Genomic DNA, 57,671 nt, shown 5'->3' with positions numbered 1-57,671 from the left:
AAGCTCGTTGAGTTGGAAAGTTTTGATCATGGCTGCGGAAAGTAGCCGATATATCCGCTTCCACTAAATAGCAAAAATTACGCTGAATGTGAAAGTTTTCTGCCAGCTATCCTATCTTTATCAATGTAGCGTATGAAATGAGTGTGAATCATAAACTTACTCACACTGTTGCTGTGAAAAGCAAGGGTACTGAATACACGTGATTCGTATGGTGCGTGTTGGCTTAAGTAGGATGGACAAGGTGTGATGGAAATAGCGACGACAATTGAAGCTTGGTTGTTTCAAGACAATGTGCCTGTGACCATGTTATTTGTGGGCATCGTTTTGCTCTCGTACCTGCTAGAAGACTTGGCCATTGTTACGGCGGCGACCTTGGCTGTTCAGGACCAGATGTCAACATCATTGGCGTTGATGGCGATTTTTGTTGGCATCAGCAGTGGTGATCTCGGCTTGTATTGGCTTGGCAAAGCGGCGAAGAAAGTCCGTTTTCTTCGTTATCGATTGTTTCGCTATCAGCGTGCACGAAGCCTGCAACGTAAATTGCACCAGCAAGCGTTTATGACCATTTTCATAGTGCGTTTTATCCCCGGCCTAAGAACCATTGGCTTCACTTTAAGCGGCTTTCTTGATGTTCCTAAAGCGAGGTTTTTCATTGCAGTGTTAACCGCCACCAGTTTGTGGACGGGATTGGTGTTCGGTTCATTTTTCCAACTTGGCAGCATGCAATGGTTTCAAGACAACCCGATGAGTTGGCTGCTCATTCCTGTAGGGCTAGGTCTAATGCTACTGCTTAATAAACTGATTACTAAAACATGGTTAAGGAATTCCTATGATCCAGCCCGCTAACGTTGAGATGATTCCTCAGGGCAAGGTAAATGCTGGCATGCCAGTGCTCCATCAACCAAAGCGAGTGATTTCTCCGTTTGAATTCTTGCCTGCTTGGTTTTTCTACACGCCTGTCGTTTTGCAAAGCGCTGCGCTGAGTGTTTTTCATCGAGATTGGGCATTGCCACTAATTGCAAACCCAGCGATAAAGCTAAGCGGAATGGTGGGGGAGTCTAAACACGATATCTTCTCTTGTTCTGGTGCTCAGACTCAACAGTGGATCTTACCCTTTGTCACCTTGACCAAGACTCATGACAGCGTCGAACACTTGGTAGACAAAGCACTGCGTCAGCTCAAAAACGCTGGCCTAAAATACCCACTGGTTGCGAAACCCGATCTTGGCTGCCGTGGTGTTGGTGTCAAGCTTATTCACAGTGATGAGCAACTGCATCATTACTTCGATACATTTCCAACATCGGGGCGATTTCTGCTGCAACAAAAATCGCATTACAGCGCAGAAGCCGGGGTGTTCTATGTTCGGCAGCCCGGTGAAGCACGCGGTCAAATCATCTCAATCACTTTGAAATACTCGCCACGTGTCATTGGTGACGGTCAATCAACGCTGCGACAGCTCATTGAGAGATGCCCTAGAGCTGGAAAACTTCAGCATTTATATCTGCCGCGTCATCAAGAGCAGCTCGATATTGTCGTACCTGATCAGGATGAATTTCAATTGGCATTTGCCGGCAGTCACTCCCGCGGAGCAATCTTCCGCGATGGTAATCAGTTTATTACCGAGGCATTGGAACAAAAGCTAGATCAGGTTTTAGCGGAGTTTGATGGCTTCAACTATGGTCGCCTTGATATCAAGTTTAAAGATATTGAAACCCTAATGAACGGCCATAGTTTTGACATCTTAGAGATCAATGGTGCGAGCAGTGAAGCAGCACATATTTGGGACAGTGATACACCGCTTGTCGCCATTTTTACTACCTTATTGAAACAGTACCGGCTGCTCTATCAGATAGGTTCTAAGTATAAGAAGCAAGGTCATCAAACACCGACGCTTAGGGCATTGCTGCAAGCTTGGCGGGAAGAGAAGCGCTTAACCGAGCGTTATCCGATGACGGACTAAAGGTACTGCGAGGAAGAAAACGATGAAAAATATGATCACTCGATTAGCTGAAAACAGCGACACGCCTCCTTCGCAAACCGTGATTGGTTGTATCGAAACACTCAGTCAGGGGCATGAATTCCTTGAAACCTTGAGCCACGAAGATTACGTGTTTATTGCGCATCCTCATGTATGTAGCTCGATTGGAGAGCACTTTCGCCATTGGCTCGATCTCTTTTTAGCGATCAAGCTTGAACCGAGCAAAATAGATTATAACGTCCGTCGTCGTGGTCATGTGGTTGAGCGAGATTTAGATGTCGCCAAACAAGAAATTAGGGATCTGATCGAGTGGTTATTTGCGCTACCGTCAAGTGACTTAAATCAAGCCGTCGTCGTCGAAACCGAGGTGATGTTGTCGCAAACTCATGTCGAAGAAGTGTCTTCGACTTTAATTCGTGAGCTCACGTTTGTGGCTTTGCATGCGACTCATCACTTTGCGATGGCAAAAGTAGTTGCGTCGTTGCGTGGCGTGGATTCTGAATCTAGTTTTGGCGTTGCACCAACGACAGCGACCTATCAAAGGGCTCAATAACTATGTGTACATTATCTTGGCTGTATCGGGGTAACAATCATTATGAAGTGTACTTCAATCGTGATGAACAACGTTCGCGGTTACCCGCATTGGAGCCTCAAAGCGCCGTAATTGATGAAGTGCATTGTGTCATGCCCATCGACCCAGTTGGCGGAGGTAGCTGGATATCGACCAATGAGTATGGTGTGACTGTGTGCTTACTTAACTTCTATCAAGGTAAGGTGCCGAGCGGAGCGCTAACCAGTCGCGGTTTGATCATTAGAAACTTGGCAAGCAGCTGTTCAAGTCAAACAGTCGACAGTCGGCTGATGGAGATGGATTTACATACCTTTGCGCCATTTGTGGTGGTTTCTTTTGACACTCGTCGCACCGCCAATGAAACCGTACTGTGGACTTGGGATGGTTCGTGCTTAAGCCGCTCTCACGCAGTTGCGCCTATCGTGTCTGCGGCAATGCATTTCGATGCGGCTTACCAATATCGACGCGATCTCTTTAATGAACTTGTTACCCGTGTAGCAGATGATGAAATCGGACGATTGTTTCATCAAACCTATGATGAAAACTATCCGCACCTTTCACCCTTGATGACAAGAAATGATGCTCGCACGGTAAGTTTTACCTCAGTTGTCGTGTCTTCTAATAAACAAGAGATGATTTATCAATCGTTCGACAATCAACGTAAGGTTGATTTTCACACCAGCCTAAGCTGTTTGAAGCGCTGTACTGTCGAACAAGGAGTGTTGAAATGAAAAAACTATTTGCTCTACTCATTGTTTTGGTCAGCTTGCCCGCTTTTGCTGCCGATGAGATTTATACCGGGATCTTTAGCAATAAAGCGCTGAATGGGTATGACACCGTGGCTTATTTTACCCAAGGTAAGCCCGTAAAAGGCAACAGCCAATGGCAACTTGAATACAAAGGTGCAGATTGGTACTTCTCGTCACAGGAAAACCTCAACAAATTTAAAGCGGCTCCAGAAGCCTATGCTCCTCAATACGGAGGTTATTGTGCTTGGGCAATTTCGGCGAAAAATGATTTTGCTTCAGCAGACCCGAATCAGTGGGCCATTGTCGATGGCAAGCTTTACCTTAATTATGACGCTGAAGTAAAAAGCTGGTGGGACCAAGATCGTGCTGGTCATATTTCGGCTGCCGACAAAAATTGGCCTGCGCTGATTAAATAGTAGATTGATGAAAGGAGCGTAAGATGATTGATAGTCCTTTTCGATTGCCGCGTAAAACCCCGTTTGGGATTGGCGAAAGTGTTGTTGAGTGGGCGACAGGGCTTGCGACGCTAGACGCTCTCTATAAACAACAAGCCTTACCCGAAGACAGCTTTGAGTTTATGCAAGAAGCTTTGGCTCGAATTGGAGCCCGCTATCAGGTGGAGCATGGCAGCCTTAACAACATACCTCAGCAAGGACCGGTATTGATTGTTGCCAACCATCCATTTGGCGGTATCGAAGGGATCATTCTCGCCGCGCTGGTTTCAGAGGTGCGTAAAGATGTCAAAGTACTGGCCAACGAGCTACTCAAACGTATTCCTGAGTTGGATGACTTGTTTATCGGGGTTGATGTGTTTGGTGGTGAAAAAGCCAAGCGAACCAATCGCATAGCGATCAAACAAGCGAACTCACACCTTACTCAAGGTGGCGTACTTATTGTCTTTCCGGCAGGGGAAGTGTCATCGTGGCAGGCCAATGAAAAAAGAGTGACAGATAAGGCGTGGAGTAAATCGGTGGCGAAGTTTGTTAAGCACTCGCAAGCGACCACAGTGCCGCTGTTTATCAATGGCATGAATAGCAAGCTGTTTTATCAGGCCGGGCGCATTCACCCATTGCTGAGAACGGCGTTATTAGGTCGCGAGCTACTGAACAAATCGGGTGAAATTATCTCTGTTTCTGTCGGAACCCCCATCCCTTACAGCGAGATAAAGGATTTCGACAAAGAGGAAGATATTACTCAATACTTTCGTCTCAATACTTATTTGATGGGGAGCATGGGCAATGAAAAAGCCCCGACTATCCAACGTGAAGGTGCCGAGCCAATCATTGCTCCCGTGTCAGTTGCAGCGTTAGAGAATGAACTGCGTCAATTAGCTCAATACAAGTTGTTAGAACAGGGAGAGTTTGCGGTCTATTGTGCTCCCACTCCCGTTATACCGAGCATGATGCGTGAAATTGGCCGTGTGCGTGAGGAGAGCTTTCGTGAAGTCGGTGAGGGCAGTGGGCGTAGCTGTGACATTGACCAATTTGATCAAGACTACTACCAGCTGTTTGTGTGGAACAACACCAATCACGATTTAGTTGGCGCCTATCGTTTAGGGTTGGTGGATGAATTGGTCGCAAAAGGAGGGATAGATTCGCTCTACTCAACCAGTTTGTTTAACTATGACGAAGCTTTTGTCGCAAGTTTAGGTACCTCCATTGAGGTAGGGCGGTCTGTGGTAGCAAAACAGTATCAGCGTAATATGCACTCTCTACTGCTGTTATGGAAAGGGATTGCGGGCTTTGTTCAGCGTCATCCGCAATACACCCATTTATTTGGCCCCGTCAGTATCAGCAACGACTACAGCCCAGTAGCAAGACAGTTGATTGCCTCTGTGATGTCGATTCACTATTACGATGATGAAAAAGCGAAGCTGGTAACGCCGACAACACCACTGCAAAAATGCGGGCAAGAGTTTTGGCGTCCAGATATGCTGAGTTCATTGTCTAAACTTCCCTTACTATCAAAAGTGCTCAGCCGCTTAGAACAAGGCCTTGGGCTGCCTGTATTGCTACGTCAGTATCTTGGTTTGAACGGCAAATTGGTCTGTTTCAACGTCGATCCAGCATTTAACTTTGCGCTTGATGGCTTGATCGTCGTGGATTTGACCGCCGTTCCCGCCCGAACTTTGGGAAAATACATGGGCCAGCAACAAGCGCAAGCCTATTTGGATAGCCATGCCTCTGGGTAAAAGTTCGCTTGTCGTTCGTCTCATGATAACGGCTGTTTCACCTCTGTTTACAATGTAAATTACACGCAAAAACGGTAATGGTGAGCCGCTATATTGCAGAGATACGCGATAAGGTGTGATAACAACGAGCCTGTTCGTGTCTCTATCTTGTCTTGGCTAATATATTGTTTACACTGAGGGCTGCTAACGAATAGGGAACCTCGATGAGTCGTATTAGGAAAAAGAACCAGCAACTGATTATTGAAGTCGCAAGTGAGCAGTTTGCAACTCATGGTTATGCTGCGACTAAGATGGTTGACATTGCTCTAGCTGCGGATATTCCTAAAGCGAACGTTTTTTACTATTTCAGCTCCAAAGACAAACTCTATTACGCGGTGTTGAAAACGGTCACTCAACCGTTACTTGAAGCGTCCCAGCCGATCGAACAGCTAACTGATCCGGTTCAGGCACTAAGCGAATATATAGAAGCCAAACTGCGGATTTCACGCGACCATCCTCACGCATCTAAAGTGTTTGCCAATGAAGTAATGTCGGGGGCAAAATCTCTGCCTGAAGATATTGGTCGCGAGTTGTTTAATCAATCGAGAATGATCATCGATAAGTTTTCCACTTGGTCTCAACAAGGGTTAATGGACGATATTCCCGCGCATCATTTAATGTTTACTATTTGGGCCGCGACTCAAACGTATGCTGATTTTGGTTGGCAGATCTGCAATGTGATGCAAAAAGAGCAGCTCGATAATGACGATTTTAAGCAAGCTGCCCAGTTTATTACTCAGCTAATAATTAAAGGTTGTGGTGTTCACGCGAAACAATGAAGTGCGAGTATTTCCATCTCTAGAAAGATGTGTTCTGCCAACCTTTCAGCTAAGACACCTTAAATTGACTGACTTTATCACCTAATTCCACCTGCTTGGCGAGCAGTTCATCGATCAGGCGGTTGCTTTCGACAATGTCGTTTTCTGCGGTTACACATAGCTCTTTAAGCGTGGTGATATTGCTTGTCACATCGCTGGTAACGCCTTCCTGCATTCTTATGGCGGCCACGGTTTGCTGGTTGAGTTCTGTTAGGTGGGTGATTTCACTTGAGACTTCCTGAAGAGATTCATTCGCCAGCCCTGTCAATTTGGTCGTTTCCTCTCCCTTAGCCATACCCTCATTCATAACTTGGACGGAATTTTGAGCAATGGTACTCAGTAGGCCAATGCTTTCCTGAATCATACGCGTACTTTCTTGTGTCCTTATTGCGAGGGAGCGAACCTCATCAGCAACTACGGCAAACCCTCGCTCCATCTGCTGTGTCCCACGCATTACCGACGATATACTGGATATCGGACGAGCTATCTGAGAGCAGTTTTAATGAAAATGCGCTCACGAAAATCACAATGAGCGTAAATAGACCTGATGTAATAAAGACTTTGTGCTTAATCGTCATACACACCTCATGTTTGAGACATAGTAATTGCTTAAACTGCTTAGCGATGGTGTTATTGATAGGCTTTAGTTTAGTCTAATCTACAAAAAAAGGCTTAGTTGCATATCATGGCAGGGTGAGGCAGAGATAGCTGAGGAATATGAGCAATTTTGTTCAAGTTTTTTATTGATAGCTTGAATATATTGGCCTAGGAGTTATGTGAAAGGTCAAAAATCGAAGGAGAGGGTGTGAGTCAGGACAATCACTTTACATACACGAGTAGTTCTCAGCACGATGATGTATCTGTGCTGTGCGCAACCATGAGTGATTTTACCTACGCCAAGCATGCCCACGAAGAGTACTCCATAGGCTTGACGTTGCAGGGAAGGCAAGACTTTTTCTGTCGCAGTGCTTATTACAAGAGTACTCCTGGTTGCGTGATGCTATTCAATCCTGAAGATATTCATGATGGTCATTCGGGGGTTGAGCAGAGCTTAGAATATGTGATGCTTTACGTTCATCCCAAAGAGTTGCAGCCTCTGTTTCACGCGTTAGGCCACAAGAAAGAGACTATCTTAAGGTTAAATGACACTCTGATTGATGATCCAATTTTACGTCATCAAGTATACGATATGTCTCAGCGGCTTCAGGGGCAGTCCTACTCAAAAATTGAACATGAAGCTGGTCTGTTTCAGTTAGCTCAGTCAATGACACGTTTGCATGGCAGTTTACAGTTGCCAACGTATACCTCACGAGCCGATAAACTCTTGTTAAGAGCAAAAGACTATATTTTGGCTAACCTAGCGAATGACATCTCAATTGATGATATTGCCCAAGTTGCCAATATGTCTAAGTTTCACTTTATCCGCGCTTTTCGCGAATGCTTTTGCATTACTCCACATCAATACGTTTTGAATTGTCGCATTAACTATGCGCGTAGACAGTTGCTAGCAGGACACAGTGCCACGATAGCGGCCGTCGCGTCTGGTTTTGCCGATGCTAGCCATTTAAACCGCAACTTTAAACGCGTATTTGGCATGACACCAAAACAGTTTCAGCTTCAGTTGACTCGTTAAATAAACCAGACGACTGCCTTTGTCGGAGTAAAACATGTCAGAAATTTTCGCCTATGCGATCGGTGTTATGTACACCCCTGGTCCTATCAACTTATTAGGTTTACACAGTGGATTGAATAGACAAACCCGTCCTCATCTTGGCTTTTTTGCTGGGGTAGGGATGGCGATGTTTATCTTGTTTGCCATGTTGGGATTTGTTGGTCTCAAGTTTATTGACCCACAAGTGTTGCCTTTCATCAGTTTGGCAGGCTGCCTGTATATTTTGCATATCGCGTGGAAAGTGGCGCGTGCGAATGTCGAGCTTTCTGACCAGGCAAAGGGGGCCAAATCATTGAGCTTCAGAGATGGGCTCCTAATGCAGTTGCTTAACCCCAAAGCGTTGGTGGCTACCTTACCGATTTCAACCATTCAGTTCCCAAGTGTTGGAATTACGGGTAGCGCGATTGTTTTATGGTCAATGGTTCTGGCGGTACTTGCTTTTGGTGCACCGACTGGCTATTCGGTAGCAGGTTTGCTGTTGGGGAAGCGCATTTCTAATCCCAGGTATTTCAAAGTCTTTAACTTGTTAATGGCAACATTATTGGTTTACGTATCATGCACGATCGGCTACCAACATGTTGTGCTGCCTTGGCTCTCAATTAGCCTCTAAATGTCACTTAAAATCAGGCATCAACCTAAGCACAAAAAGAGAGCCTACCATGTGGTAGGCCCAGACTTTATTTAATTGCGGTGCAGAAACTGACGTCTGCGTGTTGTGTTTTTGGATCGTAACTGTGGTACAGCTCAAAGCACGGGCGATCATCGTTCTCAATGCCAGACTCGATGACTTTGCTCATCAAATCATCCCACGCAAGAACGTATTGATTGTTCTCGGTGATATTCTGGCGAATGACTGCATACTCTCCACCGGGAAAGTCTTGTAGCTCAATACCATGTGGAACGTCTGTTTCTTGCGGAACCATTAAGCAAATGTCGGTACGACACTTGTCGTTTGGTGTTACCTCCGGGTTGTCGTGGTAAATGAAGATACATGTATTGTCCGCCAAACCTTTCATTGCCGCCCATTGATACAGGCGACCACTTGGCTCTTCATAACCTTCGCCATAAGGGCCCGTTACTCTAATGTAAGCCAGTTTCGTTGCGGCAAAATTTTGTGTTTCCATTGGGTTGCTCCATGTTGTGAGTTCAGAGCGAGTATATGAGTTGCCTGGCGCGAGTTCGTTTCCATTCTTGCGCAATGTGTGTCCAATCTTGCTGTTTCGCGCTAACTGGGCAAACTGCTGGTAGTTTTCACAGTCGCGAAACTCGCTTGGTGTGACTCCGTAGTGCTGCTTAAAAGCCTTGGCTAAACTTTGCGAACTCGAGAAGCCAAATTCTAACGCGATATTGAGTATCGGTTGTTTACTCTTAAATAGCTCATCCGCAGCGGCAGCTAGCCTTAGTCTACGGATGAAATCGGCTAAGGTTTCTCCTTGTACCGCTTTAAAGGTGCGATGGAAATGGTATGGGGATAAGTTTGCCAAAGCCGCGACTTCCGGGAGGTTAAGCGGTTGGTTAAAGTGCTGTTCAAGATAGCGAATGACGGGCAGCAATCGTTTTTGATAGTCGACACGCATTGACTTAGTTCGTCCTTGTTATATTTACACAAAGCGTACCGCAATGACGGCAGGTTTCAAAGCTGAAGGCGTATAAATGCGTGACGCGTAAGATGGTTAGTTTGCGCCAACAAGAATGTAGCGGCATATGTCGGCAACGACTATCGTTGTGATAAAAAATGCCGCTCAGCCGAACGAGTGGGAGTGGCGGCCATTTCTTTAATCAGATGCGTTATTTTGGCTTAGTTGCCTTGGTTTTGAAGTTTCTCTTTCGCTTGTTCAACTTTAGAGAAATCCAAACCAAGCTCTTCAACCGCTTCTTTAATCAGTGCTGGGTTTTGCATAACTTGACCCATCAACATCTGCAGTTGCTCTTGAGGTAAACCAAGTTGACCAATAGTCGCCATCGCCGCTAGTGGGTTTTGGGTCAAGGTTTGGAACAACTCGCGGATTTGTTCGTCACTGATATTGTTCTCTTTTAGCATCGCTAGAATTGGGTTCATTACATTTCCTTTTAATCAACACTATGAATCGCGGCAAAGTTTATCATCGCTGATTTCACGAGTGAATTTCTCTTCACATTGGTTATTGTTTTACGAGTACTAAAAAGCCACCCGCAACAGCAAGGTGGCTGTACATAACAAGCGCAGAAGTTACACGTAGTACGCTTCGACTTCGCCTTTAAGTTGGATTAGCATTGGGTTACCGTAGCGGTCTTTCGCTTTTGGCGATGCAATTTTCACCCAACCTTCGCTAACACAATACTCTTCAACGTCTGTGCGCTCTTTGCCTTTAAAGCGAATACCGATCTGATGATCGAAACACTCTTTGACAAAGAAAGGGCTGCGTGGGTTGCCTGAAAGGCGATCGGGTAGAGCTGGTTTAGCTGTATCTGTCATGGTTGTGACCTTGAAGTCGTTAAATTTGCGTCATTGTAGTCAGAGAGTGTGGCTTGTTCAACTGCGGCGATGGCCTCGTATGAGCATTTCACTACAAGCCTTTCAAATATTGTGCGTTTGCCGTTGGATGAACCTTACGATTTATCGTTTGAGCATGCTGTTCACTATGCTCTGTAAGCAGCGACAAGAACGCATCAATTAACTCTGGTTTGGTTACGGAGGCTTTGGTTTCGGTGTGAATGTCACGCAGATCGATCAACACATCGGTAAACAATTGTGGCAAGTCTTGCAGCACTTGCAGGTTTAACACATTGGGCTCGCTGTAAATCGAGTTATGGCTACCTTTTTGCTTTTGCACTACATAGGGGTTGTCTTTTAAGTTGATGATTGATGTACGTTTATCACAACGCTTTAAACAGCCTTTGTTGACCTTGATCTTGCGGCAACCTTCAGTTTGTTGGAACAAACATTGGCGGCTGGTCAGCAAGGTATTCGGATGATAAATGCTGTAGTAGCTGCGCATAGATTGCGGGCGCTTGATGCGACGCATCTGCTTCATATTGAGTTCGTTGGAGATAAACGCACCGCTAGCGGCAAACTCTTGTTCTAGGCATTTGAGCGAGTATGAGTTGGCTGTGTTCATTTGTGGTCCAGCGATCCAGTCTAAGCCTAGTTGTTGTGCAAGCAAGCCAACCCCTGAGTTATTGGTGATCAACTGCTCGGGTTCGATCGCTTCTAACAATTGATGTGCGGCTTGATAATCGTCACCAATCAAAATGGCTGGGAACCAAGGCTTCGATTTCGGGTAGGTTTGGAACAACTCGACCATAACGCTTAGCTCACTCGCCAAACCCATCGGCAGTTGATAATACACGTCTACATCTTCGTATTCACACAGCGATATGTCTTGTTTTGACGAGATCAGCACAGAAAGTTTTGGCGCGTCGCCACGGACTTCTGGCTGAGGTAGGGCAGGCAAACTTGGAACATCGATTGCACCTTTTAAGCTACTGCCAGAGGTTTGCGCTGAGCTGATATCGAATGATTGTGTCTTCTCAATGACTTTATCTATGATTGCGGTTTTGTCATCGTAGAGCTTCTTCTTCACCGCTTGCACAACATCTGTCGATTGGCACTGGTAGATTGTCGAGAAGTGTTTCACCGCGTGGTCGCGAGGATTGTCGATGTACATCGCCTTACCAAAGTCACCGCGCAAAAATGCGTTGGAGAAATCACGGTTAAATACCGTATATAACTCACTGGTGTCATTCGACAGCTCAACCCCGTCACATAAGCGGTCAATTTGTTTACGCCAGTTATCTACCACAGTGTACACATAATGGGATTTCTTGATTCGGCCTTCGACTTTGAGTGAATAGACGCCAGCATCGGCAAGGGCTTGTAAATCACCGAAGGCCGAGTTGTCTTTCAGATTGAGTGGGTAGCTGTTGCCCGTTTTAGTGGTCTCGTACTGCTCGCGACAAGGTTGGCTGCAGCGACCACGGTTACCCGATACCATTTCGTGCCGAGCTGATATAGCAGATGCCCGAGAAGCCAATACAGTACGAGCCATGGACGAAGACTTCCATCATGACATCGTGTTCGCGGCCAAACTGAGCCAGATGTGCGATCTCATTGATGTTGAGCTCGCGAGATAAATTGACACGGCTTTCCGTCAGCTGATTAAGGAACAAAATCTGCCCTTGGTTGTGGGTGTTGAGCTGCGTCGATGCGTGAACGTCCAAATCCGGGAAGTAGTGTTTGAGAATGTAAGCTAGGCCAAGATCTTGCACAATCACGCCGTCGATGGCCATGGTGTTTAGCTGACTGAGCAAACGCACAATGGCAGGGATTTCACTCTCTAAAATCAATACGTTGAGGGTCAGGAAGATCTTGCAGTTGTGCTGATGTGCCAGTGCTAACACGCCATTTAAGTTATCTAAAGTCAGATTGGTCGCTCGGTTACGGGCATTAAAACGGTCGAGCCCGCAGTAAATCGCGTCTGCGCCCGCAGCAATGGCGGCTTTGATGGATTCTAGATCGCCACCCGGTGCTAATAACTCAAATTGATCACGTGTCACAAGGTTTCTCCTACTCAATAAACGAGCGTGTCATTCTACTCAGTTAAAAAGTGTGTTCGAGCGCAGAATAGCGCTTGCTTCATCTAAATCAATTAATTCGTGTCAGAACAGAAAATGTCATTTTTGTTTGCATTCTGAATAGATTGCTTTAGTGTTATACCTATATATATCACCAAAGCAAAGTGCTAGGGCAAGCTTGATGACAGATTGGAACGAGACTCAGCCTATTTTTCGTCAATTGGCGGATCGCATTACAGAGCAAATACTGCAAGGTGTTTGGGGTGAAGGTGCAGCTTTGCCTTCGGTTAGAACCGTTTCTGGCGAGTTGAAAATCAACCACATCACTGTGATGAAAGGCTATCAGCTATTGGTTGATGAAGGATTGATAGAGAAAAGGCGCGGCCAGGGGATGTTTGTTGCACAGGGCGCGTTGAGCCAGCTAAAAGCGTCGCAGAAAACCCATTTTATTCAGCAACAAATTCCATCTATTGCGCTGAAACTGCAGCAATTAGATATACCACTACAAGAATTTATACAGCAGCTAACGTTGCACATTGAGGATAAACAATGAGCGTACTTATTGAGGCACGGCAAGTGAGCAAACAATATTCTGGTCGAGTCAAAGGGCAAGGTGAGGCGATTAAGAATATCAGCTTTGAACTTAAATCCGGACAGGTGTTGGGTCTACTTGGTCACAACGGTGCAGGGAAATCGACCTTGATTAAGAGCTTGCTGGGTGCCCATGAATATCAAGGCACTATCCAGGTGTTAGGACTTGAACCTATCGCTCAGCGCGCCAAGGTGATGGCGCATCTTTCGTATATTTCGGATGTCAATGTACTGCCAGATTGGATGACAGTAAGGCAGATCCTTCGTTATACCTCAGGCGTGCATCCGAGTTTTGATATGGCGAAAGCGCGCTCAGTTCTCGATCAAACTGACATTAAGCTCGACAGTAAAATCAAGTCTCTTTCAAAAGGAATGAAGGTACAGCTTCATCTGGCGATTGTCATTTCAACCGACACTAAGGTTTTGATTCTGGACGAACCAACACTTGGTTTAGATTTGGTTTATCGAGAGACGTTTTATCGTCATTTACTTGAGTGGTTCCACGATGGAGAGCGTGCGCTGATTATTGCCAGTCACGAAGTGTCAGAGATAGAACATTTACTTACCGACGTGATGATTTTGAAGCACGGCCAAATGGTATTGCAATCTTCCATGGACAAGATTGCTGAAGAGTATGTGATTGTCGAAGCAACCGATCAATACCAATCGCAAATGGAGTCATTACAGCCTTTGTCGATTGAACGCGCCTTAGGTACAACGCGATGGTTAGTTCGAGCGCCTCAAGCTGAAAATCTTGAAGGTATCGACAGAATTTACAATGTAAAACTCGCCGACTTATTCTTAGCTTTGCAAAAGGAGGCCGCGTAATGAATCCGAATTTCTATTTGCTTGAGAAAGAGTGGTTAGAACATAAAATCATCACGCGTGTACCTTTGGTGCTGCTGGTGTGTGGGATTGTGTTGCTGCTTTCGATTTTAATGAACTCAACCATTCAAAGTAATGTCACTTATGAGCTGACCTACAATGTGGATGGCATGGAATCAGGCTTTCAATTAGGCAAGCAGCTCAGTGGATTAGCCTTTGGTTTTACTGGATTTCTTTCTATGCTGCTTACCAGTCTTTATTTTCCTAAAACGTTGCGTAAAGAGCGTCAAGAAGGCAGCGTGATGTTCTGGCGCAGCATGCCAGTATCGGATCTTAATACGCACCTTGTGAAGCTCGCTTTTGGTCTGTTGATCACACCGATTATCTGCTCGATGTTAGTAGTGTCAGCAGATTTCTTAATGTGGATCATCAATGTCGTGATGGCTGAGAGCTTTCCGCTATTTTTTACCGGAGAGTCGATATGGTTTGTTTTTACACATTGGTTAGAATTCATCGGTCGTATGTGGTTAGTAGGGCTGGCACTGTTGCCGTTTGCAACGATTGCAATGGCGATCTCGCAAAAGGTCAATTCACCACTCTTGGTGATGGTGATTGGTTTTTACGTCATTCCATTGTTGGCGACTAACTTGTTTGCCACACAGGCTGTGAGCCAGTTTTTCCACGGGGCAATGTCGCTACCTTTAGATTTGCTGACTGGCGACAATCCACTTAACGCATTCGGACATTTTGGAGCACTCAATTTGCTGATCTATTTTGCTCTTGGTGCAATAGGGCTAGTGACGAGTTTAAGGCTCAGCCGTTCGGTAGACTAACAGAGAAGGCGTTAACATGGGTTAACGCCTTTTTCCTTTGGCTCCTAGCGAGTGCGTTTAGTGCTGAAACGACTTTCATCGCCGCTGGCGTAACTTCCTATTTGCTCACAGTTTAGTGATTTGCTTGTAAGCCGCGCTTGAGTGAGGGCAAGCAACGCGGCAAGGTAGAGGGCTAAAAATAGCTCGTTAAGGTAAACAGAGTGCCATCGAATAAAAATAGCCATTTCTATGTTGGTTGCTATACAGACAGTCCCAGCCAAAGTTGCGGTATTGGTCAAGTTGTACTGAACGGCCAAACCGGTGAATTAACACGAGTTGAAGATTTATACTCATTGCGCAATCCCTCTTATTTGCTCGAAACTGAGCAAGGCATTGTGACGGTTAGCGAAGTGGTGCGCGATCAAGGCGCACAAGTTGTTCACATCACCAATGAGGCAACAGTGACCAAACCGCTGAATGGCGATTATCCCTGTCATCTTGCGGTCTCGCCGGATAAACGCTATCTCGCAATCGCCAATTATGCTTCGGGTAACGTGAATGTATTCCAGCTTAATGATGCGGGTGAACCGCAGCAAGCTATTGGCGATCTGTATGTCGACGGTTGCGGCCCCAACGCCGATCGTCAGGAAGCTCCGCACGCCCATCAAGTGACGTTTTTAGCCCATACCCCGCATTTGGCGGTGGTTGATTTAGGCGCCGATGCGATCCATTTTTATCATCATGATCAAGCTGCTCAGTTCTCCCATGAGCAAAGTGTTGCTCTTACTGCTGGTAGTGGGCCAAGGCACATGGTTTTTAACCAGCGGGAAAGCGTCGCCTATGTGGTTTGTGAACTGTCAGAAACTTTGGTTGTGCTTCGCAAACATGCGGATGGCAAATGGTGTGTTACTTCCGAGCAGAAACTCATAACCGAACAAGAAACTGGCGAGGCGGCTGCGGCGATTAAGCTCTCTGCCGATGAGCGTTATGTTTATGTTTCGTGCCGCGCGCAAAATACGCTCTGCGTGTTTGATGTCAGCGCGGATACGCCGAAATTAATCGGGCGCTACCCAACTGGGGGAGATTTCCCGCGAGATTTTACTTTGAGTCAGGATGGAAAATGGTTGCTGGTGGCCAATCAGCATTCCAATAATATTGTCAGTTTCAAGCTTGATCACCAGACAGGTCAGCTTGAAGCGAGCGGGTTTACTTGTCAGATAGATGCGCCAGTATGCGTGGTTGAAAAAACAGCCTTTAACGCTAATTAGCAATGATAAATAAAAAAGGTAGCGATGACGCTACCTTTGTCGATGGCTAAAGCGGTTAGGCTTTTTGCAGATCTTTGGCTGGGTAAGTCAGCGAGATACCGTCGACTGAAACTCGAACGTAGTAACCACCACTGCTCAGGCCAACAACGACCATTTTGCCGAGATCTACACCTTTTGTTGCTACTACAACATCATCAATTGCAAACATGTAAACACCTTATTTCAATCGCTACATCAAATCTTTCGACTTGGATTTAAACAGCAATTAGATATAACGACTAATCGGGTTTATTGTCGTGACTATAAAAGTGGTTTCTTAACTCACCTGCGTTGGTAGCGACAGAGTGTACTAGTTTAATTGATTGTTTTTAAAGGCCTCAACATAGGCTTTGTCTTCCTTCATTATGTGGTTGCTGAGCCAGTTTTTAAGAAACCCCATCAGCTCATCACCGATGTCTTCCCCTTGTTCCACTCGGCGTTGAAATGCCAACACCTGCTGTACTAAGTGGTGGTGTGAATCCATGTGTTGTTTGGTTTGAGTGTATTCAATTTGTTGAAATAACGTCTCTTCGTAAGAAAAGTGGTTGGCGGTATAATCAATCAACCCCTGCACAACCCGTTTAATTGAAGACAAGCCATAGTTGTGTTTGAGCAGGTGGTAGAGTTCGTTGATTAAGTGGAGTAGCGCTCTATGTTGTCGATTGATTTCGTCTAGTCCTATATCAAGTTGATCGTTCCACTCCATTAGTTTGTCGCGTTGCGCTTCATCGGCTTCTATCTGGTGCGGGTCTATGGCAAAACGATGGAGCAACGAATCAATTTCACCTGACAAATTGCGCACGGTAATACTGGCAATCAAGGTCTCTTGAGTAGCACGGACATTGTTGTCTGACTCTATCGCTATCTGCTCTAAGCTTTGTCGCAGACTTTGTGTTTGGCTCATCTGTTGTTCTGAAGATTGCGCAATTTGCATTCCGTAGCTGCGTAAATCCTCAATCTGCTGATTCAGCTCTTGAAACGTATTCTCTGCGGTGGCGGCAATTTCAAGTGAACTCTCCATACTCGACTTATTCTCTTTCATTGTGTTGAGCACATCGTCAGTTTTGTTTTGCAGTGTCGTAATTTTTTTGCGGATCTCTTCGGTTGCTTCTTGAGTTCTCATCGCCAGCGATCGCACCTCATCCGCGACTACGGCGAAACCGCGACCTTGTTCTCCTGCTCGGGCACTTTCTATCGCGGCGTTGAGTGCGAGAAGATTGGTTTGCTCAGCGATGGCGCTTATCGTCTCCATCACTTGGCTAATTTGAGTGGTTTCATGCATCAGTGATTGGAAATGTTGATTTGAATTGTCGATATGCTGATTGGCGTTATCTAGCGCGACTTCCAGTGCGACCATATCTTGGCTGCCTTGATCGGCCTTTGACTTGGCGTTTTGGGCTAAGGCCGCGGTGGACTCACAGTAGTGTGATACGTTGGTGGTAATGTCAGACAGTTGGCTGATAATCTGCTGCGCTTGGTCGACGTCTTGCTTTTGACCTATTGCGCCTTGCTTAGACACGCCAGAATCTTTTTCCACAGTCGCTGCTACCTCGACTAAGCGCGCGGTTGATTTACGCATCGCATGCACGGTGCGAGAGATATCTTCGCCAATACGATTAAAGGTATTCACTAAAGAAGCACTCACACCGTCGCTGGTGGCAATTCTTGCGGTGAGATCGCCCTCAGAGAGATGCACGGCTGTTTGATTCAATTGATTAAGCAAACCGCGCATTAAGTGAATGGCAGTGACAACAACTAGATGATAAATCACCAAAAAAGCCAGCCATAGCCACAACTGAACAACAAAAAGCTCAACCACAATAGGTAAAATGAGTAGCGATAGCAGCAGTGACCACTGCAATGAAGAGAGACGACTTAAGCCTGAAACTATGGATCTAATCATATGCCAACCCCAACTGGGAATTTTATTACTTGCTTGATTAAATTTAGGCGAAAGTCGGCAAATGCCCCACTGAATTGGCAAAATGATTTCCTCCGATATGTTTGAGGCCATGCGCTTAGTGCCGTGATCGCGAATATCTAGAGCCCTCAAGTTTCTCAGTGCTCAATCCACAAATCTGATAAAGACAGCTTTATTAATAAAATGTAGTGATGTCTTATATGGCTTGTTAATGAGGAGCGTTCGAGTTGGAGCGCGATGTGTTCAATTTACTCGGAATATCTTTTTGAATCAGATGCTTGTTCAAGACATGTCGACCATTAAAGTGAGATCAGGAAACCCGTCTAACCACAAAGGAAAATTTAAGTGGCGTGGTATTGAGGTGCGGCTTGGCTTAGCGTTAGCCATGTTGTCGCTAACTACATTGCTGCTCGCTTTGTTTAGTTCGTCTACCTATGACAAGCTGGAAGTGGCATTGGTGGGTCTAAAAGAGCGCGAAATCCCAGCCCTTGAACAAGCTGCGCGGCTAAATGATATGGTGCGTTTGGTTATCACAGATTCATCTCAGCTTGTGGCGGCTGATTCAAATCTGGAAAGGCGTGCAGCTATGGTACGTATCGAAACCAGTATTGCTGAAATGACCAGCGTTTTAGCGAGCTTCCCTGAATATCATGCCTACTTTAAAGATTTAATCGTACAAGTCAGCAATAGTTTAAGTTTGCTCCATCAAAGTGGTGAAGAGTCGCGAGAGCTGAATAAAAAGCTGCGCAACTTACTTGAAGGGTTTTACCCCTTATTGCAACAAGTGAGTGATGAGCTAGATAGCCTACCCGCAGAGCAAAAATCTCGCCTTCAATACAGCCAACTTAAGGCGTTACTTTTTTACCAGTTGGGCTTAGTTGAAAAGCTTTATAACGATGGCAGTTTTAATGAGCTGGATTACACCACCTACCGTTTAGAACAACTAGGGCAAGATTGGTTCAGTCTATGGCTTGATAGTGGATTGGCGGAGTCTCTACCCGCGCTGGATGAAAAGCTTTCGGTTATTTATACTTTGGCCTCGCGTTCGAGTCGCTTGGTTCAACTTAAAAACAAAGCATTGGAACATTACTATCAGCAAGACTTTTTATTAGAAAACAGCCGTAAATACTTACACCAACTTTCGGTTCAGATAGAGCGGAATACCGCTAACGTCAACTTAGAAATTGACTCATCTATTGAGCATGTCCAGGCGTCACTGGCTTCAAATCGGACATTTTCTCTCGCCTTGTCGGTATTCAGCTTATTTGCCGCTGCTGGAATAGCGTGGTTTTACGTGCGCAAAAATATCTTGGAGCGATTGTTAAACCTCCGTGACGACATGTTTGCTATTTCAACCGGACATCTGGATACACCCATTGCGTTAAAAGGACATGATGAAATTACACAGATGATGAAGTCTCTCCAGGTGTTTCAAGCGACGGCAAAGGTGGTTAAAAAGACAAATCAAAAACTCGAAGCTGAAGTCGAAGAACGCAGATTAGCAGAAGAGAAACTGAGAGTTACGCAAGATGAGCTTGTTCAAGCGGGAAAACTGGCAGCTTTAGGACAACTCAGTGTTGGCATAACCCATGAAATAAACCAGCCGTTGACGGCTATCAATAGCCATACTCGCAGCGCTCAAAAGTGGCTAGAGCAACAACGACCAGATAAAGCGCTCCAGAATCTGCACAAGATAGAAACCTTACTTTGTAAAGTGGCCGCATTGACGCATCACCTGAAAGCTTTTTCTCGCAAAAGTGATGGTAAAATATCGACTGTGGCGGTCATGCCTGTTGTCAACGATGCGATCGAGTTGTTCGCTACCCAGCAAATTCCTATTGTTCTTGAGTGTGAGCTAGCGACTGACGAGTGTGTTAACGCCAATCCAATCCGTTTAGAACAAGTCTTAGTTAACCTTATTAGCAATGCAATAGATGCCACCGAACGGAAGACGAGCCCCCTTATTTCGATTGCTGTCCGGCGAAGTAGTTCAGAGGTGGTTATTTCGGTCAAGGATAATGGAAAAGGCATCATAGCGGAGGATATTCCTCACATCTTTGACCCATTCTATACCCGTAAAGAAGTCGGCAAGGGGTTAGGCTTGGGTCTATCTATTGCATTTAACATTATTAAAGATTTTGGCGGTTCGATTCGGGTTCAATCTCAACCCGATCAAGGCAGTGAATTTATAGTCCATCTACAAGGCGAAAGATTATGATATTGGCAAAGCAAATCACCCTAATAGACGATGAGTTGGATGTCGTAGAAGCGGTGAGTGAAATGCTGGAACTGGAAGGGTTTAACGTGACCGGTTTTACCGATCCCAAGTGTGGATTAAAGTCATTATCACCAGACAGTAAGCAAGTCGTGTTGTGTGATGTACGCATGCCTCAGTTAGATGGCTTAACCATGTTAGATGCCATTCAAAGCCGTGCGCCAGGTTGTGAGGTCATTTTAATGAGTGGTCATGGCGACATTCCGATGGCCATTGAGGCGATGAAACTTGGCGCATTTGATTTTATAGAGAAGCCGCTGCAAAGCGATGAATTGATTGAAAAACTCAATCTTGCAGCTCTACACGTCCACAATGCACCAGATAAAAATATTACCTCCGAGAAACCGATTGAAAATGTCGTAATTGGTGTATCAAATCAAATGGAGATGGTGCGTAGCCAAGTATTAGCATTGGCTCGGACTGGGGTAGACACCATCATTAATGGTGAAACCGGAACTGGTAAAGAAGTCATTGCGAGAGCTTTGCATCAGTATTCTGACCGCCAAGATAAGCCGTTTGTCGCCATCAACTGCGGGGGTATGACGGAAAGCATCATTGAGAGTGAGCTGTTTGGCCACGAGGCTGGCTCTTTTACCAGTGCAAATAAGAAGCGCATAGGTAAAATTGAACAAGCCCATGGCGGAACATTGTTTCTTGATGAGATTGAAAGTATGCCCGTTGCGGTGCAGATTAAACTGCTACGAGTTATACAAGAGCGTGTCATAGAGCGTGTGGGTGGCAACACCCTGATTCCGGTCGATATCGTGGTTGTGGCAGCGAGCAAAGCGGATCTCGCGGAGTTGAGTCAGCGCGGTGAATTTCGGGCAGATCTGTTCTATCGACTCAATATAGCCAGTTTAAATTTACCACCACTCCGTCAGCGCAAGGAGGATATTCAATCCTTATTTCGCCATTTCGTCGTCCAAGCTAGCCATAAATATAAAACACGGCCTTCGACACTTTATGCTGAGCAGATTCAGCAGCTTTGTCGCCACGACTGGCCGGGAAATGTGCGTGAGCTAAGAAACGTTGCCGACCGATTTGTACTTGGAATTGTTGGAGAAGGGTTCGATTTACAAACCCCGACGGTACAGAGCAACGACGCTTTTGCTTTCGAACAACAAATGGAACAGTACGAGCGCAATGTACTAACAGAAGCGCTAATTGAAACCGCTGGAAACATCAATGAGGTTTCTCTAAGGCTTAACTTACCGCGCAAAACACTGTATCGAAAGATGAAAAAGCATCAATTGGAAAAAGAGAGTTTTAAGGCCAGTCACTAACTGAGGACACAAATGACTCAATATAAAAGAATGATACTGATTATGGTTTTATCGTATTGAATTATAAAGATAAATAATTTGGCATAGAGACTGCTATAGAGTCACTACTCTGATTAAGACTTGCGGAAATAAATCTGTCAAACAGACGTAATCCTTTGTCATCAGAGTAGATGAAAACCCATAAAAATAATTGCGCCACCAATCTATGCTCTGCTTCAGCTGGATGACAAGAATAATATCGTCGCATCCGATTACGCTAAGTTAGCTAAGCAAGCCGATCTCGATATTATCGCTTGGACACTAGAGCGCTCAGGTCCTTTAGCTCAAGGTGGTGGTTGGTATTACCAAAGTGTTACCGATCAAATTAATCAAGATGGCGACATGATGCAGGTACTTGATGTGCTTGCGAAAGAGGTTGGTGTACTTGGTGTATTCAGTGATTGGCCTTCAACGGTAACCTACTACGCAAATTGTATGGATATCTAACGGTCTGGTCTTATTATCTAAGGGTCTTTTGACCCTTTTTTTTCGTCGTAATTTTACAGGACAAAAATGACCCAAATATACGGACTATTACTGGACACCAATGACCCAAAGTTTTTTGGTTAATGTTGGTTTTATTTTAAGCTCATGAAATATAACGATAAAAATATTGGCACGCCCCCTGCTATAAGGAAAGTGAATATTAACAATAACGTGAATGTAAGGTTCTAATATGAAAAACAGTGTAAAAGGATTGTTAATCGCTGGCTCTTTGCTGCTTCCGAGTGTGGTGATGGCGAGTGAGTGTGCTAACCGTGGCGTTCTGGATGAAAGATATTGTGACGAGAACCAAGACTTGGTAGCGGACGCTCCAAAGGATTCAAACGAGTGGATTGACCCAAGTACGTTGGTCTTTACCTATACACCCGTCGAAGACCCTGCGTTATACAAAGATGCGTTTGCTGATTTCCAAGCTCACCTGAGTAAGATCACTGGTAAGAAAGTGATCTACTACACTGTTCACTCCAATTCTGCTCAAGTCGAGGCGATGCGTTCAGGCCGTTTGCATGTTGCTGGTTTCTCTACCGGGCCAACTGGTTATGCTGTAAATCTAGCAGGTTACGTACCGATTGCTGTTAAAGGTGATGAAGCTGGGTTCCAAGGCTATAACCTTGTCACTATTGTTCGTAAAGATAGTGGCATCAACGAAATGGCTGACTTGAAAGGTAAACGAGTCGCCCACACTTCGGCTTCTTCAAATTCAGGTAACCTTGCACCGCGCGCATTATTCCCGGCCCAAGGCTTAGTGCCAGATGAAGACTATAAAGTGCTTTATTCAGGCAAACACGATCAATCTATTCTTGGTGTTTACAACGGCGACTACGACGCAGCACCTGTCGCATCAGATGTCTATGACCGCATGGTAGCAGCAGGTCGCGTAGACGACTCTGAGCTGAAGATAATCTACCGTAGCCCACGTTTCCCAACGTCTGCTTTTGGTTATGCATATAACCTCAAACCCGAGCTGGTCGAAAAAATTAACCAAGCGTTCTTTAGCTATCGTTTTACACCTGAAATGAGCGCAGCTTTCAAAGGCGCAGACCGTTTTTCACCTATCACTTATAAAGAAGATTGGTCTGTGATTCGCGATATCGCGCATGCGACCGGGACAGCATACACCAAAGCTGGCCTGAAAAAACTGGCAGAGAAAGATGCAGCGAAGCGTGCTAAGCAAAAGGCCGCTGAACTCGCGAAGCAAGCTACTAGCCAATAATCCTTCTTCCATAACGTCAACAGTACGGTGCCTCGTGTGTAGGGCACAGGGCATCGTACAACCTAAATTTACGCTCAAAATAAAAACAAGGAATTGTAGTATGGCCGTAGCAAGCTGTGACACAACAAAGTACGACGGAATAAAGATCAACAACCTGTTCCATGAGTACGTGGCGGGCAAGCCAATCCTAAAAGGGATAGATATTGATATTGACCGACCAGGCATTATTGCGATCATTGGTCCTTCAGGTACAGGTAAGAGTACCTTACTGCGCTGTATCAATCGCTTGAACGACCCGACAAGTGGTGAAATTCTATTTGAAGGGGAAGACCTTACAAAGTTACAAGGTCAGGCTCTTCGCAAGCAGCGTCGTCACATTGGGATGGTTTTCCAAGAGTATAATTTGGTTGAACGTCTCACTGTTATCGAAAACGTTCTGAGCGGCCGCCTCGGTTATATGTCGTCATGGAATGCATGGCGACGAAATTACTCTCAACAAGACCTCAACAAAGCGTTTGAACTGCTCGACTTTGTGGGTTTGAGGGACTTCTCTAATCAACGGGCTGATAGTTTGTCGGGTGGTCAGCGTCAGCGTGTTGGTATCGCGCGTGCGGTGATGCAAGACCCCTACATCTTGTTGGCGGATGAGCCAACATCGTCCCTTGATCCTAAGACCGCCGTTGAAATTATGGAATTGATGGAGACATTCGCGAAAGAAAAGCAAATTCCAGTTCTCGTCAATATCCATGACGTCAATTTAGCCAAACGTTTTGCGACTCGCATTATAGGTATGTGTAACGGTAAAGTTCACTATGATGGCAGCCCAGAGGGCATCAGTGAAGATGATCTTAAGATCATCTATGGGGGCGAGTCATGGCTGGATTAAGTTCTTCAACAGCGGTAGAAAATCCCTTCAAAGCGTCTTGGGTAAATCGCCTCGCTGCTTTGTTTGTCGTCGGCTATCTGTTTTACAGTTTTTCTACTCTCAACCTAACTTTCGAACGTCTAATCATAGGTTTTGGTGAAAGTGAACGCTTGCTATCGCGTATGTTTCCTCCCGACTTTTCTCGGACGAATCTTTTGTTGAGTGGCTTAGCGGAGAGTTTGCAGATAGCGATAATATCTAGTTTTTTTGGCATTGTGATTTCACTCGTACTGGGCCTGTTGGCAGCGCGAAACATGATGCCATCGATTGTCTCAACTCCTGTGCGCGGCTTTATTGCACTGTGTCGTTCGTTTCATCCAGTGATCATCGCCATTTTGTTTGTTAAAGCGGTTGGTTTTGGCGCGCTTGCTGGGATCCTTACGTTGGTTTTTGCTTCTATCGGTTTTATAGCCAAATTGTTTGCCGAAGCGATAGAAGAAATTTCGTTTAAGCAAGTGGAAGCGATTCAAGCTACAGGGGCAGGGTTTATAAGTGTCATTTTGTTTGCTGTGATGCCGCAGGTGTTTACTCGCTTTATCGGTTTCGCTAGCTATCAATTGGACTCAAATCTGCGCAACTCAACCATGGTTGGCATCGTTGGTGCGGGTGGTCTAGGGGGCACGCTTTTTTCTGCATTTCAACGCTTCGACTACGATTTTGTCGCTGCAATTCTTATCACGATTATCGCTCTTATCCTTGTTGGTGAGTTCTTGTCTAATGTTGTAAGGAGAATTTTCTGATGACGACAGCTTCTATTGAAAGAGAGTGGCAACGTTTTACGTTCAATGAGCGCTTAGCAAGATTCGCCGCGTACTTGTGTTTTGTCTCGGCTATTGTCTGGTCTTGGCAGACAGTAGAGATCATTCCTGAGTTTCTATACGACGCGCCCGCTCAGTTCTCTGACATGTTCAGTCGTATGGTGCCGCTTGATTATGGTTTTTACCCTGAAACTATCCATGCAGCCTTGGTTGAAACGTTACATATCGCAACGTTAGGCACCTTGTTTACGCTTGTACTTGCCATTCCGTTGGCCCTGCTCAATGCGCCAAATATTACTCCAAGCAAAACACTTAATTGGATTGCGCAGTTTTTCCTCGTCTCTTCACGCTCGGTGAATTCACTGGTGTGGGCGCTGTTGTTTATTGCTTTATTTGGCCCTGGAGTGTTGGCGGGAATCATGGCGATAGCGGTGCGTAGCGTTGGCTTTGTCGGAAAGCTGCTGGCGGAGGCTATCGCAGAAGTGAACATGGGTACGATTGAAGCGTTGAAAGCAACAGGGGCTTCTTGGATGAGTGTTTTACTTAAAGGTTACTGGCCGCAAGTCATGCCTGCATTTTTCTCTATCGTCCTATTCCGCTGGGATATCAATGTCCGTGAATCTGCGGTGCTTGGTTTGGTTGGTGCTGGTGGCATCGGTGTTGTTCTAAATGATGCGCAGAATCTTTTTGAGTGGCAAAAGGTCTCGATGGTGCTAGTAAGTATTTTCGCGGTAGTGGTACTTGCTGAAGCGCTTGTTGTTCATGTACGCAAGAAGTTGATTTAACAGAGTGTTAAAATCAATCAGTCCATTGTGGGCTGATGAAACGAAAATAGAACAAGGTGGCGACTTGCCACCTTTGTTTCTACTTTAAGACATTTAACAATAACACTTTGATTTAATGTGTTTTGTATTTGAATAGCCATATAAGTGGTCTAAACTTTAATCGGTTAATAACAATATAGATCGAGGAGAAGGTCATGAAGCCACTTATGGCGTTGGCTGCGTTAGTTGTGCTTTCTGCGGGTGTCAGTGCAGATGAAGCTAAACCAGCGACGGAGGCTACCGTAGCCGCAAACAATAAGGTGAAGCAGACTTTACCTTTCAGTGACAAAAAAGATTTCGAAAATGCCCAGCGAGGATTGATTGCCACGCAAGATGTCGTCACTATCAAAAACGATAAGGGCGATGTGGTTTGGGATCTGGAAGCGTATAAAAAATACATCGGTTTAGATAATCCTGCTCCTGATAGCGTTAACCCAAGCTTATGGCGTAATGCTCAGCTCAATATGATCAATGGCTTGTTCAAAGTCACTGACGGCATCTATCAAATCCGCGGTTATGACCTTTCCAACATCACCTTTATTGAAGGGCAAACAGGGTGGATCGTATTTGACCCATTAATTTCGCAAGAGACAGCGAAAACTGCCCTAGAGTTCATTAATGGTGAGCTAGGTGAAAGACCAGTTGTTGCGGTTATTTATAGCCACAGTCACATTGACCACTTCGGTGGTGTAAGAGGCATTGTTGACGAGAAAGATGTCAATGATGGCAAAGTTCAAATCATCGCGTCCCACGGTTTTACCGAGCATGCCGTTTCAGAAAATGTCATTGCAGGTAATGCCATGGGTCGACGTGCCGTGTACATGTACGGTGCTTTATTACCACGAAATGAACGTGGCGGTGTGAACGGCGGTTTAGGTCAAACGACATCAACAGGCTTAGCGACATTAATCAAGCCGACCGATATTATCGAAAAAACAGGTGAAGAGCGTACCATTGATGGCGTGAAAATGGTGTTCCAATACACGCCTGGGTCGGAAGCTCCGACAGAAATTAACACCTACTTCCCAGACAAAAAAGCATTGTGGATGGCAGAAAACTCAACCAATACTATGCACAATATTCTGACTCTACGTGGTGCTCAGGTTCGTGATGCTCTTAAATGGTCAAGCTACCTGCAAGAAACAATTGAAATGTGGGGAGATAAAGTCGATGTTAAATTCCAAAGTCACCACTGGCCAATGTGGGGACAGAAAGATATCGTCGAATACTTCAAGAAACAGCGTGACATGTACAAATACACTCACGACCAAACGGTACGTCTGATGAACCAAGGCTATATTGGTTCTGAGATTTCAGAGATCATTCAATTCCCTGAAGAGATTGAAAACAACTGGAGTACCCGTGGCTACTACGGAACACTGCGTCATAATAGCCGTGCCGTGTATCAGCGTTATATGGGATGGTACAGTGGTAACCCATCTGATCTCAACAACCTACCGCCGACGAATGCTGCCGTTAAATATGTGGAGTACATGGGCGGTGAAAGCGAAACTATTAAAAAAGCGCAAGCTGACTTTGATGCAGGTAAATATCGTTGGGTAGCCGAGGTGCTGAAGCATGTTGTTTTCGCTAACCCTCAAAGCAAAAAAGGTAAAGCACTACTCGCAGATGCCTATGAGCAGTTGGGTTATCAAGCCGAGTCGGGGCCTTGGCGTTCAGTCTATTTGCAAGGCGCTTATGAGCTAAGAAATGGTACGCCGTCAGCGGGAGGTATCGTTACTGCATCCCCAGACATTATCAAAAACATGCCTCCTGAGATGCTCTTTGACTACTTAGCCGTGAGAATCCTTCCAGAAAAAGCGGCAGGCAAAGTGTTTGCGATTAACCTTAACTTCACTGATTTGGATGAAAAGTACACCCTGTATGTTGAAAACTCAGTGCTAAACCATACGCGTAAACAAAGCACCGATCCTGATGTGACACTGACTTTGACCAAATCTTCACTTGATGATGTTCAACTGGGTAAGGTAACTCTAGAACAAGCTATAGCCAGTGGGGATATCGCGTTAGATGGCGATCAGCAAGTATTTAAAGACTTTGTCGGTATGCTTGATACGTTTAACTTCTGGTTTAACATCGCCACACCTTAGCGAGGAAAATGCCATGCATAAAAGCGCTTTGTCGCTTGTTGCACTTTTCTTCATAACTTTTGGCCCAACGTTAAGTTGGGCCTGTTCTTATGACGGTCAGTTCAACAACCCTTTTACGGAAAGTTACCCAGGTTCTCTGGGTGTTGCGATTTCAACTCAACAAGCTATACGTAGCCAAGCTATTGAGCGACCAGATAGTTTGCTCGGACCGAGTGGGCTTAGACGAGCGAGCTGGTGGTTGAAGGTGTTAGTCGATCTCTCCCCAGATATTCCCGAAGAAACTTATATCTACTTAGTGGATAGCCAGTTATGGTCTTTGCATCAAGGGGGGAGTCAAATAGCGATACACGTAGATGCGCCGACTTCAAGTGAGAAAATACTGCTGATATCAGAAGCCGCTCTGCATAATGTTGTCAGTAAACATATTACACTGGATACCGCTCTTAAGCTTGGGATTGCTCAGCAACTGTAGATAAATAGGTTCTTAGAACGATGCGCTGATTTCGTGTCTGGGAATCGCTCGCCTGGCAGTAAAAGCGTAAAGTAACATCGCACTTTTTATAGTTTATAAAACCGTCACCAGAGAACTATATTTAACAAATGCTTAACATTTGTTGGAGGTAAGCATGGAAGTTCTCATTCAATTTGACCAGTCAGGCTTATATCAAGATACAACTTGGGGCAAACCCGTCCCTTATCACAAAGGTGATAATCCACTCGGTGAGTCCATTGTCCGCCATCGTGCTGATTGATCAACACCAAGCCCATCTTTACCGTTTGAAACAGCAAGAACATTACGCAAGCTCAGAGAAGTAATCCAAAATATGGGGAGAGCACAAACAAACTCTCCCTCTCAACCGCGTGTGATTAGGTGGCTGTATGATTCAGTAAATCGACGAATTCAGCAAATCCATACCCGCCAGGTTGTTTCATGACCTTGTTCGGTTTATGAGTGAGCTTATCCCAGTAGTGCAGGATATTTTTAACTCCAATCGTTAAAGGAAGTGCTTCGAACATCTGCTGGTCGTTGAGTGAATCACCTACGTAGCAACACTTACCTCGGATATCTTGTTCTGTTAATCCCTGTGCTTTTAAAAATGCGAATGCACTGTTGCGTTTTGAATGTTCTCCATACCAGGCATTAATATGAATTGAACTGGCGGTAGCATGCGCGCCGAGTTGGTGGATTTTAGTGATTACCTGCTCAACAATTTCGTTTGGCACGGGTGTACAGTTTTGTCCAATATCGATCGCCACTTCACACAAGCGATAGGCTTGGTCAAGAGTTAAGCTGACTTGCGGATAATCTGCGAGGATCGCTTCAACTTGGTCCTTCAGTTTCTCTTGTTGTATGCGCATCTCAGAAAGTGGAATCGAACTCGTGAGGGAAATCCCTTTGTTGGTTTTTTCTAAGGTAAATGCGCCATTTTCACCCAATACAGCATCAACAGGCCAAAGCTGTGCGATATGATCACACCATCCGGCGCAAGCCCCTGTTACCGCGACCACTTTAATGCCGCGCTGTTGCAGATTCGCCAGCGCAATAAGAGTTTCGGGTGGCAGTTTTCCTTGCCATGTAAGCGTGTCATCGACGTCAGTTAAGACCCACTCGATAGACTGCCATTCCTTTGAAAGTAAGTTTGCCATTATGTTCTTCACAGTGATCAATGCAGCTAACCATTTTATTAACTTAATTTATAATTTCAGTGAGATAGCTAGTGTTAACCGACAATTGACTGTTAGGTTTTGTCACCCAATGTCGTGATTGGAAATGCTCGTTGTCATAATGGCAACACGCCAAAGTGTGGCTTATCGAATATGATGCTCACATCTGATTTTAACCGTGAGCTAGCTATGACTCGATTTCTTTTGTGCGCCTTCTCCTTTGTACTTCTCTACCCAACCGCGATTGATCTCTACCTTGTTGGCTTGCCGCAAATTGCTCAAGATTTGGCGGCAAGCGAATCACAGTTACACATGGCCTTTTCAATCTATTTGTCGGGCATGGCTGTCACCATGTTGTTTGTTGGTCGCCTAGCGGACAGTTGCGGGCGTAAACCTGTCGCTATTGCTGGCGCGGCAATTTTTGCGCTCACTTCTTGGCTTGGCGGCAGCGCGCAAACCAGTGAGACTTTTTTGCATATGCGCTTTTTCCAAGGTGTGGGGGCGGGGTGTTGCTATGTTGTGGCTTTCGCGATTTTACGCGACACCTTGGATGATCATAGACGTGCTAAAGTGCTTTCTATGCTCAATGGTATTACCTGCATGATCCCTGTGCTAGCGCCTGTGATCGGCCATTTAATCATGCTCAAATTTCCGTGGCCGGTGCTATTTAGTGCGATGGCAGCAATGGGAATCCTAGTGTGTTTGATTGCCAGTTTCGTGCTGACGGAAACGTTAGTAAAACGCCCCTTAGATTTGGTCTCTGGAAAGTCAGCTAACACGAACAACGAATTGCTGCTTGGGCGCTACTTTCTTTCTCGCGTGGTGTTTACCTCGCTGGGGGTAACGGCAATCCTGACTTATGTGAATACTTCGCCCATGATAGTCATGGAAACCCTTATCTTTACTCGTGGGCAATATTCAACAGCAATGGCGCTGTTGGCTTTGGTCGGTATGACTACCTCGTTCGCCGCGCCAGTTGCACTGAATTATTTCAAACAAACCACCTTGCTGCTTGGTTCTCAGCTTATCAGTTTGATGTCGGCTATCGTCATCCTCGCGGCTCACTTGCATGGCGATAGTTCGACGCTTTATATGATTGGCTTTGCGCTAGTAAGCATGGGCTTCTCAATGGGATTTGGTGTGGCGATGAGCCAAGCATTGAGCCTGTTCTCAATTAAGGCGGGGCTGGCAAGTTCGGTACTGGGAATTGCACAGGTGTGTTGCTCAGCCTTGTATATTTGGCTGATGGCCTGGCTTGGTGTATCTGCGGTCAATATGTTGCTTATTGCACTCGTTGCGGCTGGCGTAATAGGTATCTGTCTAATATTATTAGTTTCAAATCAACCACGTAGTGAGCACCATGAAGAAATCTCTTGCACGTCTTGATCTCAATTTATTGCTCACACTCCAGCTGTTGCTTCAAGAGTTGAGCGTCACCAAAACCGCAAAGAAACTTAACGTAACGCCTTCCACGGTCAGTAAATCGTTAAGTAAGCTGCGCGATTGGTTTGATGACCCTTTGTTTGTTAATACGCCGCAAGGTTTGCGTCCAACACCGCTGGCGAGCAGCATGGAAGCGAGTTTGTCTGACTGGCTGCTCATTGGCAGTGAGATTGTGTCACGCCGAGGAGATGAAGCGCCATCTGGGGTGCGATTTAACCTTGGGGTTGAGTCACCGTTATCGCTGATTATGGTCGATGAGTTAACCAAGCGGATTCATCAAACTTATCCCGATTCGAAGATCAAATTTACCAACTGGGATTATGACTCACTCGAGGCAATCACACGTGGCGAGGTAGATATTGGTTTTACTGGCAGAGAGAGTCACCCGCGTTCTAAAGAGTCGCTTGATCTACTGCCGTACTACATTAATTTTGAAGTGTTGTTTACTGATCTACCTAAGGTTTACCTGCGCAAAGACCACCCGGCTCTAGAACAAGAGTGGAATTTGGCGACCTTTTTACGCTATCCGCATATTAATGTTATCTGGGAAAAGAGCGAGAGCTGGGCACTGGATGAAATTTTGATAGAACTGGGTCTTAGCCGCAATGTTAATCTAACCATGTCGAGCTTTGAGCAGGCGTTGTTCGTGGCAGAAAAAGCGGGTCACGACATGCTGACGACAGCGCCCAAATATTGCCAGAGCTATTGTCAACAGTTACATCCAGATTTGGTGGCACTGCCTATTCCTCTTGAAGATCAACAGCTAGACAAGCTTATGATCCCATTTACGATGATTTGGCATAAACGTAACAATCGCAATCCCAAAATCAAGTGGCTAAGAGAGACGATTAAAGGGTTGTATTGCGGTTAACAGCCCTTTAGCTCGACATAGCTTTACTCTATAATTGCCGCGCTTACATTTTGCGATTGCCTGTATTCACTCTGGAAAAACTATGATTTCGAAAAACCAACTTAAATTACTTCGTGCCCTTGGCCAAAAGAAACAGCGTAAGGCGCATGGTTTGTTTCTGGTACAAGGCGAAAAAAATGTACTTGAGTTGGTGAACAGTGATTTAAAGGTCAAACATGTGTTCGCGACCAGTGAATTCCTTGCTCAGCATAGCAGCGAACTGGCTCAATTTGAGTGCATCGAAGCTTCGTTAGATGAGTTAACCAAAGCGAGCACACTTGTCAGTAATAACGCTGCCATTGCCGTGGTTGAAATCCCAAGCGTTGAAATCCCGCGAGCACAAGGGCTGATGATTGCGTTAGATGGTGTTTCGGATCCTGGTAATTTAGGCACCATCATCCGTGTTGCTGACTGGTACGGTATTAAACATATTGTCGCCAGCACAGATTGCGCCGATCCGTACAATCCAAAAACCATCAGTGCAACTATGGGCAGTTTTGGTCGTGTCACGGTCAGCCAGCTCGATTTGCCTAACTATTTAGCGCAGTCAAATTTGCCGGTATACGGTGCGTTTTTAGAAGGTGAAAGCGTACATAAAACGGACTTTGCTGCACAGGGAATCCTACTTATGGGCAGTGAGTCTCACGGTATTCGCCAGCAGGCCGCGCAGTATGTGACGGATAAAATTACCATTCCTGCTTTCGGTGGCGCTGAGTCTTTGAATGTCGCCATGGCGACTGGGATTATTTTGGACAACTTACGCAGACAGCATAACTAAGACAAACAAGACCAAAACACATTTCGTCGCAGCAAGAGTTCGACTCAATCCACGCCACTTGCCGAACCGCGAGTGGCGTTTTTGTTTAGTCGCGATGATGTCCCGTTACAGAGACCTTAAGCAGCAGCGTTGAGCTGTGCAGCTAAATCGCGTCCGTTGCCTCGGAACTTATCCACATTGGGTGCAAATGCGGCTGAGATATGCAAAAGGCGAGAATCTGGATGTTCCGCGAGATAGCGAGCTTTCACTTCTTCACTTTCCAACTCATCCCAATCGCGATGGATAGAACGTGCAAAATGCAAAGTGGTCGCCATCTTAGGTGAAATTTCTGCATCGCGCGGGTCGGCATAGTTGGCGATGGCATCGACCATGGTATCGGGGAATTTCCATGTTTTGGCGAGCTTAGCTCCTAATGTGGGGGCGGTGATATCAAGGATTTCTTCTTGCACTGCGATAGGATCTTCGCCAGCCTCAGCACGCGCGGCTATGATTTGTGCCTCGTTAGGCACTAAGGTGTGAATCATCAACTCGCCAATATTGTGCAAAATACCGGTCGTAAAAACTTCATTACTGTCCATTCCGGTTTCTTCAGCGATCTTACTCGCGATGATCGATACTTCGAACGTTTCTTCCCAGTAGCGATCCATATCGAGTGTGCGGATTTTAGGAAAAGCGCTAGATAATACAGAGGCGACGACTAAGGTACGTACTGGGCCTGTCCCGACGCGGAGCAGGGCCTCACTCACCGAAGAGATGGTTTTACTGCTGCCAAAGTGTGCAGAGTTCGCCATGCGTAACAGACGTGCACTAAGAACTTGATCTGTTGATATTTTTTTCGATAACTGACCAAAGTCCACTTCCTCTTGGTTGACCATATCTAACAGTTCTTGAAGAACTTTTTGAATGCGCGGCAACTCGTTCAAACGAGATAATAGTGCTTCCTGACTCATAGCCTTCTCCTATAATTATTGTGAGCTCAATGAATATAGTTCACTATTTTTGTCTAATACAAAAAATATACGCACTCAATATCATATTTAGTCTGAGTAGCAATCAAATTGATTGGTCGAGCGAGTAAAATAAGTGCTGCAATAGAAGGACTTTTATTGCTATTATCAGCGCAAATAGTCGGGGAGCCTAACCTGTTTGGAAAGGGCTGAGATCGCAAAGCGAGACCCGTTGAACCTGATTCAGTTAGCACTGACGTAGGGAACTATAGGCACTAACGCCTCTTTGTAGTTAGTGCGCTCGCATTCGATGAACAAGCCAGTTTTCCTTCGCTTTCTTTTCGTGGTCGAGAGTTCCTATACGTCTTGTAATAGGAGCATCTATGCCACATTCACAAGACATCACACCCATTGTATTAACCATCGCGGGATCCGACAGCGGTGGCGGCGCGGGTATTCAAGCCGACATTAAGGCCATATCTGCTACGGGTAGCTATGCTTGTTCCGTTATTACTGCGATCACATCGCAAAACACGCTAGGCGTCAGCGCCATTCACCCGATACCTCTTGAACATATCAAAAGCCAGCTTGATGCCGTGTTTACTGATCTCAACGTGGTCGCTGTCAAAGTTGGCATGCTGGCGGACAGCGATATTATCAAAGTGGTCGCGGCTAAAATCCGCCAATACCAGCCTAAGTATCTTGTGGTCGACCCAGTTATGGTGGCCACCAGTGGAGATTTGTTGTTGCAGCAGTCCGCCATTTCCACACTTAAAGAAGAACTGCTGCCTCTAGCTGATCTCATCACGCCAAATCTCCCTGAAGGCGAGGCTCTGATTGGCTGTGAAGCTCCGCAAAATGAAGATCAAATGGGAGCGATGATTGAATCGCTACGTGCGCTCGGTGCCAAAGCGGTGCTGCTCAAAGGAGGTCACCTTGAGTGCGATGACAACAGCAATGATCTTCTTATTGAGCAGGAGAACAGTGAACTGCTGAGTGCAAAGCGAGTGGCAACTGAAAACACTCACGGCACGGGTTGTACGCTCTCTTCGGCTATCGCCTCCTACCTTGCTCAAGGGAATCGCTTGCATAAAGCGGTTTACCTTGGCAAACAGTACATCTCTCAAGCCATCGCGCATGCTGATCAACTTAATGTCGGTAACGGGCATGGGCCAGTACATCACTTCTTCTGTGGGCACACTAATGTCCGCTGAAGCATTTGGCATCGAACTCAAAGGTGGGCAATTGCGTTATTTAGACAACTCAGTTGCGACACTCGCAAATGTGAACATAACGCTCGCGGCAGGAAAATGGACCAGTCTGCTTGGTCAAAGTGGCTGCGGAAAAACCACCTTACTGCGCTACTTGGCAGGCTTGCTGGATAACCAAGTTGAGTGGCATGGCGAGATGGTGCTTAGCCAAGATAGACATCTGTTGGGCCACATCGCCTATATGGCACAGCAAGATCTGTTGCTGCCTTGGCTGAATGTCATAGATAACGTAATGCTAAGCCGTAAGTTTGGCACGCAGAAAATGAGTAGGGCAAGGGCTTTACAATTACTTGAACAAGTTGGCCTTGCTCAACATTGCGATACGATGCCGGCTCAATTATCGGGAGGGATGCGCCAAAGAGTTGCTTTGGCTCGCACACTCATGCAAGACAAGCCAATCGTGTTGATGGATGAACCTTTTTCGGCGCTCGATGCGGTCACTCGTCACAAGCTACAAACCCTGTCTGCTCAATTACTAACAGGAAAAACGGTCGTTTTGATAACCCACGACCCGCACGAAGCGGTACGTCTATCGGATGCGGTCTATCTGCTGCAAGGACATCCTGCTTATGCATCGCCATTAGAGATGCCTACTTCTGTGCCTCCGAGAGCGTTTGACGCAGAGTGCGCAGCCGTGCAGCAAAGTATTTTGACTAGGTTGGAGCGAGATTATGAATAGTGTCGCTAAGCCTAGACTTGCTTTGTCAAATCAAACAACGCGAGATACGCGCGCGTGGCCAATGATCCGCATTGCAACCAGTTTGTTGCTTATTTTGGCAATTTGGCAAGCCATTGTGATGGTGTTTGCCATGCCGAGTTTTATCTTGCCAGCACCGCTTGATGTTTTTACCTGTCTTGTTACGCGTTTTGATGTGTTGTTCAAACACACCTTAGTGACAGGGCAGGAGATCATCCTTGGCTTAGCGCTGGGACTGTCGATGGGGATGATTTTTGCGCTACAGATGCTGTTATTCAAACCGCTTAAACGCTGGTTGCTGCCAATCTTGATCGCCAGTCAGGCGATTCCGGTGTTCGCCATCGCGCCGATATTAATGCTGTGGCTTGGGTATGGCATTGCGTCGAAAGTGGTGATGGCGGCAATCATCATCTTCTTCCCGGTGACAACGTGTTGTTACGACGGCTTACGCAATACACCTTCAGGGTATTTGGATCTGGCGAAAACGATGGGTGCCAGTAAATGGCAATTGTTGAGGCATATTCAATTGCCTGCAGCGTTACCTACCTTGGCATCTGGCATTCGCGTTGCCGTGGTAATAGCGCCAATTGGTGCTGTGGTGGGCGAATGGGTTGGCTCGAGTGCCGGTCTTGGTTATCTGATGCTTCAAGCCAACGCTCGTATGCTCATCGACGAAATGTTTGCCGCATTATTTATCCTTGCACTGCTTTCGGTAACGCTTTATTTCGTTACTGATCAATTACTTAAAACATTTATTCCTTGGGAAAATCAATAAAGAAAGGACACACCGTGAAAACAACGCTAAAAATCAGTGCATTGGCACTTGCTACCTCACTATTGTCAGCTAACGTACTGGCACAAGATAAAAAACTGACTCTGATGCTAGACTGGTTTGTTAACCCGAACCACGGGCCAATTGTCATCGCCAAACAGCGTGGCTATTTTGAGCAACAGGGGGTTGAGGTTGAAATCCAAGAGCCCGCAGATCCAAGTATGCCTCCTAAATTGGTAGCAGCTGGCAATATCGACTTGGCAATTTCTTATCAGCCGAGCCTAACCATAGATGTCGCCGCGGGTTTACCACTGATTCGTACCGCTACCTTGATTGCTACCCCGTTAAACACTCTGATGGTGCTTGATAACGGTGAAAATAACACACTGGCGGACTTAAAAGGTAAGAACATAGGAATCGCCATCGCGGGCAACGAAGAAGCGACAATCGGAACCATGCTGAGACAACAGGGCGTTGAGTTCTCTGACGTCAATATCATTAATGTCGGTTGGGCGCTGTCGTCCTCACTTGCGTCGGGTAAGGTGGACGCTATTTGGGGAGGACTACGTAATTTTGAAACCAACCAGTTGGCGTTAGAAGGCTACCAATCAAAGGCGTTTTTCCCGGAAGAATACGGTGTACCTGCTTATGATGAGCTGGTGTTTGTTGCGAATGCCAAACATCATGATACACAAGCGATTAAAGCGTTTAATAAAGCGTTAGAGCAAGCTACCACCTACATTGTTAATCATCCTCAAGCATCTTGGCAGGAGTTCGTCGCCTATTCGCCAGATACACTCAATAATGAACTTAATCAACGTGCATGGAATGACACTTTAACCCGCTTTGCGTTGCGTCCATCTGCGGTGGACCGAAAGCGTTACGATGATTATGCCGAGTTTATGTATTCGCAGAAATTGATCAAAACCTTGCCAAAAGCGGTGGATTACGTTCCGGAGTTTTACTGATGACCTATCAAGACTTGATCGACGCTTGCTCCTCGGATTGGCAAGAGTACACCGAGCATTCGTTCGTTCAACAACTGGCGTTAGGGACTTTGGCCCAGCCATGTTTTCTGCACTATTTAAAGCAGGATTTTCTATTCCTTAAACAGTACGCCCGAGCTTATGCATTGGCGATTTACAAAGCACGTAATTTGTCCGACATGCGTCGCGCCCTGCCTAGTGTGAATGCCTTGCTCGATTCAGAGATTGCCCATCATGTCACCTATTGCGCTAAGTGGGGAATAAGCGAATCTGATTTGGAAATAGAACCGGAGGACGTGGGGACGGTCGCGTATACGCGCTATGTTCTCGATGCCGGTATGACAGGTGATTTAGTTGAGCTGTATGCCGCTTTAGCACCATGTTCTATAGGCTATGCTGTGATTGGCAAAGCGCTTATCGAGAGTCGTGACACTAAGATTGAGGGCAATCCATATCGAAGTTGGATTGAGTTATATGGAGGCGCGGAGTTCCAGGCGGGTGTCTTGCAAGGTGCGGAACATTTTAATCAGTTGCTTGCTGAGGTAGATCTCAATAGTCCTCGTGGCCAGAACTTAATTCACGTGTTTAAAACAGCCACTCGAATGGAGGTCGCGTTTTGGCAGCAAGGACTTGATGTTAACTGGTAATTTTATTGCGTGAAACGAGCGTTGTAGCATACTCGCGCCGTTCCATATCAGGCATGAATATTGGGATGCAACGCTCGTTTGCCTGCAAATTTATCCGCCTCTCCTAGGGCAACTTCCCAATCAAATGCTAGAATTTTGGGTATATTGGTGCAAAAAATTTGATGATTAAATGCAAGTACCTAACAAGCCAGACAATGAACAGCAACGCCTCGCGGACCTTAAGAAGCTAAGAATCTTGGACACGGCTGATGAAGAGCGTTTTGATCGCGTGACCCGTTTAGCGAAACGGTTATTCGATGTACCAATTGCCGTTGTCAGCCTGATTGATAGTGATCGGCAGTGGTTTAAGTCTTGTTTTGGTATTGACGTCCAAGAGACCGATCGAGACGTTTCATTTTGTGGTCATACTATCCTTGATACCCAACCTATGATAGTTGAAGATGCGACGTTAGATGAGCGCTTTTCTGACAATCCTGCTGTTTTGGGTGACGAGGGGATTCGTTTTTACGCGGGAGTGCCTTTGGTTTATCACGATCACTCGGTTTTAGGGACCTTATGTATTAGTGATACCAAGCCTCGCCAAATTGATGCCGAACAAATCAAGGACTTAATTGACCTAGCTAAACTGGTTGAGCAAGAACTTGCCACTCGAGTCACAGCAACCACCGATCCCTTGACCGAAATATCCAACAGGCGTGGGTTCCGTACTCTGGGGGAAAAGCTGCTAGAGTATTGCCGTTTTGGCGGCTTTCCAGTTTCAGTCGCCTATTTTGATCTTGATAATTTCAAGCAAATCAATGACCAATATGGTCATCAGTTTGGTGATCATACATTGCAACAGTTCACCCAATTACTGCAGAGATCATTTAGAGAGTCAGATCTTATTGCTCGTATGGGAGGAGATGAGTTTGTGGTGTTGATGTCTGGAACGACAGAAGTGGTGGCAAATGTTGCGATAGAACGTTTCGCTAAATCCATCCGGACATTTAATAGTGACGTTTCCAACCCATATAAAATTGAGTTTAGTGTTGGCGTCGCTTCGTCAAAGGTGGATCACAATACAACCCTAGAGTCTTTGGTTCACGAAGCTGATAAACGTATGTTGAACGTCAAAAATCACCCATAAGTCTCGTGAGACTTGCTGCCATCTTACCTAACTCCCTATCCTCCAAGTAGGCGATTAATTGTTAACTCAAGCAACCTATGCATTCATATCGCCACGCATTTTGAATGATGATAATTATTTGTTATTATTTTTATAAGTAATGATAATTTCATTTAATTACCACTGGCTCGTAGACTTTCCACATCGAACTCAAGTAGCGAATTATGTCGGGGAAAGTTATGAAAATGAATCACGTCGGTATTATGGTGGGCAATATGGATCAAGCGGTAGAGTTTTACACTCACGCGCTTGGTATGAAGATTGTCATGAACAATACACAGGTTATCGAAGAGCGCGAGAGCGCAATTGGTCGTATGTGCATTGCTGTATTTGGCGAAGGTTTCAAAGGCTTCAATATTGCGCACCTAGTTACTTCAGATGGTATTGGTGTTGAATTGTTTGAAATGAAAGAGCGTCAGGAGAGACATCAAGTTGATTTTTCGCGTCTGGGCATTTTCCACTTCTGCCTTCAAACCGATGACTTTGAAGGCGTTATGGCAAACGTCGAGAAATTTGGCGGAAAGGTACGTATGGATGTGATGCGCTATCATCCAGAAGATGACAGTAAGCCTGCAAAAATGGTCTATCTTGAAGACCCATTTGGTAATCTGTTTGAGCTATATTCTCACACTTATGAAGAAACCTACGCTTCAGATTACGAGTGATACAACGAAAAATGGATTGGCATAGTACCAATCCATTTGTTATTTGATGTGCTCAATCTATTGCATCATGGCTGTTTTATTAGTAACTACCATGGTCATAATGTCGCGATAACCATCTTTATCTGCATAGTAAGACTTCACTGCCCAAACATTACCTTCCTCGGCGATGAGTTTCCAATCCCATTGAGCACCGTCTTCAAACTCTAGGTGTATGCTGCCATTGTCTAGGAAAGCCCATGTGATGTTTTGAACTGTCCCTTTATCTAGCATCGAATATTGGCCTGTACCATCTTCCATTAGCACCATTTTTCGTTGCTTTTTGCCATTACTAAAAGAAAACATCAGTTCTTGATCTACTACCATATCGTCAGTGATGATTTCATATCCACCGCAATCTAACACTGCTTGTTCAAATTTCTCAGAGGTGTATTCCGCGCCATTGCCATCCCCCATGGTACATAGATTTGATCGGATTGTTTGTTCTTCTGGAGATGATGTTGATTGGCAACCAGCCAACAAAGCGATAGAGAGTAGAGAAACTGACGTTAATACCTTCATAGATAACCTCTTTCCTTGTTTTATATTATGAGTGTTATTAATAACACCTTATGAAACTAGGATATTATTGATTAGTCGTCAAATCAAAAGGGGACAAGAATCCGTCAGCTTGGTTTGTACACTACGTATTTTATTCGCTTGTGCGCTCAACGCAAAGTTGGGCAAAGTTAACTAAGATCTGTTGCGCGTCTGGTGTGTGTGCAACGTGATGTTTTTTGTCATCCATAGGTGTGGCACCTAAAGTCTCTTTAAAGCCTTCAAGCACATCTTGCATGATCGCGGGAGTAAACTCTGGATGAAATTGAACTCCCCATGTGCAGTCGCCAACACGAAAAGCATGATGGCAATCTAGGTTACTTTCCGCCAGTCGGACGGCTTGGCTCGGCAAGGTGATAACGGATTGATAATGCACCACTTGCGCTTTGAATTGATGCGGAAGGCTTGCAAGAAGAGGATCATCATTGCTGCTTTCTAATCGACAAATCTCAATCGTGCCGACTTCAAGCCCATTAGGGTTATAGTCGACTTGGCCGCCGAAGGCGTAACCGATGAGTTGGTGACCGAAGCAGATACCTAGGGTTGGTATATTTGATTCCGCAAGCTGGACTACCTCATTGGCAAGCCGTTTCATCCAATCTTTCTCTTCCGTCACCATGGATAACGACCCCATGATGATCACACCTGCGAGCGTGTTGGGTTGAGGAAGAGGCTTGTTTATCCCATCATGAAAAGCAATATTCAGTGCTGTTTCACCAATAGCTTGTTTAGCCCATTGTTCAAAATCACCAAATTGAGTTAACTGACTTTCTGGTGCGGAACCCACGTTGACAATCAATAGCTTTTTCACTTTCTGTACCGATTTATATCCCTAATATTTCGCTAACTTATAGAAAATCGATTTCGTTGGCAATATCACGCGGCTGTCTTGGCTAGGATGCTCAACATTGGAAGAGTGATTGACTTCCGGCAAGATGAATGTTGTGCTGATGGATATAATCTCACACACTCACTTCATCGAACCCGATGTGTTTGCAACATTGCAAGGAGAAAGCTCATGGTTACAGGGCTGTATGCTGCCATTCTAGCCTCGCTTATGATTTGGTTATCAATTCAGGTCATCAAGCAGCGGCGTAAAGCGCAAGTTAAGTATGCAGATGGTGGTGTTGATGCATTAACGATTGCTCGAAGTGCACACAGCAACGCCGTTGACTACATACCCATCACGTTAATACTGATGGGCGTGGTTGAATACAATGGTGCGAGCCCATGGATGATCCACATCTGTGGTTTGGCTTTTGTTATTGGTCGCGTATTGCACGCTCGGGCGATTCTGGCTGATAAATTGAAAGGCAGGGTCTCTGGAATGAAGGTTACGTTTTTGGTGATGGCTGTGCTCATCGTCCTCAATATTGCCTACTTACCCTTTGCTAAGATGTGGTGAGCACTGACAACCCAAAATAAAAGCGATGGAATTCACCATCGCTTTGTCTTTTTTACCCTCTACATTCCATCGAGTTGTGAGCGAATTCAACAACGAAAAACGGTGATATTTAGATGCTGAATCTATGGGCTTCAAATCATTTTCACTGAATCAAAAGTTGCAAAAAAGAACGACTGTGCTAAAAATAACAATACAAGTCATGAGAGAGCGGTATGAGTAAAGGTAAAATTACCCGAGAGAATATCTTGAGTAAGGCGTTTGAACTTGCGAGCGAAAATGGGCTTGAAAGCCTGACAATAGGTGAGTTAGCCAAGCAGTGTGGCATGTCGAAAAGTGGTCTTTTTGCCCATTTCAATTCGAAAGATAATCTGCAAATTGCTGTATTGGATTACGCGAATCAGATTTTTACTCAACGTGTCATTACACCCGCGAGAGAGAAAACATCAATTTCTATCGAACAAAAGCTCATGCTATTGCTTGATAATTGGCTAGGGTGGAATCACTCCTTTCAAGGTAGCTGTATGTTTTTGGATGCTTGGAAAGAAACGTCTGTCGAGACGGAACCTACTCAGCAAGTGCTTAAAAAAACGATTGCAACTTGGATTGAGTACTTACGTATCCAAATAGCAAAGGGTGTGGAAAGTGGTGAGTTTCGCCACAACCTTGAGCCGAAGCAGGCGACGTTTGAATTGTACGGGCTCTATTTGAGCGCTCATTTGTTCTATTCCATCCATGGAGAACAGGCGAGTAATCAACACTTCTGGCAAGGGGTGCAGCGTCTATTGGCAAATTGGAAGTAGAACAACACTAAGCTAAGTGATGATCACTTGGCTTATTATTTACATTTAAATAGCACGGTCGTTCGCTTTTTGGCGAGAGGTAGAGACTGGCAGCAAAAGGACATCATCATGAGTGAGAAGATCTACTTTAACACCTCGCATAAATTCAGTGTGAAAAAGAGCTTAGTGAGTTTAACGACGCGTTTGCACCACACTATTGCGCCTAAACATGCAAAGAAAACAGCGCGTAAACTGTTGCTGACCCCCGCGAGAACTAAGCCGAAAAATGCAGAGCCAGTAGGCTTAATTAAAAGTGAAGTGCAATGCCAAGAAGGGATATTGAAAACCTATCAACTTGGTACCGGCCCGGTGTGGATACTGACTCATGGTTGGTCGGGAAGTGCGAGCCAGTTTTATCCGTTAATGGAGCATATTGCGAGCCGAGGCTATACCGCCCTTGCTTACGATCATCCGGGTCATGGCCAAAGTGGTGGCGTGTATGGTCATATTCCAGCGTTTGTCCACGGCCTAGAGGCAATATTAGACAGCGTTGATCAAGTGGCGGGCTTAGTTGGTCACAGCATGGGCACTGCATCAGCCATTGAATGCCATCATCAGAAGTTGGTAGACAAGCCAATGTTGCTGATTGCTCCGGTACTGGATTATCTAGATAACTTGTTTGGCAGTGTGGCGAGATCTGGCTATTCAATGCGTTTGTTCAAAGCTGTGGTTTCAGAAGTAGAAGACCAATACCGCTACCCGATTCAGTCAATTGATCCCTACAACAAGCTTAAAATTCGCCGTGCGCAGACCATTATTGTTCATGATCAGGGCGACAAATTTACCAAGTACTCAGAATCGAAAAGGGCGGCCGAAGAGATGGATCAAGTTAAGCTGGTCACCACTCACGGGCAAGGCCATGGCCGCGTGATGAAATGTCCTGAGGTGATGGCAAGCTTCGATGAGCTAATTGCTTAGCCTGACTGAAAACCAAAATAGGAGAGGAGGATGGTCGCAATCCTCCTTTTTGTTTTTTGGCTGTTGGCGAGTATCTAAACTCTAGAGGCTGAGTGGATGATACACAGGAAGAGATATAGGAGATGGATATAAATTGAGCGATATATTACTGTAAAATATTTAGCCTATTCATGCTGTTAACATTTATAGCCTTGTTGTTGATGTGGTTAACCTTTTCGCAATCAAAAATATATCCTTAGAGAAGTTATGTGGGATCATTTTCTATGCCACAAGGCCCTTATAAGGAAAATAATAATGAATAGAAATGATAGTGTCCCTTTGCCCAGCAATACCCGAGAATGGTTTTTCAACCGCAATAGTCTGATTATCCTCGCAGACATTGCTCTATTTCTTACCCTGTACTTGACCTTGCCATTTGATCCTCAGGTGGTTCTGGGGATTAGTATGCTCACCTTCGTCGCCATTCTTTGGCTCACTGAAGCTCTACACGTCACCGTCACCGCGATTTTGGTGCCGATTATGGCGGTTTTCTTTGGAGTGTTTGATACCCAAACCGCACTCAACAATTTTGCCAATTCCATTATCTTTTTGTTCCTTGGCGGCTTTGCGTTAGCAGCCGCGATGCATCGTCAGGGGCTTGATAAGGTCATAGCCGACAAAGTACTTATCTTAGCGAAAGGTAAAATGAGCGTTGCGGTATTTATGCTGTTTGGTGTAACGGCCGCGCTTTCTATGTGGATCAGTAATACCGCCACCACGGCGATGATGCTGCCTTTAGTCTTAGGTGTCTTGAGCAAAGTAAACGCTGAAAGTGGTCACAAAACCTATGTTTTTGTATTACTCGGCATAGCTTACAGCGCCAGTATTGGTGGTATAGCAACGATCGTTGGCAGCCCGCCGAATGCGATTGCCGCTGCTGAAGTTGGATTGACGTTTACAGATTGGATGGCTTTTGGTGTACCGACAACAATAATCTTGTTGCCAGTTTCCATCGCTGTGCTGTATGCCGTTCTTAAACCTAACTTGTCTGGCGAGTTTGAACTTAATCGTCAAGCGGTTGATTGGGATAAAGGTAAAGTGGTGACCTTAGGTATCTTTGCTGCAACGGTCTGTTTATGGATCTTCAGTAAGCCGATAAACGCCATGCTCGGCGGGTACGCAAAATTTGATACCTTAGTTGCGTTGGGTGCGATTGTTGCTGTCAGCTTTGCACGTGTTGTGCACTGGAAAGATATAGAAAAGACAGCAGACTGGGGTGTTTTGCTGCTGTTTGGTGGTGGTATTTGTCTGAGCAATGTGCTGAAAGCGACGGGCACGAGTGTTTTTCTCGCCAATGCATTGAGTGACATGATCGCCCATTTAGGTATTTTCTTCATCATTGCCGTTATCGCGATTTTTGTCGTGTTCTTAACCGAATTTGCCAGCAATACGGCTAGTGCCGCTCTACTTATTCCTGTCTTTGCCAGTGTTGCTGAAGCGTTTGGTATGTCTCCGGTTATTCTCTCTGTCTTGATTGCCGTTGCGGCATCTTGCGCCTTTATGTTGCCAGTTGCGACACCACCGAATGCAATAGTGTTTGGTTCAGGACACATTAAGCAGAGCGAGATGATGCGTGTCGGAATTGTCTTGAATATTGCTTGTATCGGAGTTCTGACGTTTATCGCGTTAAGCTTCTGGACTTAAACATCCAAACTGTGTGTCATCCGTTTCAAAGCCTACCTATCGACGGTAGGCTTTTTCTTATCTTAAGGTCAGGTACTGTCATTGCAGATTCATTTGATGGTTCACTAAAATGGCTTGACAAAGAGAAAAATCCATGCTCGAAAGTGTCGAGCATGGATTTTTTGTTTGAGACTTTACAACTTAGTTAGGCAACAACAAGAAAGAAAATACAAGTTGCGATAATACCAATCAGTGCGTAAGGGAACTGAGTGGTGGCGTGTTGCATTGAAGTACAACCCGAGCCTTGCGCTGAAAGTACTGTTGAGTCACTAAAGAAACAAGAGTGGCTACCAGCTGCCGATGCAGAAAGCAGCGCTGCGACAGTGAGGTGAACTGGCACACCAAGCTGCTCACCAAGTGGTAGTACGATTGGCATTGCGACGGCAAACACACCCCATGAAGACGCGGTTGCAAACACAAGCCCACCGGTAATCATAAAGATAATGGCAGGGAAGTATTCGGCAGACAGATAAGGACTAACTGTTTCAATCACGTACTGAGTCACGCCTAATGAATCGTTGACATTCTTGAGCATAAAGCCGCCAATTACGGTAGCAAGAGGCAGAAGCATCACTTTGATACCGTCGTAGATTGCTTCAAACATGGCGTTCATCGAAATGAGTTTTTGCGCGCCGTAGAAGCAGACAGTAAAGATGATAGCGACGAATACCCCTGCGAGCAGGTCGATGCCGAAGTACCAGCTTGCTCCCACTAATACGATCATTGGCAGCAAGAAGTTGATCAGGCCCATGGTAGGGTTGGTGTGCGCGGTAATGTCTGAACCAAAGTCGATGTCAGTCGCACCGTCAGGACGCACTTGACCTGCTTTTGCACGTTGCTCGGCCTTTTTCATTGCACCTAGGTCTGGAATTTTCTCCATTGCAACCAGAAGAACGATAACCAGAGTAACCCAGCCGTAAGCCATGTATGGGATAGCTTCAATATAGGTCTGGATACCTTGACCCGCTTCAGCGACGCCGTTGGCTTCTAGCAACGAGCTAAAGAAGATAGCCCAGGTCGAGATAGGGACAAGGATACAAATAGGCGCGGCGGTTGAATCGACAAGATAAGAGAGTTTTTCTCGAGAAATGTTGTACCCATCGGTGACCTTCTTCATCGACGAAGAGATCGCAATCGCATTGAGATAATCATCAATGAAGATCAAAATACCCAGCACAAAGGTCATCAGCATAGACTGGCGGCGACTCTTCACTTTGGTCACCAACATATCTGAGAAGCTCAATATGCTGCCACCTTTTTCAAGAATGGCGATAAGACCACCCATCAAACCACACACCAGAATGATCCAAGCGATGGTTTCATCCATCATTACCGTCATCGAAATATCGACAATTTGCTCAACGGCCTCGGTAGGATTGAGTAGTAGCACCCCAGCAATCGCACCACTAAATAGTGCTTCGACCGTGCGGTGAGTGGTGAGTGCGAAAACCAGCACTAATGCGGTGGGGAGCAAGCTCATCCAGCCATAGGCTTGTCCTTCCTCATGACTCAATCCGATCGAGGTAAAGAAGATGAAGGTCGCAATCACAATGAGTGTGACCATAATATGTTGACTGTTCATTTTCAGCGGCGCATCCAGTGCCTTTGTTTGTGTTGTCATAACATAGTTTCCTTTGTTTATGCTGAGTGCAACATCCAATCGATTTCTAACGGTGTGATCGCTCGCTCAAATTCTTCGAGTTCACTCCGTTTGCATGCAAGATACAAATCGATAAATTCCCTTGAAATGTATTGAGCCAGCTCACTGTGTTCTAGCTGCTCAAGTGCATCAGACATACGCACGGGTAAGTCTACCGCATCATTACTGAGAGAAGGAGGACATTGTTGTTTGGAATAGTTATCACTCGCTAATACTGAGGAAAGTACTACTGCAGCGAGAATATATGGATTGACGTCTGCGCCCGCTATGCGGTGCTCAATACGTCGGTTTTTACTGTCGCTAATTGGTACACGTAGAGCGACACCACGATGATTGACTCCCCAATCCGCTTTCGTTGGCACGTAAGCACCAGGCACAAAGCGGCGGAAAGAGTTAACATTGGGACAAATCAACGCCATGGAGTCGGAAGTTTGCGCGAGCATGGCTGCCATGGTTTGATAAAAAAGGTCGCTCTCCTGACCGTCGGCTTGGCTGAAGTGATTGTTGCCTTGTTCATCAAGCAGGCTGAGGTGGATGTGCATGCCATTGCCCGCCTGATCAGCAAACGGTTTGGCCATAAAGGTGGCATCAAAGCCATGTTGATGAGCGACTTGGCGGATCAGGCGCTTCGCAATCACTATCTCATCACATACTCGTAGCACATCTTGAGAATGGTTGAAGTTAATCTCAAACTGACCTGGCGCGGATTCGGAGAGCGCCCCAGACGTATTCAGACCTTGCTGATCAGCCACACGGTTAAGATCGGCGAGAAACTCGGCGTAGTCATCCAATCCATCCAAATCGTAGACTTCGGTGTCTTTTTCTCTGGTCTTCTTGGTTGGGTTAATGGCAGTCAGCAGTTCGCCGTTGGCACCACGTTTTTTATCTATTAGATAAAACTCAAGCTCCAATGCAACGCAAGGGAATTGGTTTTTGCTATGTAGGGTTTGCAACATCTTTTCCAAAATATTGCGAATAAACAGAGGATTAGGTTGCGTTCCTGTGTCGTCCATCATGCTCAGCAACAGTTGTCCGACTTGAGGTTTCGCCGTCGGCATCAAGCTATTTGGAATCGGGAAACACATGTTATCGGGTTCGCCCAATGCTTCTCCGAGGCCTGCTGATTCTACAACGTTACCGCACGTGTCGAGAGTAATAGTGGAAAGGGGCAGGGCAATCCCTTTATTCACCTTTTCTAGAGCGGTTACAGGGATGCGCTTGCCTCTTGGTGAGGCGTTGATGTCGGTAAATATGAGGTCAATATATTCGATATCGGGCCATTCTTGTCTAAAATTTTTAACTTCTTGTACATACGATTCCATTCTGGTTTCTCCCAAGAGCCTGACGTTCGATGAGTTAAATATAATTGAGTTAACAATTGACTTACAAATCAAGGTCGCCGATAAGGCTTTTCTTTGTGTATTTCTTTTATTTCAGTGGGTTAGGCAGTCAATTTAGATGGTTTTTGTCTAAATGTAAGTTGCTTTTGTTAACTATTTTGTAACACCGGATGTTATTTTGCTCAATATAATGAGCAAGAAAAGGCATTTTTTTGGTTAAAAAAGTGGCAGAAGTCACGAAATGGTCATAATTTCGAACGTTTGTGTTGATAATTTTGTACATGATTTGTAGTGTGAATGTTAAATAAATCGAACGCGGAAAAATCATGTCACAAACAAACACCCCTATTATTGGTGTCGTCAGCTGCGCAAAAGAGCTAGGCGGGTATCAGATACAAGCGGTCAATAATTTTTACCTGCAAGCGGTGAAAGATTTTGGTGGTTTACCCGTGATACTGTCACCCGACATGACGACAGAACAGATGACAACCCTGATTGAGTTGTGTGATGGCTTGCTGTTTCCGGGTAGTCATTCGAACGTCGCACCGCATCGCTATGCTGCAGAGCATGATGAATCACATACAGATGAAGCGCGTGATGAGTTGTCGTTGAGCCTAATTCGCTTGGCAATAGACAAAAACATCCCTTGCTTAGGTATTTGTCGCGGTTTTCAAGAGATGAATGTGGCATTGGGTGGTTCACTCAATCCAGCGGTACATGAATCGGGTTTCAACGATCACCGCGAAGCGAAGGTCGATGACTTTGAAGAAAAATATGCTCCCGCTCATGCGGTATTGGTGCAAAAGCAAAGCGTATTTGAACAGTGGCTGATAGAAAACCACTGGGAAACCACCGCCTTCTTTGAAGTGAACACGCTCCACAATCAAGGCGTCGACCGATTGGCTCCTCAACTTCAGGTAGAAGCCAAAGCACCGGATGGACTCATCGAAGCGTTCAGCCTTCCGGGGCAAAAATACTTCGTTGGCGTGCAGTGGCATCCAGAATGGAAAGCAAAAACCAATCATTTCTCCCAAATTTTATTTAAAGAATTTATCATGGCAGCCTCTCATTAATTTGGAGCTGCATGAATGGACAATCAACAGATTGGTAAAAATATTGTTCAACTAAGAAAGAAAAATGGATTGTCACAACGAGAACTCGCCGAGCGAGCTGGGATAACACATAGCGCTATCTCATCGATTGAGAATGGCAAGGTCAGCCCATCGGTCAGTTCTCTGCAAAAAATAGTGAACGTTTTCTCTCTATCACTTTCTGAGTTTTTTATTCTCGAACAACCTCAAAGTGATGAAATTAAAGTCATCGTTCCGCAAGAAGAGCTCGTCGAGATGGGCAGTGAAGCGGTGTCGATGAAGCTGGTCACCAATGGCAACAAAGATTTGGTGATCGGATTCTTAATTGAGGAGTACGCACCGCGCGGTAGCACAGGGGCGACACTGATTAAACATGAAGGCGAAGAGATAGGTACCGTACTTGAGGGTGAAATCACACTCGAATACAAAGGAAAGTCCTTCGTTATAAAACAAGGTGAGTCGTACGTCATTGATACGACCAAACCGCACAAGTTTATAAATCACACAGACAAGGCTTGTCGAATGATAAGCGCGCATACGCCAACCACATTCTAAGTGGGCTTTGTCTTGTTGTGATAACAAGGAGAGCGTATGAAAACCCGAGAACAATGGATTGAGTTAAAAAACAATCTCAACATCGAAAATCGAGCTTATATTAATGGTGAATATAGCTCGGCAATGGGGGGAGACACGTTAGATGTGATCAATCCTGCAACCAACGAGACAATTACTCAAATCGCTCGTTGCCAAAGTGAAGATGTCGATCTCGCGGTGAAATGCGCTCGACAAGCATTTCAACAAGGCTTGTGGAGCAATCGCTCCCCAGCGCAACGTAAGGCGGTCTTGAATCAGTTTGCCAATCTTATCGAATCCCACCGAGAAGAGTTGGCACTGCTAGAGACCTTAGATACAGGCAAACCCATTGCTCACAGCTTCTCTACCGATATTCCAGGTGCGGCCAACACACTGCGTTGGTACGCAGAAGCTATCGACAAAGTATATGGTGAAGTTGCACCTACAGAGAAAGACGTGCATGCGTTTATTTCCCATCAAGCGATTGGCGTTGTGGCGGCGATTGTTCCGTGGAACTTCCCCCTTTGGCTCGCATGTTGGAAGCTAGGGCCAGCCCTAGCGGCGGGAAACAGCGTCATCCTTAAACCCTCTGAAAAATCGTCTTTAACGGCCATCTATTTAGGTCAACTTGCGAGCCAAGCAGGACTGCCAAATGGTGTTTTCCAAGTGGTGACTGGTTTTGGTCATGAAGCAGGTGACGCACTGGCGAAACACCAAGATGTCGACTGCATTGCTTTCACCGGTTCCACTCGAATTGCTGGCCAACTTATGATCAGTGCTGGCGAGTCTAATCTTAAACGTGTCTTCGCCGAAGCTGGCGGCAAAAATGCCAATATTGTCTTTGAAGATTGCGACGACCTTGACCGCGCGGCCGCAGAAACGGCGGCGGGCTGTTTCTACAATCAGGGCGAAGTTTGTGTCGCGGCCACTCGTTTACTGGTTCATGAAAGCATTAAAGACCGCTTTGTCGATAAAGTCATTTCGGCCGCGCAAGCGTTTATGCCAAAAGATCCACTCGACACCGAGTCGTCTATGGGCGCACTCATCGACCAAGAGCATAAAGCTAAAGTGCTTGATTACATCGCGCTTGGTCAAGCCGAAGGTGCGGTTTTACGTTGCGGTGGTGATGTAACCGGTGTGGGTGCCTTTGTTGAGCCGACCATTCTCGACAACGTGGATAACAAAATGCGAGTGGCTCAAGAAGAAATCTTCGGCCCTGTCTTGTGTGTGATTCCATTTAAAGATGAAGCACAAGCGATTGCCATCGCCAATGACTCAAAATATGGCTTAGGTGCGGCGCTATGGAGTAGCAATATCAACCGAGTTCACCGCGTCGCGAAACAGTTAGAAGCGGGTTCGGTATGGGTCAATAACTACAACGAGGGGGACATGACTGTCCCATTTGGTGGCTTCAAAATGAGTGGTAACGGACGAGATAAATCTCTTCATGCCATTGAGAAGTTTACTGAGACTAAGACGACTTGGATTCGTCTACACCCTTAAGCCTGCTGCGAATATTAAAGGAATACCTCTATGAACAAGCATACGGATTCGTTCTACTCTCACTCTGTGCCTAACATGCCAGATTACCCACAACTGCAAGATAATATCGAGTGCGACGTGTGTGTCGTTGGCGCTGGGTTCTCTGGGCTCTCTTCTGCGCTTCATCTTGCGGAGAAAGGCTTTAAAGTCGTTGTTGTGGAAAGTGCAAAAGTTGGATTTGGCGCAACTGGTCGTAACGGCGGACAAATCGTCAATAGCTACAGCCGAGATGTTGATGTTATTGAAAGCCGTTACGACCAACACCAAGCGAAAGCACTATGCGATATGATCTTCGAAGGTGGCGACATTATTCGCGGCTTGGTAGATAAATACGACATCGATTGTGACCTCAAGCAAGGTGGCTTATTTACCGCGCTGAACAACAAACAGTTGAAGGGGCTGGAAGAGCATAAAGCCAACTGGGAGCGTTACGGTAACGATCAATTGACCTTGCTTGATGCTGGTGAAGTTGAGAAAGCCGTCGGCACTAAAGTGTACGCGGGTGGTCTGCTTGATATGCGCGGTGGCCATATTCACCCACTCAAGCTTGCCCTTGGTGAAGCGGCTGCGTTTGTCGCTCAGGGTGGACAGATCTTCGAACAATCGGCCGTAGTTTCGATTGATAAAGGCGTGAACCCAGTAGTGAAAACGGCGCAAGGCAGCGTCAAGAGTAAATACGTGGTGTTGGCGGGCAACGCTTACCTTGGTGGTCTAGCACCAAATATCAGTAATAAAGCGATTCCATGTGGTACTCAAGTTGTCGCGACTGAGCCTTTAAGCGAAGCGCAGCTTAAGCAAGTGCTAACCAGCGATTACTGCGTGGAAGACTGCAACTACCTATTAGACTACTTCCGCTTAACAGCAGATAAGCGCATGTTGTTCGGTGGCGGTGTGGTTTACGGCGCTCGTGACCCACAAAACATTGAAGCGCTTATCCGTCCTAAGATGGAAAAAGTCTTCCCACAACTTAAAGGCATCAAGATTGACTACACCTGGACAGGTAACTTCTTGCTGACTTACTCACGCATGCCACAATTTGGTTCATTTGCAGACAACATCTACTACCTGCAAGGTTACAGTGGTCATGGTGTCACTTGTACACACTTGGCTGGTAAGTTACTCGCAGAAGCACTGACTGGACACGCCGAGCGCTTCGATGCGTTTGCTGCGCTAAAACATTATTCATTCCCGGGTGGTCGCCACTTCCAAATTCCATTCACTGCGATGGGAGCGGCCTACTACAACCTACGTGACAAACTGGCGATCTAAGATAAGAGATAAGGAATATCCAATGAGCAAAGTCGTAAAATTTGCAGCCCTTCAACTGACTAAGAGCTGGGATCTGGAAGATAACCTCAACAAAGCGAAAAAAGCGATTCGCGAAGCGGCACAAAACGGCGCAAACGTGATTCTTCCACAAGAGCTATTCGCCGCCCCTTATTTCTGCAAGAAACAAGAAGCAAAATATTTTGAGCTAGCAGAAGAGACACAAAACTGCCGCTTAATTCAAGAAATGAGCGCCTTGGCGAAAGAGCTCGGCGTCGTGATTCCAGTGAGCTATTTTGAAAAAGCAGGTAACACCTTCTTTAACTCGTTAGTGATGATTGATGCCGATGGTACTGTGCTAGACAACTATCGCAAGTCACACATTCCCGATGGTCCAGGTTACAGTGAAAAGTACTACTTCAGCCCGGGAGATACAGGATTCAAAGTGTGGCAAACCAAGTTTGGTAAGTTTGGCGCCGGTATCTGTTGGGACCAATGGTTCCCAGAGCTCGCTCGCTGCCTTGCGTTGCACGGTGCGGAAGCCATTTTCTACCCGACAGCCATCGGTTCAGAGCCACAAGATCCAACCTTAGACTCACGTGACCACTGGCAACGTACTATGCAAGGTCACTCAGCGGCCAACCTTGTGCCAGTCATCGCATCAAACCGAGTGGGCACTGAACTGGATGATGGTATTGAAACCACCTTCTATGGCTCATCATTCATTACTGACCACACTGGCGGAAAAATTGCGGAAGCGCCACGTGAAGGTGAGGCGATCATTTACGCAGACATTGATTTAGCGGCCACCGCCAAAGCACGTCACGCATGGGGCTTGTTCCGTGATCGCCGCCCAGATCTGTACACCAGTATTGGAAAGTTGGCTGTTTAGAGAGGCGTTAAATATGCAGTTATCGACAACTCCAGCACAAGATGGCTTCTATTTTCCGGCTGAGTTTCAGCCGGTAAGCGAAGTTTGGCTTGCTTGGCCAGAGCGCCGCGATAATTGGCGTGACCGAGCACTTCCGGCGCAGCGTACGTTTGCCAATATTGCCAACGCAATTGCAGATGTGACAAAGGTGTGCGTTGCAGTGAGTACCAAACAATTCGACCATGCCCGAGAGCTATTGCATCGAGACGTTCGCTTGGTTGAAATTCCTTACAACGATGCTTGGATGCGAGACATTGGTCCAACGGTTGTGGTGAACGATGCCGGTGAGCGACGCGGAATAAGCTGGCAATTCAACGCTTGGGGCGGTGAGTTTAACGGTCTTTATGATGATTGGCAGCATGACGATCAAGTCGCCGGTTCTGTGTGCGACATCATAGGCATCGATCACTATCGTGCGCCGTTTGTACTTGAAGGGGGCTCAATTCATACCGATGGTCAAGGCACGCTGTACACCACAGAAGAGTGCTTGCTTAGTCCGGGGCGCAACCCAGATATGGAAAAAAAGCAGATCGAACAACAGTTAAAACAGTACCTTAATATCGAGAAAGTGGTCTGGGTGCCAAAGGGATTGTTTAACGATGAGACGGATGGTCACGTCGATAATCTGCTACACGTTATTGCCCCTGCTAAGGTCGTGCTGAGTTGGACCGATGACCCAAGCGATCCTCAATACCAACTTTCTCGAGAAGCCGAAGCGGTGTTAAAAGCGCAAACCGACGCTAAAGGCAGAGAAATTGAAGTGATCCGTTTACCCCTGCCAGGCCCGCTACACTACAGTGATGTAGAGGCACAAGGTGTTGAGTCAAGTGACGGGATGAATCGTAGGGCGGGTGAGCGCCTAAGTGCGTCTTATGCGAACTTTCTGATTGTTAACGATCACGTGTTTTTGCCTTTACTGGATGACAGCACAGATCAACAAGCTATCTCTATCTTGCAGCAAGCGATGCCGGGTTATTGCATTGTGGGTATCCCCTCGCGAGAAGTCTTGCTTGGTGGTGGCAACATCCACTGCATCACTCAGCAGATCCCCGCATAAAAGGGCGTAGCGGTGGCGATTGTCCATCAATCGCTACTTAGTCAAAAGGAATTATCATGCAACATATTAAAAATCATAGTTTGCTTTCTTTTATGGTCTCAGAGAAAGCACAGGGCTGCGCGGTAACCAATCCCGCAACTGGCGAGATTATTGGCTTCGCTCCTATTGCCTCCGAGAGCGAAATTCTGGATGGAATTGAACGTGCCAGTGTGGCCCAGAAAGAGTGGGCGGCGCAGCCAGCGAAAGTCCGCGCAGCAAAACTTCAGCGCTGGAATCAATTACTGCTGGAAAATAAAGAAGATTTAGGCCGTTTGATGACGCTTGAGCAAGGCAAACCGCTTGCTGAAGCGCAAGGTGAGGTTCTTTATGGTGCGAGCTTTATCGAATGGTTTGCTGAAGAGGCGAAACGTACCTATGGTGACACCATTCCAGCGCCGAGCGCCGATAAGCGTTTGGTGACGATTAAGCAGCCGATTGGTGTTGCTTGTGCGATTACGCCGTGGAATTTCCCTATCGCCATGATTACACGTAAGGCGGGGCCAGCGCTCGCGGCTGGTTGTAGCTTTATCGTCAAACCATCAGAGTCTACGCCTCTGTCTGCTTTCGCGGTAGCAGAACTGGCTTATCAGGCCGGGATTCCACGTGACGTGTTGCAAGTCGTATTAGGCGAAAGTTCGCGTCAAGTCGGCGGCATTTTTACCACTCATCCGCTGATTCGTAAGCTCTCTTTCACGGGTTCAACTCAAGTCGGCAGTGTATTGATGCAGCAGAGCGCTGGTGACATTAAGCGTACTTCGATGGAGCTAGGTGGCAATGCGCCTTTCATCGTGTTTGATGACGCGGATATCGATGCGGCCGTAACTGGCGCAATGGCATCAAAGTTCCGCAATGCAGGGCAGACCTGTGTGTGTGCCAACCGTTTCTATGTTCATAGCAAAGTGTATGACGAATTTGTCGCTAAATTTGATGCGGCAGTGCAGCAACTTAAAGTTGGTAACGGTTTAGACCACGGCGTCAACATTGGCCCTGTGATCAGTGAAGCTGCCAAGCAAGGTATACAAACGCTTATTGATGGTGCGATTGAGCAAGGGGCTAAGCCTGTCAGTCCAATCAAGCAACTCGATGGTCTATTTATGCAACCTGTGGTGCTTAAAGATGTGACTCACAATATGACGATTGTTTCTCAGGAAATTTTTGGCCCTGTAGCGCCTGTGATTCGTTTTGACAGCGATGAGCAACTGATCGAGATGGCAAATGACACGATTTACGGCTTAGCCTCTTACTTCTATAGCCAAAATATTCATCGCGTGTGGAAGATTGCCGAAGCGCTCGAATACGGCATGGTCGGCATTAACGAAGGCATGATCTCTACCGAAGTGGCTCCTTTCGGTGGGGTAAAACAGTCCGGTATCGGACGTGAAGGAGCGAAACAAGGTATCGATGAATACATGGACGTAAAATATCTCTGCTTTGGCGGCAACTAATTGAAGGACAAAACCATGACAAATCAACAACTACATCAAAGAAGAAGCCAGGTCATTGCTCAAGGCATGGGCGCACTGTACCCACTTTACGTAGAGAAAGCGGACAATGCCCACGTTTGGGATATTGAAGGCAACAAATACATCGATTTTGCGGCGGGTATTGCGGTGACTAACACCGGTCACTCGAATAAAAGAATCAGCGAGGCGGTCAAAGCGCAGCTAGACAACTTTTCCCACACATGTGCGATGGTGACGCCTTACGCTTCGTTTGTCGAGTTGGCAGAAAAGCTGACGGAATTGGCTCCGGGTGACACCAAGAAGAAAGCTATCTTCTTAACCACAGGCGCTGAAGCGGTAGAAAATGCCGTCAAAGTGGCTCGTGCTCACACTGGGCGTAGCGGCGTAATTGCGTTCAAAGGTGGTTTCCACGGTCGTACTAATATGACTATGGGTTTAACGGGCAAGGTTGCACCTTATAAAGCGGGTTTTGGACCATTTCCGAACGAGATTTTTCACGCGCCTTACCCTAATGCGTTCCACGGTATCAGTGTCGATCAGAGTATGCAGGCATTAGAAGACTTGTTTGCGTGTGATATTGAACCTTCACGTGTTGCGGCGATTATCTTTGAACCAGTGCAAGGTGAGGGCGGTTTCTATAAAGCGCCGCAAGCCTTTGCTCAAGCGCTACGTGAACTGTGTGACAAACACGGCATCATGCTGATTGCCGATGAAATTCAGACTGGATTTGCGCGTACGGGTAAAATGTTTGCGACAGAATATCTGGGTATTGAGCCAGATATGATGACCATGGCAAAAGGTATTGCTGGTGGTTTCCCGATTTCCGCGGTAGTAGGTAAAGCGGATGTGATGGACTCAGCTTTACCGGGCGGTCTAGGGGGGACTTACGCGGGTTCTCCACTGGGCTGTGTGGCGGGCTTAGAAGTGCTGAAAATTATCGAAGAAGAAGATTTGTGTGCTAAAGCGATGGGGATTGGTGAAATCGTCAATGCGCGTATGACAAAGCTTCAGCAATCTGTGCCGGCGATTGGTGAAATCCGTACTACAGGTGCGATGATGGCGATTGAGTTTACTGACCCACAAACAGGTAAACCGCTGCAAGATCTCACCAAATCGGTGATCAGCAAAGCGCAAGAAAACGGATTGATTCTGTTGTCATGTGGGGTAAAAGCAAATGTGATTCGCTTGCTACCGCCTTTGACGATAGAGTCTGACGTTCTGAACGAAGGTCTTGATAAACTTGAGAAGATTATCTTAGAAGTCGCTTAGTGGTTTTACAGAGATGAAAAAAGCGCCCCAATCTTTGGGTAATGCCGATCAGTTAA

The 57,671-nt window shown here is 46.0% G+C and carries 56 protein-coding genes, 3 pseudogenes and 1 riboswitch; of the genes and pseudogenes, 45 read left to right on the top strand and 14 right to left on the bottom strand.

The features are described 5' to 3' along the window. The first annotated feature begins 246 nt into the window (after positions 1–246). From TW81_RS15780 to TW81_RS15750, 7 genes are all read left to right on the top strand, one after another. Positions 247–846: a DedA family protein gene (locus TW81_RS15780; protein ID WP_045956695.1), complete on the top strand. Its 600-nt coding sequence runs from the start codon at positions 247–249 to the stop codon at positions 844–846. Continuing rightward, a complete protein-coding gene (locus TW81_RS15775) occupies positions 830–1,960 on the top strand; it encodes an ATP-grasp domain-containing protein (protein ID WP_045956694.1) in 1,131 nt (376 codons plus the stop codon). Before TW81_RS15780 ends, TW81_RS15775 begins: the two co-directional genes overlap by 17 nt. Before the next feature lie 22 nt (positions 1,961–1,982). Next, positions 1,983–2,531, top strand: a complete 549-nt coding sequence (locus TW81_RS15770) for a hypothetical protein (protein ID WP_045956693.1) — start codon at positions 1,983–1,985, stop codon at positions 2,529–2,531. A 2-nt stretch (positions 2,532–2,533) separates the two neighbouring features. Then, positions 2,534–3,280, top strand: coding sequence for an NRDE family protein (locus TW81_RS15765; protein ID WP_045956692.1), 747 nt, complete (start codon positions 2,534–2,536; stop codon positions 3,278–3,280). Beyond that, positions 3,277–3,714 (top strand): YHS domain-containing (seleno)protein, encoded by a 438-nt coding sequence (locus TW81_RS15760; protein ID WP_045956691.1) that lies wholly within the window; start codon positions 3,277–3,279, stop codon positions 3,712–3,714. Before TW81_RS15765 ends, TW81_RS15760 begins: the two co-directional genes overlap by 4 nt. A 23-nt stretch (positions 3,715–3,737) precedes the next feature. Continuing rightward, positions 3,738–5,489 (top strand): lysophospholipid acyltransferase family protein, encoded by a 1,752-nt coding sequence (locus TW81_RS15755; RefSeq protein ID WP_045956690.1) that lies wholly within the window; start codon positions 3,738–3,740, stop codon positions 5,487–5,489. A gap of 203 nt (positions 5,490–5,692) precedes the next feature. Further along, complete coding sequence (locus TW81_RS15750) at positions 5,693–6,307, top strand: TetR/AcrR family transcriptional regulator (RefSeq protein WP_045956689.1); 615 nt, start codon at positions 5,693–5,695, stop codon at positions 6,305–6,307. Between the two features lie 49 nt (positions 6,308–6,356). Here TW81_RS15750 and TW81_RS15745 read toward each other — a convergent pair whose 3' ends face one another. Further along, entirely contained in the window at positions 6,357–6,782 is a 426-nt protein-coding gene (locus tag TW81_RS15745; RefSeq protein ID WP_162197058.1) for a methyl-accepting chemotaxis protein, read from the bottom strand. A 369-nt stretch (positions 6,783–7,151) separates the two neighbouring features. Between TW81_RS15745 and TW81_RS15740 the strand changes: the two genes are divergently transcribed. Together TW81_RS15740 and TW81_RS15735 are read left to right on the top strand one after the other, a co-directional pair. Continuing rightward, positions 7,152–7,979 (top strand): AraC family transcriptional regulator, encoded by an 828-nt coding sequence (locus tag TW81_RS15740; protein WP_045956687.1) that lies wholly within the window; start codon positions 7,152–7,154, stop codon positions 7,977–7,979. Between the two features lie 34 nt (positions 7,980–8,013). Next, positions 8,014–8,628 (top strand): LysE family translocator, encoded by a 615-nt coding sequence (locus tag TW81_RS15735; protein ID WP_045956686.1) that lies wholly within the window; start codon positions 8,014–8,016, stop codon positions 8,626–8,628. Between the two features lie 67 nt (positions 8,629–8,695). Here the strand turns inward: TW81_RS15735 and TW81_RS15730 are convergent, their stop codons facing one another. From TW81_RS15730 to TW81_RS19690, 5 genes and pseudogenes are all read right to left on the bottom strand, one after another. After that, positions 8,696–9,595, bottom strand: a complete 900-nt coding sequence (locus tag TW81_RS15730) for an AraC family transcriptional regulator (RefSeq protein ID WP_045956685.1) — start codon at positions 9,593–9,595, stop codon at positions 8,696–8,698. 221 nt (positions 9,596–9,816) lie between these two features. Beyond that, positions 9,817–10,077 (bottom strand): DUF2999 family protein, encoded by a 261-nt coding sequence (locus tag TW81_RS15725; protein WP_045956684.1) that lies wholly within the window; start codon positions 10,075–10,077, stop codon positions 9,817–9,819. Between the two features lie 150 nt (positions 10,078–10,227). Further along, entirely contained in the window at positions 10,228–10,473 is a 246-nt protein-coding gene (locus TW81_RS15720; protein WP_045956683.1) for a DUF3297 family protein, read from the bottom strand. 91 nt (positions 10,474–10,564) lie between these two features. Next, entirely contained in the window at positions 10,565–11,302 is a 738-nt protein-coding gene (locus tag TW81_RS19695; RefSeq protein WP_420835068.1) for a U32 family peptidase, read from the bottom strand. 435 nt (positions 11,303–11,737) lie between these two features. Next, positions 11,738–12,287: pseudogene (locus TW81_RS19690) on the bottom strand (peptidase U32 family protein); the annotation flags it as partial. A gap of 466 nt (positions 12,288–12,753) precedes the next feature. Between TW81_RS19690 and TW81_RS15710 the strand changes: the two are divergent. The 4 genes from TW81_RS15710 (at position 12,754) to TW81_RS15695 (ending at position 16,068) form a co-directional block, all read left to right on the top strand. Then, positions 12,754–13,125 carry a GntR family transcriptional regulator gene (locus TW81_RS15710; RefSeq protein ID WP_045956682.1) on the top strand — a complete coding sequence of 124 codons (372 nt, stop codon included), beginning with the start codon at positions 12,754–12,756 and terminating at the stop codon, positions 13,123–13,125. Next, positions 13,122–13,991 carry an ABC transporter ATP-binding protein gene (locus tag TW81_RS15705; RefSeq protein WP_045956681.1) on the top strand — a complete coding sequence of 290 codons (870 nt, stop codon included), beginning with the start codon at positions 13,122–13,124 and terminating at the stop codon, positions 13,989–13,991. Before TW81_RS15710 ends, TW81_RS15705 begins: the two co-directional genes overlap by 4 nt. Continuing rightward, positions 13,991–14,821: a hypothetical protein gene (locus tag TW81_RS15700; RefSeq protein WP_045956680.1), complete on the top strand. Its 831-nt coding sequence runs from the start codon at positions 13,991–13,993 to the stop codon at positions 14,819–14,821. Before TW81_RS15705 ends, TW81_RS15700 begins: the two co-directional genes overlap by 1 nt. Positions 14,822–15,021: 200 nt before the next feature. Continuing rightward, on the top strand, positions 15,022–16,068 hold the full coding sequence (locus TW81_RS15695; protein WP_045956679.1) for a lactonase family protein: 1,047 nt from the start codon (positions 15,022–15,024) through the stop codon (positions 16,066–16,068). A 55-nt stretch (positions 16,069–16,123) separates the two neighbouring features. On the opposite strand, the gene TW81_RS19455 is transcribed toward TW81_RS15695, so the two are convergent. Both TW81_RS19455 and TW81_RS15690 read right to left on the bottom strand, forming a co-directional pair. Further along, positions 16,124–16,276 carry a hypothetical protein gene (locus TW81_RS19455; protein ID WP_204244007.1) on the bottom strand — a complete coding sequence of 51 codons (153 nt, stop codon included), beginning with the start codon at positions 16,274–16,276 and terminating at the stop codon, positions 16,124–16,126. Positions 16,277–16,417: 141 nt separating this feature from the next. Beyond that, positions 16,418–18,010, bottom strand: a complete 1,593-nt coding sequence (locus TW81_RS15690) for a bacteriohemerythrin (RefSeq protein ID WP_045956870.1) — start codon at positions 18,008–18,010, stop codon at positions 16,418–16,420. A gap of 307 nt (positions 18,011–18,317) precedes the next feature. On the opposite strand from TW81_RS15690, the gene TW81_RS15685 reads away from it, so the two are divergent. From TW81_RS15685 to TW81_RS15645, 10 genes and pseudogenes are all read left to right on the top strand, one after another. Then, positions 18,318–20,246 (top strand): sensor histidine kinase, encoded by a 1,929-nt coding sequence (locus tag TW81_RS15685; protein ID WP_239424394.1) that lies wholly within the window; start codon positions 18,318–18,320, stop codon positions 20,244–20,246. Next, the gene (locus TW81_RS15680) at positions 20,243–21,586 is read left to right on the top strand and encodes a sigma-54-dependent transcriptional regulator (RefSeq protein WP_045956677.1); all 1,344 of its coding nucleotides are present in this window, start codon (positions 20,243–20,245) and stop codon (positions 21,584–21,586) included. The genes TW81_RS15685 and TW81_RS15680 overlap by 4 nt, the downstream gene beginning before the upstream one ends. A gap of 180 nt (positions 21,587–21,766) precedes the next feature. Further along, positions 21,767–22,072 (top strand): annotated as a pseudogene (locus TW81_RS19105) (glycerophosphodiester phosphodiesterase family protein); the annotation flags it as partial. A gap of 229 nt (positions 22,073–22,301) precedes the next feature. Next, complete coding sequence (gene phnD, locus TW81_RS15675) at positions 22,302–23,342, top strand: phosphate/phosphite/phosphonate ABC transporter substrate-binding protein (protein WP_045956676.1); 1,041 nt, start codon at positions 22,302–22,304, stop codon at positions 23,340–23,342. 100 nt (positions 23,343–23,442) lie between these two features. Then, the gene (phnC, locus tag TW81_RS15670; RefSeq protein ID WP_045956675.1) at positions 23,443–24,228 is read left to right on the top strand and encodes a phosphonate ABC transporter ATP-binding protein; all 786 of its coding nucleotides are present in this window, start codon (positions 23,443–23,445) and stop codon (positions 24,226–24,228) included. Then, entirely contained in the window at positions 24,216–25,007 is a 792-nt protein-coding gene (phnE, locus tag TW81_RS15665; RefSeq protein WP_045956674.1) for a phosphonate ABC transporter, permease protein PhnE, read from the top strand. The genes phnC and phnE (TW81_RS15665) overlap by 13 nt, the downstream gene beginning before the upstream one ends. Next, a complete protein-coding gene (gene phnE, locus TW81_RS15660) occupies positions 25,007–25,810 on the top strand; it encodes a phosphonate ABC transporter, permease protein PhnE (RefSeq protein WP_045956673.1) in 804 nt (267 codons plus the stop codon). The genes phnE (TW81_RS15665) and phnE (TW81_RS15660) overlap by 1 nt, the downstream gene beginning before the upstream one ends. A 194-nt stretch (positions 25,811–26,004) precedes the next feature. After that, positions 26,005–27,960, top strand: coding sequence for an alkyl/aryl-sulfatase (locus tag TW81_RS15655; RefSeq protein ID WP_045956672.1), 1,956 nt, complete (start codon positions 26,005–26,007; stop codon positions 27,958–27,960). Positions 27,961–27,973: 13 nt separating this feature from the next. Next, positions 27,974–28,432 (top strand): hypothetical protein, encoded by a 459-nt coding sequence (locus TW81_RS15650; RefSeq protein WP_045956671.1) that lies wholly within the window; start codon positions 27,974–27,976, stop codon positions 28,430–28,432. A 154-nt stretch (positions 28,433–28,586) separates the two neighbouring features. Beyond that, on the top strand, positions 28,587–28,712 hold the full coding sequence (locus tag TW81_RS15645) for a hypothetical protein (RefSeq protein ID WP_338061734.1): 126 nt from the start codon (positions 28,587–28,589) through the stop codon (positions 28,710–28,712). A gap of 115 nt (positions 28,713–28,827) precedes the next feature. Here the strand turns inward: TW81_RS15645 and TW81_RS15640 are convergent, their stop codons facing one another. Beyond that, positions 28,828–29,607 (bottom strand): HAD-IIB family hydrolase, encoded by a 780-nt coding sequence (locus TW81_RS15640; RefSeq protein WP_045956670.1) that lies wholly within the window; start codon positions 29,605–29,607, stop codon positions 28,828–28,830. Between the two features lie 207 nt (positions 29,608–29,814). On the opposite strand from TW81_RS15640, the gene TW81_RS15635 reads away from it, so the two are divergent. The 3 genes from TW81_RS15635 (at position 29,815) to TW81_RS15625 (ending at position 32,756) form a co-directional block, all read left to right on the top strand. Beyond that, entirely contained in the window at positions 29,815–31,011 is a 1,197-nt protein-coding gene (locus TW81_RS15635) for an MFS transporter (RefSeq protein ID WP_045956869.1), read from the top strand. Beyond that, positions 30,986–31,939 (top strand): HTH-type transcriptional regulator YidZ, encoded by a 954-nt coding sequence (gene yidZ, locus TW81_RS15630; protein ID WP_045956669.1) that lies wholly within the window; start codon positions 30,986–30,988, stop codon positions 31,937–31,939. Before TW81_RS15635 ends, yidZ begins: the two co-directional genes overlap by 26 nt. An 82-nt stretch (positions 31,940–32,021) precedes the next feature. Next, entirely contained in the window at positions 32,022–32,756 is a 735-nt protein-coding gene (locus TW81_RS15625; protein WP_045956668.1) for an RNA methyltransferase, read from the top strand. Between the two features lie 116 nt (positions 32,757–32,872). On the opposite strand, the gene TW81_RS15620 is transcribed toward TW81_RS15625, so the two are convergent. After that, the gene (locus tag TW81_RS15620; protein ID WP_045956667.1) at positions 32,873–33,706 is read right to left on the bottom strand and encodes an HDOD domain-containing protein; all 834 of its coding nucleotides are present in this window, start codon (positions 33,704–33,706) and stop codon (positions 32,873–32,875) included. A gap of 169 nt (positions 33,707–33,875) precedes the next feature. After that, positions 33,876–33,985: riboswitch (TPP riboswitch) on the top strand. A gap of 101 nt (positions 33,986–34,086) precedes the next feature. Here TW81_RS15620 and thiD point away from each other — a divergent pair. The 7 genes and pseudogenes from thiD to TW81_RS15585 all read left to right on the top strand — a co-directional run bounded on the left by thiD (position 34,087) and on the right by TW81_RS15585 (position 39,906). Continuing rightward, positions 34,087–34,917 carry a bifunctional hydroxymethylpyrimidine kinase/phosphomethylpyrimidine kinase gene (gene thiD / locus TW81_RS15615; RefSeq protein ID WP_045956666.1) on the top strand — a complete coding sequence of 277 codons (831 nt, stop codon included), beginning with the start codon at positions 34,087–34,089 and terminating at the stop codon, positions 34,915–34,917. Continuing rightward, positions 34,907–35,653 (top strand): ABC transporter ATP-binding protein, encoded by a 747-nt coding sequence (locus TW81_RS15610; RefSeq protein ID WP_045956665.1) that lies wholly within the window; start codon positions 34,907–34,909, stop codon positions 35,651–35,653. Before thiD ends, TW81_RS15610 begins: the two co-directional genes overlap by 11 nt. Before the next feature lie 91 nt (positions 35,654–35,744). Beyond that, a pseudogene (locus TW81_RS15605) lies at positions 35,745–36,446 on the top strand (ABC transporter permease); the annotation flags it as partial. A 14-nt stretch (positions 36,447–36,460) separates the two neighbouring features. Further along, entirely contained in the window at positions 36,461–37,411 is a 951-nt protein-coding gene (locus TW81_RS15600) for an ABC transporter substrate-binding protein (protein WP_045956664.1), read from the top strand. Next, positions 37,411–38,076 carry a thiaminase II gene (tenA, locus tag TW81_RS15595; protein WP_045956663.1) on the top strand — a complete coding sequence of 222 codons (666 nt, stop codon included), beginning with the start codon at positions 37,411–37,413 and terminating at the stop codon, positions 38,074–38,076. Before TW81_RS15600 ends, tenA begins: the two co-directional genes overlap by 1 nt. A 169-nt stretch (positions 38,077–38,245) precedes the next feature. Further along, on the top strand, positions 38,246–39,202 hold the full coding sequence (locus TW81_RS15590) for a GGDEF domain-containing protein (protein WP_045956662.1): 957 nt from the start codon (positions 38,246–38,248) through the stop codon (positions 39,200–39,202). Between the two features lie 218 nt (positions 39,203–39,420). Next, positions 39,421–39,906 (top strand): VOC family protein, encoded by a 486-nt coding sequence (locus TW81_RS15585; RefSeq protein WP_045956661.1) that lies wholly within the window; start codon positions 39,421–39,423, stop codon positions 39,904–39,906. Between the two features lie 57 nt (positions 39,907–39,963). Here TW81_RS15585 and TW81_RS15580 read toward each other — a convergent pair whose 3' ends face one another. Continuing rightward, positions 39,964–40,464: a hypothetical protein gene (locus TW81_RS15580; protein ID WP_045956660.1), complete on the bottom strand. Its 501-nt coding sequence runs from the start codon at positions 40,462–40,464 to the stop codon at positions 39,964–39,966. Between the two features lie 130 nt (positions 40,465–40,594). After that, complete coding sequence (locus TW81_RS15575) at positions 40,595–41,311, bottom strand: glutamine amidotransferase (RefSeq protein WP_045956659.1); 717 nt, start codon at positions 41,309–41,311, stop codon at positions 40,595–40,597. Positions 41,312–41,518: 207 nt separating this feature from the next. On the opposite strand from TW81_RS15575, the gene TW81_RS15570 reads away from it, so the two are divergent. The 4 genes from TW81_RS15570 (at position 41,519) to TW81_RS15555 (ending at position 45,345) form a co-directional block, all read left to right on the top strand. After that, entirely contained in the window at positions 41,519–41,905 is a 387-nt protein-coding gene (locus tag TW81_RS15570) for an MAPEG family protein (RefSeq protein WP_045956658.1), read from the top strand. A gap of 212 nt (positions 41,906–42,117) precedes the next feature. Then, on the top strand, positions 42,118–42,705 hold the full coding sequence (locus TW81_RS15565; protein ID WP_045956657.1) for a TetR/AcrR family transcriptional regulator: 588 nt from the start codon (positions 42,118–42,120) through the stop codon (positions 42,703–42,705). A gap of 108 nt (positions 42,706–42,813) precedes the next feature. After that, positions 42,814–43,662, top strand: coding sequence for an alpha/beta hydrolase (locus TW81_RS15560; protein ID WP_045956656.1), 849 nt, complete (start codon positions 42,814–42,816; stop codon positions 43,660–43,662). Positions 43,663–43,956: 294 nt separating this feature from the next. Beyond that, positions 43,957–45,345: an SLC13 family permease gene (locus TW81_RS15555; RefSeq protein WP_045956655.1), complete on the top strand. Its 1,389-nt coding sequence runs from the start codon at positions 43,957–43,959 to the stop codon at positions 45,343–45,345. Between the two features lie 184 nt (positions 45,346–45,529). Here the strand turns inward: TW81_RS15555 and TW81_RS15550 are convergent, their stop codons facing one another. Further along, positions 45,530–47,005: a Na+/H+ antiporter NhaC family protein gene (locus TW81_RS15550; RefSeq protein WP_045956654.1), complete on the bottom strand. Its 1,476-nt coding sequence runs from the start codon at positions 47,003–47,005 to the stop codon at positions 45,530–45,532. A 17-nt stretch (positions 47,006–47,022) separates the two neighbouring features. Then, complete coding sequence (locus TW81_RS15545) at positions 47,023–48,366, bottom strand: glutamine synthetase family protein (RefSeq protein ID WP_045956653.1); 1,344 nt, start codon at positions 48,364–48,366, stop codon at positions 47,023–47,025. Positions 48,367–48,710: 344 nt separating this feature from the next. On the opposite strand from TW81_RS15545, the gene TW81_RS15540 reads away from it, so the two are divergent. The 8 genes from TW81_RS15540 to gabT are packed head-to-tail and all read left to right on the top strand — an operon-like array spanning position 48,711 to position 57,615. Beyond that, positions 48,711–49,457, top strand: coding sequence for a gamma-glutamyl-gamma-aminobutyrate hydrolase family protein (locus TW81_RS15540; RefSeq protein WP_045956652.1), 747 nt, complete (start codon positions 48,711–48,713; stop codon positions 49,455–49,457). A gap of 15 nt (positions 49,458–49,472) precedes the next feature. Further along, on the top strand, positions 49,473–50,030 hold the full coding sequence (gene puuR / locus TW81_RS15535) for an HTH-type transcriptional regulator PuuR (RefSeq protein ID WP_045956651.1): 558 nt from the start codon (positions 49,473–49,475) through the stop codon (positions 50,028–50,030). A gap of 36 nt (positions 50,031–50,066) precedes the next feature. Next, on the top strand, positions 50,067–51,551 hold the full coding sequence (locus TW81_RS15530) for an aldehyde dehydrogenase (protein ID WP_045956650.1): 1,485 nt from the start codon (positions 50,067–50,069) through the stop codon (positions 51,549–51,551). Between the two features lie 30 nt (positions 51,552–51,581). After that, positions 51,582–52,859 (top strand): NAD(P)/FAD-dependent oxidoreductase, encoded by a 1,278-nt coding sequence (locus tag TW81_RS15525; RefSeq protein WP_045956649.1) that lies wholly within the window; start codon positions 51,582–51,584, stop codon positions 52,857–52,859. A gap of 22 nt (positions 52,860–52,881) precedes the next feature. Further along, positions 52,882–53,748 (top strand): N-carbamoylputrescine amidase, encoded by an 867-nt coding sequence (gene aguB / locus TW81_RS15520; RefSeq protein ID WP_045956648.1) that lies wholly within the window; start codon positions 52,882–52,884, stop codon positions 53,746–53,748. A gap of 13 nt (positions 53,749–53,761) precedes the next feature. After that, complete coding sequence (aguA, locus tag TW81_RS15515) at positions 53,762–54,844, top strand: agmatine deiminase (protein ID WP_045956647.1); 1,083 nt, start codon at positions 53,762–53,764, stop codon at positions 54,842–54,844. Between the two features lie 56 nt (positions 54,845–54,900). Then, on the top strand, positions 54,901–56,328 hold the full coding sequence (locus TW81_RS15510) for an NAD-dependent succinate-semialdehyde dehydrogenase (RefSeq protein WP_045956646.1): 1,428 nt from the start codon (positions 54,901–54,903) through the stop codon (positions 56,326–56,328). 15 nt (positions 56,329–56,343) lie between these two features. Further along, on the top strand, positions 56,344–57,615 hold the full coding sequence (gabT, locus tag TW81_RS15505) for a 4-aminobutyrate--2-oxoglutarate transaminase (RefSeq protein ID WP_045956645.1): 1,272 nt from the start codon (positions 56,344–56,346) through the stop codon (positions 57,613–57,615). Positions 57,616–57,671: the final 56 nt, after the last annotated feature.

This window comes from Vibrio galatheae (assembly GCF_000967545.1).
In the GTDB taxonomy this organism is placed as follows: domain Bacteria; phylum Pseudomonadota; class Gammaproteobacteria; order Enterobacterales; family Vibrionaceae; genus Vibrio; species Vibrio galatheae.
The sequence above is the reverse complement of the archived record's forward strand: the minus strand, read 5'-3'. Positions and strand labels throughout refer to the sequence as shown.

Excerpts from the sequence above, each read along its gene's own strand:
- TW81_RS15550 (WP_045956654.1), bottom strand. The coding sequence starts at position 47,005 with ATGACAACACAAACAAAGGCACTGGATGCGCCGCTGAAAATGAACAGT.
- TW81_RS15705 (WP_045956681.1), top strand. The coding sequence starts at position 13,122 with ATGAGCGTACTTATTGAGGCACGGCAAGTGAGCAAACAATATTCTGGT.
- TW81_RS15650 (WP_045956671.1), top strand. The coding sequence starts at position 27,974 with ATGCATAAAAGCGCTTTGTCGCTTGTTGCACTTTTCTTCATAACTTTT.
- TW81_RS15635 (WP_045956869.1), top strand. The coding sequence starts at position 29,815 with ATGACTCGATTTCTTTTGTGCGCCTTCTCCTTTGTACTTCTCTACCCA.
- TW81_RS15730 (WP_045956685.1), bottom strand. The coding sequence starts at position 9,595 with ATGCGTGTCGACTATCAAAAACGATTGCTGCCCGTCATTCGCTATCTT.
- aguA (WP_045956647.1), top strand. The coding sequence starts at position 53,762 with ATGCAGTTATCGACAACTCCAGCACAAGATGGCTTCTATTTTCCGGCT.
- TW81_RS15620 (WP_045956667.1), bottom strand. The coding sequence starts at position 33,706 with ATGAGTCAGGAAGCACTATTATCTCGTTTGAACGAGTTGCCGCGCATT.
- TW81_RS15765 (WP_045956692.1), top strand. The coding sequence starts at position 2,534 with ATGTGTACATTATCTTGGCTGTATCGGGGTAACAATCATTATGAAGTG.
- TW81_RS15685 (WP_239424394.1), top strand. The coding sequence starts at position 18,318 with ATGTCGACCATTAAAGTGAGATCAGGAAACCCGTCTAACCACAAAGGA.
- TW81_RS15530 (WP_045956650.1), top strand. The coding sequence starts at position 50,067 with ATGAAAACCCGAGAACAATGGATTGAGTTAAAAAACAATCTCAACATC.
- TW81_RS15510 (WP_045956646.1), top strand. The coding sequence starts at position 54,901 with ATGCAACATATTAAAAATCATAGTTTGCTTTCTTTTATGGTCTCAGAG.
- TW81_RS15775 (WP_045956694.1), top strand. The coding sequence starts at position 830 with ATGATCCAGCCCGCTAACGTTGAGATGATTCCTCAGGGCAAGGTAAAT.
- TW81_RS15700 (WP_045956680.1), top strand. The coding sequence starts at position 13,991 with ATGAATCCGAATTTCTATTTGCTTGAGAAAGAGTGGTTAGAACATAAA.
- TW81_RS15540 (WP_045956652.1), top strand. The coding sequence starts at position 48,711 with ATGTCACAAACAAACACCCCTATTATTGGTGTCGTCAGCTGCGCAAAA.
- TW81_RS15640 (WP_045956670.1), bottom strand. The coding sequence starts at position 29,607 with ATGGCAAACTTACTTTCAAAGGAATGGCAGTCTATCGAGTGGGTCTTA.
- TW81_RS15555 (WP_045956655.1), top strand. The coding sequence starts at position 43,957 with ATGAATAGAAATGATAGTGTCCCTTTGCCCAGCAATACCCGAGAATGG.
- TW81_RS15525 (WP_045956649.1), top strand. The coding sequence starts at position 51,582 with ATGAACAAGCATACGGATTCGTTCTACTCTCACTCTGTGCCTAACATG.
- TW81_RS15655 (WP_045956672.1), top strand. The coding sequence starts at position 26,005 with ATGAAGCCACTTATGGCGTTGGCTGCGTTAGTTGTGCTTTCTGCGGGT.
- phnE (WP_045956674.1), top strand. The coding sequence starts at position 24,216 with ATGGCTGGATTAAGTTCTTCAACAGCGGTAGAAAATCCCTTCAAAGCG.
- TW81_RS15710 (WP_045956682.1), top strand. The coding sequence starts at position 12,754 with ATGACAGATTGGAACGAGACTCAGCCTATTTTTCGTCAATTGGCGGAT.
- thiD (WP_045956666.1), top strand. The coding sequence starts at position 34,087 with ATGCCACATTCACAAGACATCACACCCATTGTATTAACCATCGCGGGA.
- TW81_RS15770 (WP_045956693.1), top strand. The coding sequence starts at position 1,983 with ATGAAAAATATGATCACTCGATTAGCTGAAAACAGCGACACGCCTCCT.
- TW81_RS15625 (WP_045956668.1), top strand. The coding sequence starts at position 32,022 with ATGATTTCGAAAAACCAACTTAAATTACTTCGTGCCCTTGGCCAAAAG.
- TW81_RS19455 (WP_204244007.1), bottom strand. The coding sequence starts at position 16,276 with ATGTTTGCAATTGATGATGTTGTAGTAGCAACAAAAGGTGTAGATCTC.
- TW81_RS15585 (WP_045956661.1), top strand. The coding sequence starts at position 39,421 with ATGAAAATGAATCACGTCGGTATTATGGTGGGCAATATGGATCAAGCG.
- phnC (WP_045956675.1), top strand. The coding sequence starts at position 23,443 with ATGGCCGTAGCAAGCTGTGACACAACAAAGTACGACGGAATAAAGATC.
- TW81_RS15580 (WP_045956660.1), bottom strand. The coding sequence starts at position 40,464 with ATGAAGGTATTAACGTCAGTTTCTCTACTCTCTATCGCTTTGTTGGCT.
- aguB (WP_045956648.1), top strand. The coding sequence starts at position 52,882 with ATGAGCAAAGTCGTAAAATTTGCAGCCCTTCAACTGACTAAGAGCTGG.
- TW81_RS15570 (WP_045956658.1), top strand. The coding sequence starts at position 41,519 with ATGGTTACAGGGCTGTATGCTGCCATTCTAGCCTCGCTTATGATTTGG.
- TW81_RS15565 (WP_045956657.1), top strand. The coding sequence starts at position 42,118 with ATGAGTAAAGGTAAAATTACCCGAGAGAATATCTTGAGTAAGGCGTTT.
- TW81_RS15610 (WP_045956665.1), top strand. The coding sequence starts at position 34,907 with ATGTCCGCTGAAGCATTTGGCATCGAACTCAAAGGTGGGCAATTGCGT.
- TW81_RS15720 (WP_045956683.1), bottom strand. The coding sequence starts at position 10,473 with ATGACAGATACAGCTAAACCAGCTCTACCCGATCGCCTTTCAGGCAAC.
- TW81_RS15590 (WP_045956662.1), top strand. The coding sequence starts at position 38,246 with ATGCAAGTACCTAACAAGCCAGACAATGAACAGCAACGCCTCGCGGAC.
- tenA (WP_045956663.1), top strand. The coding sequence starts at position 37,411 with ATGACCTATCAAGACTTGATCGACGCTTGCTCCTCGGATTGGCAAGAG.
- yidZ (WP_045956669.1), top strand. The coding sequence starts at position 30,986 with ATGAAGAAATCTCTTGCACGTCTTGATCTCAATTTATTGCTCACACTC.
- TW81_RS15780 (WP_045956695.1), top strand. The coding sequence starts at position 247 with ATGGAAATAGCGACGACAATTGAAGCTTGGTTGTTTCAAGACAATGTG.
- TW81_RS15645 (WP_338061734.1), top strand. The coding sequence starts at position 28,587 with ATGGAAGTTCTCATTCAATTTGACCAGTCAGGCTTATATCAAGATACA.
- TW81_RS15725 (WP_045956684.1), bottom strand. The coding sequence starts at position 10,077 with ATGAACCCAATTCTAGCGATGCTAAAAGAGAACAATATCAGTGACGAA.
- TW81_RS15545 (WP_045956653.1), bottom strand. The coding sequence starts at position 48,366 with ATGGAATCGTATGTACAAGAAGTTAAAAATTTTAGACAAGAATGGCCC.
- TW81_RS15680 (WP_045956677.1), top strand. The coding sequence starts at position 20,243 with ATGATATTGGCAAAGCAAATCACCCTAATAGACGATGAGTTGGATGTC.
- TW81_RS15755 (WP_045956690.1), top strand. The coding sequence starts at position 3,738 with ATGATTGATAGTCCTTTTCGATTGCCGCGTAAAACCCCGTTTGGGATT.
- TW81_RS15745 (WP_162197058.1), bottom strand. The coding sequence starts at position 6,782 with ATGGAGCGAGGGTTTGCCGTAGTTGCTGATGAGGTTCGCTCCCTCGCA.
- TW81_RS15735 (WP_045956686.1), top strand. The coding sequence starts at position 8,014 with ATGTCAGAAATTTTCGCCTATGCGATCGGTGTTATGTACACCCCTGGT.
- TW81_RS19695 (WP_420835068.1), bottom strand. The coding sequence starts at position 11,302 with ATGGTCGAGTTGTTCCAAACCTACCCGAAATCGAAGCCTTGGTTCCCA.
- TW81_RS15750 (WP_045956689.1), top strand. The coding sequence starts at position 5,693 with ATGAGTCGTATTAGGAAAAAGAACCAGCAACTGATTATTGAAGTCGCA.
- TW81_RS15690 (WP_045956870.1), bottom strand. The coding sequence starts at position 18,010 with ATGATTAGATCCATAGTTTCAGGCTTAAGTCGTCTCTCTTCATTGCAG.
- puuR (WP_045956651.1), top strand. The coding sequence starts at position 49,473 with ATGGACAATCAACAGATTGGTAAAAATATTGTTCAACTAAGAAAGAAA.
- gabT (WP_045956645.1), top strand. The coding sequence starts at position 56,344 with ATGACAAATCAACAACTACATCAAAGAAGAAGCCAGGTCATTGCTCAA.
- phnE (WP_045956673.1), top strand. The coding sequence starts at position 25,007 with ATGACGACAGCTTCTATTGAAAGAGAGTGGCAACGTTTTACGTTCAAT.
- TW81_RS15560 (WP_045956656.1), top strand. The coding sequence starts at position 42,814 with ATGAGTGAGAAGATCTACTTTAACACCTCGCATAAATTCAGTGTGAAA.
- TW81_RS15760 (WP_045956691.1), top strand. The coding sequence starts at position 3,277 with ATGAAAAAACTATTTGCTCTACTCATTGTTTTGGTCAGCTTGCCCGCT.
- phnD (WP_045956676.1), top strand. The coding sequence starts at position 22,302 with ATGAAAAACAGTGTAAAAGGATTGTTAATCGCTGGCTCTTTGCTGCTT.